The sequence below is a fragment of the Kerstersia similis genome, assembly GCF_965139615.1.
Taxonomy (GTDB): domain Bacteria; phylum Pseudomonadota; class Gammaproteobacteria; order Burkholderiales; family Burkholderiaceae_B; genus Kerstersia; species Kerstersia similis.
In genome coordinates this window covers 1-57,671 of sequence record NZ_CBCSIQ010000008.1, presented here as the reverse complement: position 1 = coordinate 57,671, position 57,671 = coordinate 1, and the positions used below count along the sequence as shown (strand labels likewise).

Sequence of the window (57,671 nt, the reverse complement as noted above, 5' to 3'; positions counted from 1 at the left end):
CCTGGGCCCGCAACTGAGCCTGCTGGGCCTGGATGCAGGCAAAGTCATCATGCTGCGCCTGATCGGGCTGCCCGGCATGTTCGCGGCCTTGTTGATCGGGCCCTTGGCAGCACGCCTGGGCATGCGCGGCCTTGCCGTTGCCGGCTTCCTGCTGGCCGCAGCCGGCCTGACGCTGGAAGCCGTGCTATCCCATTCCCTGAGCGGCATTGCCATCGGCAGCCTGATTTTCGTCACCGGCGTGGCGCTGGCCGTCCCCGCCATGATCACGCAATTCGGCCTACTGGCGGCGCCCAACCGCGCCGCAGGCATGGCAATCAATGGTTTCGTGCTGTTTGTCGGCGCCAGCATCGGGCCGCTGATCGCCGCCCATATTCCCGACTTTCCCTGGCTGCTGGGAGGGCTGGCCGCAGCGATGGCACTGGCTGCGTTCAGCGTCGCAGGCAGTGCTGCCGGCACCTCGAAACCCCGTGGCACCTAGCCCCTGGCTCTCGGCCAGACAAAAAAAGCCAGTGCTGGCCCAGAGCCTGCACTGGCTTTTTCCTGACCTGAGCCGCCATCCCGGGATGGCGCTCAAGCGCTCACGTACCGGGCATCAGCCCTTGGCCGTTTCCTGATAGCGGCGCACGCTGTCTTCGATTTCCTTGCGGGCGGCATCCGCACCTTCCCAGCCTTGCACCTTGACCCACTTGCCCTTCTCCAGGTCTTTGTAGTGCTCGAAGAAATGCTTGATGCGGGCCAGATCTTCTTCCGGCAGGTCTTCCGGCTTTTCGATATGGCGGTACGGCGGATACAGCTTGGTGACCGGCACGGCCAGCAGCTTGGCGTCACCACCACTTTCGTCATCCATCTTCAGCACGCCAATGGCGCGGCAACGCACCACCGAGCCAATCTGCACCGGGAAAGGCGTGATCACCAGGACATCCGCAGGGTCGCCATCCTCCGACAGCGTCTGGGGGATGTACCCGTAGTTGCAGGGATAGTGCATGGCCGCCAGCATGAAGCGGTCCACAAACACGGCACCCGATTCCTTATCGACTTCATACTTGACCGGATCGGCATTGGCCGGGATTTCGATGATGACATTGAAGTCTTCCGGCAGGTTCTTGCCGGCGGCGACACGATCTAAGCTCATTGACCAACCTTGTTTATCAGTAGGAATTGAAAAAATCAGGAATGCTTCTCTTGCTGCGGCGACGCGGCAGCCTTGTCCTGCGCATCGGCGACAGCGGCGCCGTCTGCATCCTGAACAGGATAGGGCAAGGGCGCACTGTCAAAATACTCGTCAAACTCGTCATGCCCGGCCACAGCATCGGCAGGCGGTGCATCAGCCGGTGCCGAATCACGCAGCGCCGCCCGCGCTTCGGCGCTGACATCCGCCACGACTGCGCTGGCGGCCTCGACGGGCGGCACGACCATCGCATCGGCTTCCAGCTCATCAGGCAGGTCAAGCCCCGGCACCGTCACGGCATCGGCTTCGATTTCATCGAGCACGACAGCGACCGGAGCAGCGGCGGCGACCGCAGGATAACGCCCGAGGGAGCCGAACGAATCATCCGCATCGCGAATCTTGGGGTCCGCCTGCGTTTCCGCTGGCGGCAGGAAAGATTTCCGCTGCAGTTCCGGCAGTCGGCCCAGATGCGCCTTGCTGGCCAGACGCCAATGACGCAAGGCCTCATCGTTCTTGCCCAGGCGATCATACAAGCTGCCCAGCAGAACATGAGTACGCGGATCGTTCTTCAGTTGCACACTGCGTACCAGGTAACGCTCGGCCGGCCCCCACAGCTGGCCCTCCAGGCACAGGGTACCCAGCGCACGCAGCAGCTCAGGCTGATCGGCATTGCGCTGCAGCCATTTTTCCGCTTTTTCCAGGCGGCGCGGCACCTGATCGGCGTCGCACTGGGCGTAGGCTTCAATCAAGCGCGCATCGAAACTGTCGTTGATGGCCGCTTCCAGAATCTTGCCGGCGTCATCAGGGTGTCCGGCCTCATCGAAACAGTAAGCACCCGCCAAGGCCACTTCAGGCAGCAAGCGCTCATCAGACTTGAGATCCTTCCAGACCTTGCGCCACTCTTCGCCCTGGGCCCCACGCAAGCGGGCTGCTGCCGTCGTACCCAGAATCGTGCGCGCTTCTGCTTCATCCAGCACACCGCGCCGAGACAACGCGCGCGCCAGGGCAAAAGACTCCTCGTTATGCCCCAGCGCATGATGCGCGCGCAGAAACAAGCGTTGCGCATGCAGATGGCGCGACGCAGTTTCCTGCAGCGGCGCCAGGCGCGCCAGCGCTTCCGCCGGCTTGCCTTGATTGAGCTGCATATCGGCGCCAACCAGCATCACGGCCTGCGCCAGGGAATCATCCCCGGCAGCTTGCTCGCTGGCCGAAGCAAGCAAGCTATCACGGCGCTCGAACTCTCCCAATGCATCGGCGGCACGTGCGGCGGACAAGGCCGCCAGCACCTTGCGGCGTTGGGGACGAGCTTGATCCAGCAGCGCCGTCAGCGACTTTTCAGCCTGCGCATAACGCCCTTCCAGCAAGGTAATCCAGCCCTGCTCCAGCAATTCCATATCGCGCTTTTGCACACGGCGCTGACGCCAGCCCCGCAAGCGTTCCGGAATGGCCAGTGCCCAGGAAATCAGGCGCAGCAGAATATAGAGCAGCACAAAAGCCAGCAATACCACGGCCACTGCACGCGCCAGGGTCAGCTGCACCCGCCACTCGGGCAGGAGGATCAGCACATCGCCCTCATAGCGCCGCAGCAACACCGCGACAGTCACGGCCAATACCAGCAACAGCAGAGTTTTAAACCAGGTGGCCATTGCGTCACTCCTCCTGCAGGCCAGCCGCGTTACGCGTCTCCGCCCGCAGGCTTTCCAGCGCAGCCAGGCTGGCATCCAGACTGGGCAGCGGCTGGGCCACATTGGTTGCCAGCAGCTCATCCAGGCTACGCAAGGCAGCCACGGCATCCGGGGAACGCCCGTCGTAGAAATCCGACACGATGCCGCGCACGGCCTCGATCTCACCCTTCCAGACATCGGCCTGGCGCATCATCAACGCCAGCTGTGCCGTCAACAGGCGGGTACGCACACCATTGCGCAGGTAAGCGCCCTGTTCCGGCGACAAACGGAGCGCGTCCGGATTGCCGACTCGCTGGACACTGACGAAACCGCGCAGTTCCTGACCGACCGCGTCAGTCACATCACCTGCCCAATCGCTGACCGCAGCCTGCCAGCGTGTCCACCAGGCCGCATCTGCAGGCAAGGCGGCGCGGTCGCTATGACGTGCGACCGGCGCTGCTTCCTCATTGGCCTGCAAGGGACGGGGTGCGGCTTCGTCCGGTACCATCAGCGGCGCGGTTGCCAGCAAGGCCTGCAAACGATGCAGACGCGCGGCAATGGCGGTGACATCGACCACCGGTACGGCGCGCAAACGCTCCAGATCCGTATCCAGCGCCGCCTTCAGCGCCTGGAAACGCGGCCGGTCGGTATCCGCCAGTCGGGCGCTGGCCGTTTCCAAGGCCACAACCGCATTGCTGACGCTACCTGCCAGGCGCAACTGCTGGTCCGCGATTTCAAGCGCACGGGCCACATCATCCAACAGGTAATGATCATCCGTGCCGTTGTTGAAGCGCTGCCAGGCCTGCTCCAACGCCAGGTACTGGCTGCGGGCTTCTTGCAGGGCAGCATCATTGGCGCGCACCTTGGCATCCTGCGTCCGCGCCAGGGCCAGGGCTTCCTGAGCGTCGCGGCGGGTGCCCGCCAGCTCACGCTCCAGGTTCTCCAGCCGGGTCGCCACTTCACGGCCGGCGCTATCAAAATCCTGACTTTGCTGCCATGCGCCATACCCCAGTGCCAGCACCACCAGCACCAGAATCAAGGCCAGCAGCCATCCCAGCGAAAAGCCGCTGCGCTTGCCACGGCCCGGCTCGTTCGCATGGCCCTTGCCACCCTCGGCAGGCGGCGGCCCGCCGGCAGCACGCCCTTTATTGGCGGCCTCCGCCGCAGCAGCAGCTTTGCCACTGCCCGTCTCTGCCTTGCCAGACGTCGGCCCGGCCTTGCCGGCCTCCGTGGCCGGCGCGACAGATGCCACAACCGCGTCTGCCTGCGCAGCAGATGAGTCCGCTGCGCGCTTTTCCGGTACAGAGGGCTGCGTCACCGACGCATCATGGTTGATTGTTTCTTTAGTCATGGTGCGATTGTAATCCCAGAGCCAGCTGCTACCGACGTCAGCGCATCGTCGGTTCTTTCGCAGGATCAGTCCAATTCTGTGCGTAGCGCCAAAAAAGCTCGCTGGATCATGGCGTCGAGCGGCAAACAGATTTTTACCATTGCCTGCGGGACGGCGCCAGTCGCTTCACGAGTAAGCATGGCTGCCAATCGCTCATGGGTCACGATATGCGCGCTGCTGCGCCACCATGGCAAGAGGCCTGCCAGCTGCACCTGCGCCCGGACAGCGGCCAGGCCCTCGCCGCTGGTGGACAGCCAGAACGCTTTTTGCCCACGAGCGGCTGCCAAGCGCATGAAATCACGCTGCGCCTCGCTCCAGGGTGCCGGCTCGCGCCGATAGGCCGCATAACTCTGCACCTGCGCCCCCCGCTCCCGCAAACGCTCAGCCAACCAGTCACGCCCCTGCCCGGCGCGCACCAGCAAGACACGCTGCGGCTGCAGGCCCTGGGCATCCATAGCTGCCAATAAATGTTCGGAATCGTGGCTGGGCGCATCAACCGCTGGCGCGATGCGCCAAGAGGCTGGCGCTGCCGGCCCGGCCATCGGCTCATCCCAGGCCGCCGCCGTTGCCGGCCCTACCGCTGCCGCCCAGACGCCCTCAGGCCAGCTATGTCGCCCTTGGGCGGCACACAAACGCCGGAACGCGCGTACGGCCGCGCCGCTCACGAACACCAGCAAATCAAAATCGGCGAGGTCAGGTACCGCCATGTCGCCAACGGCCGTATCCACTATCGCCAATGCAGGCAGGATCGCAAGCTCAAACCCCTGCCCGGCCAAACCGCAGGCCAAGGCTTCATTGCGGCCCTGTGGTCGGGTCAACACGGCCAGCGGCGCCTGCGCGTCCACAGTGCCGGCCACCGGAAACGACTTAGCCGGCATTATCCTGGCTGGCGGCTTGCGCCTCCGCCAGCAGTTCCCGCGCACCGTCGGCAATCAAGGCCTGAGCTGCGCGTTGCCCCAGCAATACCGGATCCTCCTGCGGCCCGGAGACATCTGTTCGGCACAGACGCTTGCCATCAATGCTGGCAACCAGCGCCCGTAACCGGATCTGGCCGCCATGCTGTTCCGCATAAGCGCCCAAAGGCACCTGGCACGACCCTCCCAGCACCGCGGAAACCGTGCGTTCCGCCTGCGCCAGACGCCAGCTTTCCAAACAATTGAGCGGCGCCAGCTGGGCCGCCAATTCCGTGCGCCCGGCCAGTATTTCAATACCCAGGGCGCCCTGTCCGACGGCCGGCAAGGACACATCAGGCGACAGCACATCACGAATCCGGTCGGCCAAGCCCAGCCGTCGCAGTCCGACGGCAGCCAGGATGATGGCGTCATATTCGCCGCGATCCAATTTCGCCAGCCGGGTATCCAGGTTGCCACGCAAGGGACGGACATCCAGCGACGGATATGCAGCCAATAACTGTGCGGCACGGCGCAGGCTGGATGTACCGACGACTGCGCCTGCCGGCATTTCCGCCAGGCTGCCGTAGCGGCTGGACACCAGGGCATCCTGCGCCGCCGCCCGCGGCAAAATGGCCGTCAGGCTGAATTCGGCCGGCATGAGTACCGGCACATCCTTGAGCGAATGCACGGCCAGATCGGCCCGGCCATCGAGCAAGGCGTTTTCCAGCTCCTTGACGAACAGGCCCTTGCCACCGATCTTGGACAGACTGCGATCCAGAATGCGGTCGCCCTGCGTCGTCATTTCCAGCAATTCAATGCGGCATGCGGGATACTGCGATTGCAGCAGATCCCGCACATGATGCGCCTGCCACAAAGCCAGCCGGCTGACCCGCGTTGCAATGACCAGCCGATCCGGAGATGAAACCAGCGCCATCTCAGAGCAGAGACTTGAGGATGATGGCTGCAACGACACCGATGATGGCCAGAATGCCCAGGCCGCCCAGCAGGCTCAGGCCCGAATCCGTCGATTTCTCTTTCTTGGTAATACCCATTTTCAACTCCCGTTGTTTCCAGGCTTCGCGCCTGTACGCTCCCGGTTGCCTATGCCTCCGGCTTGCCCATCGGCGCAGCAGGTCCGCGGGTCATTTGAGCATGATGCCCCGGCACACAGCTTGATCCATGACAAAACAGGCACTGGCGGCAAACTCAATCATACGCTGCCCGGCCCTTTCAGTACAAAGCCGCCGCCGAACCACTGTCCAGCCTTGACCATCATTGCGCCCGAAAAAAAAGAAGGCTGGATTGCTCCAGCCTTCTTGACGCCTGCCCTGGCAGCCGGCCCACAGCCAGCCCGCCCAGGCATGCCAACAGGCCGGCAGCAAGGCCGGCCCACTGTCGTTTTTACAGCACTGCCTTCAGCAGCTTGCCCATTTCCGACGGGTTGCGGGTCGTGCGGATGCCGCAGGCTTCCATCACTTCCAGCTTGGCGTCGGCGGTATCTGCACCACCGGAGATCAGCGCGCCGGCGTGGCCCATGCGCTTTCCGGGAGGCGCCGTGACGCCGGCGATGAAGCCGACGACCGGCTTCTTCATGTTGTCCTTGGCCCAACGCGCGGCTTCGACTTCGTCCGGACCGCCGATTTCACCGATCATGATGACGGCATCGGTATCGGGATCATCGTTGAACAGCTTCAGGACGTCGATGTGCTTCAGGCCATTGATGGGATCACCACCGATACCGACGGCGCTGGATTGGCCCAGGCCCAGTTCGGTGACTTGCGCCACGGCTTCATAGGTCAGGGTGCCGGAGCGGCTGACCACGCCGATGCGACCCTTGCGGTGGATGTGACCGGGCATGATGCCGATCTTGATTTCATCCGGGGTGATCAGGCCGGGGCAGTTGGGGCCCAGCAGCAGCGTCTTCTTGCCACCGGCGGCTTCCTTGGCCTTCATGCGGTTGCGCACTTCCAGCATGTCGCGGACGGGGATGCCTTCGGTGATGCAGACCACCAGGTCCAGGTCGGCTTCAACCGCTTCCCAGATGGCAGCAGCAGCGCCTGCGGGCGGCACGTAGATCACGGACACTTCTGCGCCGGTTTCGGCCTTGGCGTCCTTGACGGTGGCGAAAATGGGCACGCCTTCGAAATCTTCACCGGCGCGCTTGGGGTTCACGCCAGCAACGAAAGCTTCTTTGCCATTGGCGTATTCGCGGCAGGCACGGGTATGGAACTGACCGGTCTTGCCGGTGATGCCCTGGGTGATGACTTTGGTGTCTTTATTGATCAGGATGGACATTTTCTTGAAATCCTCGGCAATAGGGTTCAGGCAGCAGCAGCGACAACCTTGGTGGCCGCTTCGGCCATGGTGTCAGCGCTGATGATGGGCAGGCCGGATTCAGCCAGCAGCTTCTTGCCAAGTTCTTCGTTGGTGCCCTTCATGCGGACGACCAGCGGCACGCTCAGGTTCACGGCCTTGCAAGCGGTGATGACGCCTTCGGCGATCACGTCGCAGCGCATGATGCCGCCGAAGATGTTGACCAGAATGGCCTTCACATCCTTGTTCTTCAGCATGATCTTGAAGGCTTCGGTCACTTTCTCAGCCGTGGCGCCACCGCCGACGTCCAGGAAGTTGGCCGGTTCGCCGCCGAACAGCTTGATGGTGTCCATGGTTGCCATGGCCAGGCCGGCGCCATTCACCAGGCAGCCGATGTTGCCGTCGAGCTGAATGTAGGCCAGATCGAACTTGCTGGCTTCGATTTCAGCCGGATCTTCTTCGTCCAGGTCGCGGTATTCCACGATTTCCGGGTGACGGAACAGGGCGTTGGAATCGAAGTTGAACTTGGCGTCCAGGGCGATGATATTGCCCTTGCTGTCGCGGTTCAGCGGGTTGATTTCAACCAGCGACGCGTCGGTTTCCATGTAGCACTGGTACAGCTTCTTGAACACATCGACAGCTTGCTTGGCGGACTCGCCTTCCAGGCCGATGGCGGCGGCGATCTTCGCTGCCTGCTCGTCGGTCAGGCCGGCCAGCGGGTCGATGTATTCGGTAACGATCTTTTCGGGAGTGGAATGCGCCACTTCCTCGATGTCCATGCCGCCTTCGCTCGAAGCGATGAAGGCCACTTTCTGCGTACCACGGTCAGTCACGACGGAAACGTAGTATTCCTTCTGGATATCGGCGCCGTCCTCGATGTACAGGCGGTTGACCTTTTGGCCTTCCGGGCCGGTCTGGTGCGTGACCAGCTGCATGCCCAGAATCTGCGATGCCAGTTGACGAACTTCGCCCAGCGAACGGGCCAGCTTGACGCCGCCGCCCTTGCCGCGGCCACCGGCGTGGATCTGGGCCTTCACGACCCAGACCGGGCCGCCCAGCTTTTCGGCTGCAGCAACAGCCTCGTCAACCGAGAAAGCCGGAATGCCGCGGGGCACGGGCACGCCGAACTTTTTGAGCAGTTCCTTGCCTTGATACTCGTGGATTTTCATGTGATACCTGTCAGGTCTTATGAGAGTCAGTGGAATCCTACCCAGCCGCCTGCGTGCGAATACCAGGCGTCAGGGACCATTCTTGCATCATGCCGCGATCCGGCAGAAACAGAAAAGCCGATGGTCACGCTCCGGGTCGCTGCGTCGTCGCAGGCCTGGCGTCCATCGGCTTCTATGCGCGTCCGGGGCAGCCCGCTTCCTGCTGCCATTGAAAGACAATACCCCGCTCGTGCCGAAGGCGACGAACAAAGGACTACTGTTTCAAATCTGGCGTGAAGCATACCGCGCACGTTTCAGACGATCCGCATGGTGAAAAACCAACAAAGTATAGCCCAGCCCTGGAAACTATTCAGAGCTGCCCGACACCCATAAGGGGAAACCCCTATTTTCTCGCCCATACGGACTTGACCCATCTGCGTGGAACACCCGGCGACGCCGCCACTATGGATCAAAACAGCAAGGCACAAAAAAGAAAAAGCCCTCCTGTGCAGGAGGGCTTTTCTGCCGCAACGCCCGATGATGAAATCGGGCAATGCCGCCGGTGACGCTTAGGCCAGTTCAGGCTGAATGCGAACCTTGATGTCCACGACAACGTCGGTGTGCAGAGCGATCTGCACTTCGAATTCGCCGATGCTCTTGAGCGGGCCGTTGGGCAGACACACTTGAGCCTTTTCGATGCCAGCAAAACCAGCTGCAACCAGGGCGCCAGCGATGTCGGCGTTGGTCACGGAACCGAACAGGCGGCCATCGACGCCAGCCTTTTGCGAGATCAGTGCTTCCTGACCGTTCAGGCGCTCGCCCAGTGCTTGGGCAGCGGCCAGCTTTTCGGCCTGGATCTTTTCCAGTTCAGCGCGGCGGGCTTCGAATTCCTTCAAAGCAGCGTCGGTAGCGCGGCGGGCGATCTTCTGGGGGATCAGGTAGTTGCGCGCATAGCCGTTGCGGACACGCACGACGTCACCCAGGTTGCCCAGGTTCGCGACTTTTTCGAGCAGAATAACTTGCATGACAGTAAGCCCCCGGGATTAGTTGTGGTTGTCGGTGTACGGCAACAGGGCCAGGAAGCGCGCACGCTTGATGGCGGTGTCCAGCTGGCGCTGATAGTGCGCCTTGGTGCCGGTCAGGCGGGCCGGGATGATCTTGCCGTTTTCCTGGATGAAGTCACGCAGCGTGTCCAGATCCTTGTAGTCGATCTGATCGACGCCAGCCACGGTGAAGCGGCAGAACTTGCGGCGCTTGAACAGAGGATTCTGTTGCGTGAACTTGCGCTTTTCCTTGCGTTTACCAAAGTGAGCCATAGTAAGTCTCTTTCAATTTCGTTGCCGGCCTGAACCGGCGGATATCGTATATGCGTTTATCTGTCAGGCAGTCAGTACTGTTTCCGTCACCAGCAGCCGCTGCACCCGCTGCAAATGCAGCACGATGCGGGGAGAACCTTTGCGTGCCGGGAGCAGGAAGCCCTCGACCCGAACTGCACATCCCAACGGCGTATCGGCAAGTAGTGATGCCAGATCCCCCATGGCGACGGCAGCAATTTCCAGTTCCACCCTGCGCATCCTGCCGGCTTCCATCTGTTCGGACTGATGCGCAAGCGTCATGTCCAGAATCGGAAGCCCTGCGGGGCTGTAGCGCAACGGCCCGGAAGCAATGACACTTGCATCCAGCCGTACCTGGTTGGCCATATCAGCCATGCCGGTAGCAGTAATGACAGTATCCTGGCGGATTTACTCAGCCTCAGCTTCGCTGGCGGCGCTGGCAGCTTCAGCGCTGGCCTTGCGGGCCTCTTCGCGCTCGACGCTCTTCATCATGACGGACGCGCCAGCGGGGGCAGCGTTGGTCTTGACGACGAGGTGACGCAGAATGGCATCGTTGTAGCGGAACGCATGTTCGAGTTCGTCCAGGGCTTCCTGGCCGCATTCGATGTTCAGGCAAACGTAGTGAGCCTTGACGAGCTTCTGGATCGGGTAAGCCAGCTGACGGCGACCCCAATCTTCGTGACGATGCACCTTGCCGCCCTGGGCCGTGACGATCGCCTGATAGCGCTCGGCCATTGCAGGCACTTGCTCGCTTTGGTCCGGATGGACGATAAATACGATTTCGTAGTGACGCATTAGAGTGATACTCCCGTGGATGACCGCCAGCCGGAATGAACCCGACCAACGGAACAGCCCGCTACCTGACACCGCCCCCCAGGCGTACCGGAGATTCCGGACACACCAGAGGCACCGATGGCAAGGCAATCGGGCAAGAAAGCTTTCGATTATGGTCCCTGCCCTTGAAAAAAGCAAGAAAAACCACATTAAAACGACGTACGGCCCTGACAGTGTCAGGGCCGTACGTCACCGGGAAAGCGAACCGGTTTGAACAGCGCCCGGCTGGGCCGGCTGACAATCAGCCCTTGCCCTGGCCTTCCACCACGGCATAGGCCGAGTGGTTATGGATGGATTCGAAGTTTTCCACCGTGACGCGATAAGCGGCAATACCCGCGTGCGCGTTCAAGGTCGCCGCCACATCGCGGACGATATCCTCGACGAACTTCGGGTTCTCGTAGGCATGTTCCGTGACATACTTTTCGTCGGGACGCTTGAGCAGCCCCCAGACTTCGCAAGAGCCCTGCTTCTCGATCTGGCCGATGAAATCATCCAGATTGAAGGCAGATTCCGTCACGACCGTGCGCACGGTCACGTGCGAACGCTGGTTGTGCGCCCCGTACTTGGAGATGCTCTTGGAACACGGGCACAGGCTGGTCACCGGCACCGTCACGGTCAGCTCGAACTCGACGGCATCGCCGTTGGCACGTGCCGTCCAGACGACAGCGTAATCCAGCAGGCTGCGCACGCCGGATACAGGGGCCGTCTTGTTGATGAAATACGGGAAGGCAGCCGTAATGTCGCCGGATTGCGCATGCAGCAAAGGCAGCATTTCGGCAGCCATCGCGCTGAACAAGGCAGGCGTCAGCGGCGTCGTGCGATATTTTTCCAGCAGCGCCACGAACCGGGACATGTGAGTGCCCTTCTCCTCCGCCGGCAGCGCGACGGTCAGCGTCCAGTCTGCAACAGTGGGATGAGCTTCGCCGTTGCCGGCGGCCACGACCATGGGATGACGCACACCGCTGATTCCGACCCGCTGGATGGGAATCTGGCGCACGTCCGCAAAGCTCTGTACGTCAGGAATGACGACGGCGGAATCAGCAATGGATGTCATGAGCAATAACCTGTGCAGTGCCGCCGCCAGCGGCGGCACGGGAAAAGAATCAAAGTACCAATATTACCGATAGCGTAGCATGCAAGCCCCAAAGACCCTTTTATCCATGGATGAATATGGATATGCCGGGAACCGGGGCCGCCCATCAGGCAACGCCACCCACCCTACCCGCTAGGCGGCATGCCCGGTGGCCAGCAGATCGGCGTAGCGGGCCCGGATAGACGCTGCCACTCCGGCGCCATCCAGCCCCTGCTGAGCCAACAGCGCCAACTGGTCGCCATGATCAATGAATTGATCCGGCAGGCCCAGCTGCAACACAGGAATGTCCAGCCCGGCCGCATTCAGCGCCTCGCTGACCGCGCTGCCCGCTCCGCCCATCACGCAGCCCTCTTCCAGCGTCACCAGCGCCACATGATCCTGCGCCAGCTGCTGCACCAGTTCGATATCGAGTGGTTTCACAAAACGCATGTCAGCGACCGTCAGGCCAAGCTGCTCGGCCGCATGCAGGGCCGCCGGAAGCAAAGTCCCGAAATTCAGAATGGCGATACGGTTGCCATGGCGCAAGATGCGGCCCTTGCCCAAGGGCACGTCATCTAGGCCGGCCGTCATTTCAGCCCCCATGCCCGAACCGCGCGGATACCGCACCGAGGCCGGGCCTGCGTGGCGATAACAGGTGGTCAACAGCAGGCGGGTTTCATTTTCGTCCGAGGGCGTAGCCACAACCATATTCGGAATGCAGCGCAAAAAGGCGATGTCATAATTGCCCGCATGCGTCGCCCCGTCAGCCCCGACCAGGCCGGCGCGATCCAGGGCGAAAGTCACATCCAGGTTTTGCAACGCCACATCGTGGATCAACTGATCGTAGCCACGCTGCAGGAAGGTCGAGTAGATGGCGACCACCGGCTTGAGGCCTTCGCAGGCAATGCCCGCGGCAAATGTCACGGCATGCTGCTCGGCAATGCCCACATCGAAATAGCGGCGCGGGAAGCGCTGCTCGAATGCGACCATGCCGCTGCCTTCGCGCATGGCTGGCGTGATGCCCTGCAAGCGCTCGTCTGCTTCGGCCATATCGCACAGCCACTGCCCGAACACTTGCGTAAAAGTCTGGCGTGAGGGCGCGCTGCTCTTCTGGATACCCACAGCCGGATCGAATTTTCCAGGCCCGTGATACAGCACCGGATCCGCCTCGGCGAGCTTGTAGCCATGGCCTTTTTTCGTGACGACATGCAGAAACTGCAGCCCTTTCAGGGAGCGCAGATTCTGCAGTGTCGGCACCAGCGCGTCCATGTCGTGCCCGTCGATCGGGCCGACATAATTGAAACCCAGCTCTTCAAACAGGGTCGCTGGCGTTACCAGCCCCTTGGCATGCCCTTCGAAACGGCGCGCCATCTCCAGCACGGGCGGCACATGCTGCAAGACCGCCTTGCCGACATTGCGGGCCGCCGCATAGAAACGCCCTGACATCAGGCGCGCCAGATAGCGATTAAGCGCCCCCACTGGCGGCGAGATCGACATATCGTTGTCATTGAGTACCACCAGCAGATTGATATCTGGTGTCACCCCGGCATTATTCATGGCTTCGAACGCCATGCCGGCACTCATTGCGCCGTCGCCGATGACGGCAATATGCTGACGCGAGATACCGGCATTGCGCGACGCTACCGCCATTCCCAGCGCAGCAGAAATCGACGTCGAAGAGTGCGCTGTCCCGAATGCGTCGTATTCGGACTCGCTGCGGCGCGGGAAGCCGGAAATCCCGCCCTGCTGGCGCAGGCGCGGCATACCGGCACGACGGCCGGTCAGGATCTTGTGCGCATAGGACTGATGGCCTACATCCCAGATCAGGCGATCATGCGGCAGATCGAACACATGATGCAGGGCGATGGTCAGCTCCACCGTTCCCAGGTTGGAGGACAAATGCCCGCCTGTGCGCGACACGCTATCGAGCAAAAAGCCCCGCAGCTCTTCCGCCAGACGCTTCAGGTCGCGCCGCTCGAGGCGCTTGAGGTCGGCTGGGGATTCGATACGGTCGAGTAAATCGGTAGTATTCATTGCATTCATTCCGCGATGCACGGGCAGTGCGCCGGATCAGTATTCCCGCGCGACGATGAAATCCGCCATGGCGGCCAGGTATGCACCGGCCTCGCCCAGCGGGCGCAGCGCCTGGTGCGCATCGTCACGCAATTGAGCCGCCAGTTCGCGGGCGGCATCCACCCCCATCAGCGACACATAGGTTGGCTTGTTGTCCTGCGCATCCTTGCCGGCCGTCTTGCCCAGGCTCGCGCTATCTGCCGTGACGTCGAGGATATCATCCACGACCTGAAATGCCAGCCCGATTGCCGCCGCGTATTTCTCCAGCGCCTGGCGTTGCGGCGAACTGGCCCCCGCCACGACGCCGCCCAGCGTCACACTGGCGGCCAGCAGCGCGCCGGTCTTCATGGTGTGCATCCCGCGCAGCTGATCCAGGCTCAGGCCATGGCCGGTGCTATCCAGGTCGATGAACTGCCCCCCTGCCATACCCAGGCTGCCCGAGGCCCGCGCCAGCACCTGCACGGATTGCACGATCAGCGCTGGCGCAATCGGCATGCCGGCCAGCGTTTCAAACGCCAACGGCTGCAAGGCATCACCCGCCAGCAAGGCGGCGGCCTCTCCATACGCCACGTGAGTGGTCGGCTTGCCGCGCCGCAAGGTGTCGTTATCCATGCAGGGCAGGTCATCATGCACCAGCGAATAGGCATGAGTCATTTCCACTGCGGCTGCTGCGCTTTCCAGCGCGGTCACGGTGGCAACCGGCTTGCCCGCAGGCTGGCATGCATGGCCTGCCGCAAGCACCAGCAATGCGCGCACGCGCTTGCCGCCGCCGAGTACGGCGTATCGCATGGCGCCATGCAGGTGTGCGGGAATCTCGTCTTCCTGAGGCAGCAATGCGCCCAGACGCCGCTCGACCTGCTCGGCACAGGTCTTCATCCAGCCGGAGAAGTCCATGGCAGTCCGGTTCTTCATCGCGACTCCTCGTCCATGGCGGCGCCATCCAGGGGCCGCAACAACTCGCCCTCCAGCACCTGAATCTGTTGCTCTGCCGCGGCCAGCCGCTGCTGGCAAACACGCGACAGCGCGACACCGCGCTGATAGGAAGCCAGTGATTGCTCCAGCGGCAGCGACGCATTTTCCATGGCAGATACCAATGCTTCCAGCTCGGCCAGCGCGGATTCGAAATCCTGCGGCAAGTCCGCAACTTGCTGTGCCGCGCCAGCAGCGGCATCGGCCGCATCAGGGCCAAGTTTTCTAGTCATAGGGGGAACAACCATTGCACAATAGGTCCAGCGCGCATTGTACGGGAACTGGCTCCATCAGGCGCTGAAGTCTGCCATCGGCAGCATCACCTCCACCGGCCATGGCGACCCTGGCGGTTTACCACAAGGGCGCAGCGGGATCGGGCCGCCCGGCGCACCCGGCATTTCCCAGTCCTGCCCCGGCGGGCTACAATCAGTCCTTCGACTGGATGACAGACGCGCGCGCGGTACGCGTACGCGTCCCTTGCCTGCCGGCATATTGCAGTGATGGAATCGCAGCAAGGCCGGTTTTTTTCTTCGTCGCGCCGCCCTCAGGCCTGGCGCTCGAGTCCGCGCGGAGGGAAGCATGGCTGCCAGCCAACATGCCCCGCCAGACCATGCGCCCGGCCACATGAACCGACGGGCCATCCCGGACGCCGACGCAGTGCCATCGCCAGGGCGACAGGAATTTGCAATATGAGCCAAACCCTACTCCTGGCTGCAGAACGCAGCCAGCTGTCCGTCAGCGCCTACTTCGACGAGGCACGCTTCGCTCGTGAGCAGGCCGCCATTTTCAAGAACTCGGCCATTTATGTCGGCCACGAAAAACTCGTGCCCGAACCCGGCGACTGGCGCGCCCTGGCACAGGAGCGCGGTGGCCGCATCCTGCTGCGCGACCGTGGCGGTGCGATCTCCCTGCTCTCAAACGTCTGCCGGCATCGCCAGGCCCTCATTCTGGGCGGCTCGGCAGGCAATGTCACCACGGGTGAGCCGCGCCAGGGCAACCTCAAGCAGACCGGCGGCAATCTGGTGTGCCCGCTGCATCGCTGGACCTACAACGATCAGGGTACGCTCATCGGCGCCCCGCAGTTTGAATCCACGCCCTGCATGAACCTGCAACGCTTCCCGCTGCGATCATGCAACGGCCTGCTGTTTGAAGGCCCGCGCGACCCGGCAGCCGATCTCGACAAATTGTTCCAGCGCCCGGAGTTCGATTTTTCCGATTACGTCCTGGATCACGTGGAAGTTCACGAATGCAATTACAACTGGAAGACCTTCATCGAGGTCTATCTGGAGGATTACCATGTCGGCCCGTTCCATCCCGGCCTGGGCCATTTCGTGACTTGCGACGATCTCAGCTGGGAGTTTTCGGATTGGTTCAGCCTGCAGCGCGTCGGCGTGCACCAGGCACTGGCCCAGCCCGGTTCGGATGTCTATCGCCAGTGGCACGACAACCTGATGCAATTCCGGGAAGGCCAGTCGCCGGATTTCGGTGCGATCTGGGTCACTTACTTCCCGACGCACATGATTGAACTGTATCCGCATGTGCTGGTGCTATCCACGCTCTACCCGGTTTCGCCGCAACGCACGGTCAATATCGTGGAGTTCTACTATCCCGAGGAAATTGCCGCCTTTGAGCGTGAATTCGTCGAAGCCCAGCAGGCGGCCTATATGGAAACCGCCGTTGAGGACGATGAAATCGCCGAACGCATGGATGCCGGCCGCCGCGCCCTCATGGAGCGCGGTGTTGACGAAGCCGGCCCCTATCAGTCGCCGATGGAAGACGGCATGAAGCACTTCCATGAATGGTATCGCCGCATCATGGATGAACCCGCTCAGCCCTGACGCCGACGGCATGGCGCATGCCGCCACACACTCATAACCAAAGGCCTCGCCGGGCAACTCTCCCGGCGAGGCCTTTTTCACTGTTGGCGCACAAGGCGCCAACACGGTTTACTTCTTGGCTTCGGACTTGCCGTCGTAACGGCGGGCCCATTCAGCCAGGATACGCTCACGGTTCTCGGCGGCCCAGGCAAAATCGTTATTGATCAAACGTTCCTGGAAGTCAGCGGGCAAGCCCGGCAATTCCGCCTTGACATCAGGGATGGCCAGCACAGCAAAGCCCTTTTTGTACAGCTCATTGGCTTCGCGCGAAGCGGAGAAGTCGGCCAATTTCTTGGCTGCGTCCAGATTCTTCGTGCCCTTGACGATGGCCATGGCTTCGATTTCCCAGCCCAGGCCTTCTTCCGGCAGCACCACTTCCACCGGCGCGCCATCATCCTTCAGCTTGAGCGCACGGTATTCAAACGATACGCCGATCGGATATTCGCCGGCTGCAGCCAGGTTGCAGGGCTTGGAACCCGAGTGGGTATAGGTACCGATATTCTTGTGCAGGGCGTCCATGAACTCCCAGCCTTCCTTCTCGCCGAAGATCTGCAGCCAGGCGCTGACGTCCAGATAGCCGGTGCCCGAAGAGTTCGGGTTGGGCATCACCACAAAGCCTTCATACACCGGCTTGGTCAGATCCTTCCAGGTCTTGGGAACCGGCAGGTTGTGCTTGGCGGCCTCGACCGTGTTGAAGCACAAAGCTGCAGCGAAACCGTCCATGCCTACCCAGGAGGGAGGATTGGCACCGTCGCGCATCTTGGGGGAAATTTGCTCCAGCCCCTTGGGTGCGTAGGGTTCCAGCATGCCCTGGCCAGCCAGGACACCCAGCGACGAACCCGCCAGGCCCCAGATAGCATCCGCCTGGGGACGATCCTTCTCGGCCAGCAGCTTGGCCGTGATGATGCCGGTGGAATCACGCACCCACTGGATACGGATGTCGGGGTTGGCCTCTTCGAAAGCGGCCTGGTAGGCGCGCAGCTGATCAGCCTCCAGCGCCGTGTAAACCGTCAGGGTCACGGGTGCAGCCTGGGCACCGAAAGCGGCAGCGGCCAGCGCCAGCGCGGCGGAAATGCGGAACTTGGACATGAAGATCTCCGGATACGACTTGCTTGCAGTTGTGCCGTGGCGGCCTGATGCCGGCAGCGGCTGGAAAAAAGGAAACAGATAGGACATGATTTCACTCGCCCGCTGGCCGACGCCAGGCCTGAGTGCGGGCCAGCACGGCGCGGCTGGCGCCGTACAACAGCAATGACACGACAGCGCAGGTAGCCATGATCAAGGTGCACATGGCCGCCGCAGCGCCGGGAAAACCGGCGTCATCCATATTCAGGACGGCCACGGATGCCAGCACGGTATCGGGCCGGTACAGGAACACGACTGCGGACACCGTTGTCATCGCCGAGACGAACAGGTAACGGGCCACATCCAGCGCGGTCGGCAGGCTCATCGGGAACACCACCTTGAGCCCGGTACGCAGGCGCGCAACCCCCAGCGACGCCGATACCGACTCGAATTCGCGGTCCAGTTGTCCCAGTGCCGAAGTCGCGGCCAGGTGGGCGCTGGTATAGAAGTGCGCCACCGTGCACAGCACCAGCAGGCCCATCGTGCCGTACCAGCCATTGAGCGGATTGCCCGGATGGTTGAAAAAGAAGATGTAGCCCAGGCCCAGTACCAGGCCGGGTACTGCCATCGGGATCAGGGCAACGGCGTGCAGCAGCGCCACACCGGAGCGCGCCAGCCTACCCAGGGGCGCCAGGCGCTCCGTCAGCCATGCGCCCAGGAATACCGTGAGGGTTCCCGCCAAGGCCGTCCAGAATCCCAGCTGCACGCTGTTGCGCCAGGCCAGCCAGCCACCGCCATCCATATTCGCGAAATCATAGGAGCGCAGCGACAGCGACAGGTTGTACGGCCACATGCGGATAAAAGAAGCCCAGACGGCGGTGCCGGCAATCAGCAGCAGGCCCAGGCAGATCACGAGCGCCAGCACCAGGAAGGCACTATCGCGCCCCCGGGAAGGCTGCGGCTGGTAGGGCTGAATCCGGCCGTCCAGGAAGGAATGCTGACGCCGGCGCAACCAGGTATCCACCGTGAACGTCAGGATGGCGGGGATCAGCAACAGCATGGCGAATGCTGCGCCGCGCGGGAAGTTCTGCTGCCCGACCACCGCCTTATACACCTCGACGGCCAGCACACTGTAATCACCGCCAACCACCTTGGGCACGCCAAAGTCGGTGATCACCAGCGTAAACGACAGACAGCAGGCGGCAAAGATGGCATGGCGCGTTCCCGGCAACGTCACGGTCATGAAGGTGCGCCACGGGCCCGCGCCCATGGCGCGCGCAGCATCATGCAAACGACCGTCGGACAGCGCCAGGCTGCTGGTCAGCACCATCAGCAGATGAGGAAAGATGTAAAAGGCTTCCCCGATAACGATGCCCCAGAAACCATAGACGGTTCCCGCACCCAGCCAATCACGCAGCAAACCCTGGTTACCCGCCAGATAGATCAGTGCGATACCGGGCAGCAAGGACGGCGCCAGCAAAGGAATCAAGGCCAGCGAGCGCCACAGGCGCTTACCCGGCATGCGCGTCTGCGCCAGCCCATAAGCGAAGGCATAGGCCGCAGGCACGGCCAGCACGGTCGTTGTCAGCGCGACCGCCATGCTGCGCCAGAGCATGGCGCCAAAACCCGGAATATCCAGGGCCTGCTGCAGAGGGGCCAGCCCGGCCCATTGGCCGTTGCCGTCCTGCAGCGCCCGTTGCAGGACGGCGCCGACGGGCAAGACCAGCGCAATCAGCATGAAGCCCAGCAACGCCAACTGCAAAGCGCTCAGGCCCCACATTTCCAGACGGGCGGAAGCGGGCTTGCGGACAAATGGAGCGGGACTGGCCGGCATGACGGGCTGCGCATCATGGCGCAGCGCGGCGTCTTGCTGAACACCCGCCTGGATAATGGAAGATCCCACGGTATTTCCTATGACTCGTAAGCGCGCAAGGCGGCAGGCGCAATACTCAGCCAGCAACGGCGCGCTGCCGTCTTGGCCAGCAGCGCATCCCCCTGCTCGGCATTGACGAAGGCGTGCAGATCCACACCCGGCACGCCTTCCAGCGCCAGACGCAAGCGGTACTGGCGCCCCAGGAAAATGCCATCCTGGATTTCTGCGGCGAAGATGTTGTCGCCTGAAGGCAAGGTGCCACCCGGCAGAATGCGTATGGCTTCGGGGCGGGCAAACAGCCGGCCACGCGGCTGTGCCAGATCGTTGGCGGTTTGCGCTGTCCAGCGGCCGATAGTGACGCGGCCGTCGGTCAGCCGCTCATACGGCAGCCAATTGGCCTCGCCGATGAAACCTGCAATAAAGCCGGAGACCGGATGCCGATACAGTTCGCGCGGCGTGCCCACCTGCTCCAGATTGCCCCGATTCATCACAGCAATGCGATCCGCCATGGACATGGCCTCTTCCTGGTCGTGGGTCACCATGATGGTCGTGACCGAAAGACGGCGCTGCAGGCTGCGCAGTTCGCTGCGCAAATGTTCGCGCACCTTCGCATCCAGCGCCGACATCGGCTCATCCAGCAACAGCAGCATGGGCGCGGGCGCCAGCGCTCGCGCCAGGGCCACGCGCTGCTGCTGGCCACCCGACAGCTGCCCAGGGTATTTCCGCCCCGAACCCGGCAGGCCGACCAGATCCAGCATTTCTTCCACCCTGCGGGCCACGGCCGCGCGATCACCGTGGCGTGAGCTCAGGCCATAGGCCACGTTGGCCGCCACAGTCAGGTTGGGGAACAGCGCGTAGGACTGAAACACGATGCCATAGTTGCGCTGCTGCGGCGCCGCCCGGGAGATATCCCGGCCGGCCAACTGCAGGCTGCCCTGATCCTGGCGGGCCAGCCCGGCAATCACACGCAGCAGCGTCGTTTTGCCGCAACCGGACGGCCCAAGCAAACAAAGCATCTCACCTGCCCGGACATCCAGGGAAACGTCATTGAGTACCCGGGTCGAACCGTAGGACAGGCTGATGTCCCGCAGCGAGAGAAAACTTTGCTGCGGTTCGTTCTGGGAAGATTTCGGCGTATTCATGAGGGTGCAGTATGGGCAGCTCAGGTGTAAAGAATGTGACATCAGATAGAAATACGCTGATAAGCCCATCGCATTTTTTTCATGCCGCCGGCGCGTCCGGCTCTCACACAGGCGGAATCAACAGCGCCAGCGCTACACTGTCTGCCGGAACGGTTGCATTTCCGCAGCCTGGCAAGGCCTCCTGGCCTGTTGACACTGACATGCTCATTACGGAACTCAAGTCTTTCTATGCCGTCGCCCGCGCCGGCAATGTCACCCGGGCGGCCCAGCAGCTCGGCGTCAGTCAACCTACCGTGACCGGCCAGCTCAAATCACTGGAAGCGCGCTATGGTCTGGAACTGTTTTACCGGCGTGGCCGGGCACTGCAGCTGAGCGAAGATGGCAGGCGGCTGCTGCCCATGGCGGAGCAACTGGTGCAGAAAGAGCTGGAAATCGCTTTCCATCTGCGCGACGCCAGCGCGCTCAGCCATGGCTCCATGCGCCTGGGCCTGACCGGCCCCTACTATCTGATGCCCATCATCGCGCGCTACCGCGAACAGTTCCCCGGCATCTCACTCAGCCTGAGTGTTGCCAACTCAAGTTCCGTGCTGCAGGCGCTGCGTGACTATCAACTGGAACTGGCCAGTTCGTCCGTGTATGCCGAAGGGCCGGAATTGCATCGCATCACCCTGGCGCGCGACCGCCTGCGGCTGGCCGTACGGCGCGACCACCGCCTGGCCCGCCGCGACAGCGTGCGGCTTGCCGATATCGAACCGGAAACGCTGTTGCAGCGCGAGCCCGGCTCCATGACCCGCAAGGTCTCGGAACGCCTGCTGGAGCGCGCTGGCGTGCAGCCGGCCGAAATCCTGGAAATCGCCAATCGTGAGGCCATCATCCAGGCGGTCGTCCACGGTCTCGGTTGCTGCCTGATTCCCGCACGTGAAGCGCCCCCCCATCCGGAACTGGTTTGCCTGGACATCGTCGATGCCGATATCCAGACGGAAGAATATGTTTACTGCCTCAAGGAGCGCATGCAGGTACAAAGCATTGCCCGCTTTCTGGCGTTGATCACCCCGTTGTCGGAACCCTGAGGCGCCCGGCATGCCCGGCACAGCCGCTCTGACAACGGCTACCGCACCATCTGGCCAGCCGCCGCAACCCTGAAGATTGTTGCTTTTTTTCAACAAAATTGAGAGACAGGCGATCGCACCCTAAAACATCCACTTCTTCTTAACTTTTCCAGAAGCATTGCCTGGCCGTCATTCCCACAAAATCCCGATTACCTGATCGGGATTTTTGTTTGTCCGGTCATGGGGGCTTCATCCCCAACAGCGAGCATGGCTCCCGGTACAGGCCTGATCGGGCCTGTGATTGGAGATGAAGAAATGCCCCTCGCACATATGAAGAAGCTGGTTTCCTGCCTGGTTGCCGCATTCGCCCTGGCTGGCTGCGGTTCCAGCAACGATTCTGACTCGGGCCAGCCCTCGGAACCGGAAACGCCGCAAGCACCGCCCCAGGCCAAAACCCTGGTGATCGGCATGGATGGCGTCCGCTACGATGCGCTGCAATCCGGCATCGAACAGAATCGCCTGCCCAACCTGGCATCGCTCTCCCTGAGCCGCGCCTGGACCGGTGGCACCCTGGAAACCGGCACCCAGCAACCGACGCTGCTGACCCCCGGCTGGGCCACGCTGCTGACCGGCTCCTGGGCCCCTGTGCATGGCGTCCGTTCCGATGCTCTGAACCAGCAAAGCCGTACCGCCACCCTGTTCGAGCAAGTCAAGGCCACGTTGCCCGCCAGCAAGACCGGCAGCGCAGTCAATAGCGCCAGCCTGGCCAGCCTGCTGGCCGCTGAACGGGATGCCGGCTATCTCGACGCGCTGACGGATTGCGCGCAGGTCGATGCCTGTGTCACTGATGCCGCCGGTAAAATGATTGCCTCCGGCTATGACATCGTCATGGCCCAGTACGCCGCACCGCTCAACAATCTGCGCGGCCCGGCCAGCAGCGCCACCTACAAGGCCACCGTCGAACAAACCGACAAGGCGCTGGGCACCTTGCTGGAAGCCGTCCGCGAACGCCAGCGCCAGCACAGCAATGAAGATTGGCAAGTCATCGTCACCAGCGCTGCCGGCCTGGGAGATGGCGGCAATTATGACGGCCTGCCTCGCACCAGCAGCAAGACCACGTTCTACGCCAGCAATCTGCCCGCCATGCTGGGCGCATCGACCGAGACGGTCGATCTGAGTGCCGCCTGGGATAGCCAATGGGACGCCTTGCCCTCGGCCGCCGACCTGGCCCCCACGGTGCTCGCCCACCTGGACGCCGCCGCCAGCCTGCCCGCGCTGTCGGGTAGCAATCTGGCTGCGCCCAGCGCCCTGCGCCGCCCGCGCGCCACTGCCGCTGAAGACTACAAGAGCATCACCCTGTCCTGGACGACGGTAGGCGAGCAGTCGGGAGAGGTAAGCATCATCCGCGACGGCAGCCTGCTGGCCACCCTGCCCGCCGGCACCACGCAGTACCTCGACGACAGTTTCGCCTTCGAGGAAGACGGCTTGCACACCTTGAACTATGAAATCCGGTCGTCTGACAACGCGCTGTCCATCAGCACGCAGATTCCCTACACCAAGCCGGTCCTGCTGCAGCCCAGCCTGAAAACGGGCGTCATGATGTATTACTCGTTCAACCAGAACATCAATGACATCGGTGGCCAGACCCACGTTGTGCCTTTCGATGGCGTGCAACAGCCCGTGTTCCTGGATGACGGCCCCTTCGGCAAGGCATTCCGCGTCGAGCGCCTGGACCGCCGCAACGAAAACATCAATCTCGGCGGCTACAAGCTGGAATACCCGGCAGGTGCCTTGGATTCGGTGGACGCCATCACGATCGGCCTCTGGTACCGCTCCAAGGGCGATGCCAACGACAAGCCCATCGTTGCGAACAAGGATTACAACAGCGGCGGCAACCCTGGCATCACCATCGCCCAATGGAACGGCAATGAAATCCGCTTCAATATCGGCGGCAGCGGTCGCACCGACTTGAATGGCTTCTATTTCACGCCTAACAAGTGGGCCTACCTGCTTCTCAGCATCGACAAGCGCAACAAAAAGATGACGGCGGCAGTCTTTGACCCGACCAATGGCCTGAGCCTGCGCTCCGCCTCAACCGGCGCCGTCGATCTGAGCAAGCTGCCCGGCGTGCTGGGCGCCCACTTCGGCCTGAATGAAGATGGCAAGGGTACCTACAACGTCCTGGGCAGCTATGACAAGGGCGCCTACACCATGGACTTCGCCGATCTCACATTCTGGAACCGCGCGCTGAGCGAAGAAGAAATCCGTTCCCTGGCACTGTCCGGCAAATCCGTGCGCGAACTCCTGCAATAAAGCGAGCAACGATCATGACCCTTTCCCTCCATACCCCTGCCTGGCTGCGCCGGGTTCCCATGGCCCTGGCTTCCATGGCACTGGTCACCCTGCTGGCAGCCTGCGGCGGCGGCAGCGATAGCGATAACGACGGCGGAAACGGCAACGGCAACGGCGGCGAAGGTGAAACGCCAACGCAGCCCACCGATCCGGAAACCCCGCGCCCCGACCTGCGTTGCGCCCCCTGATTGCACTGCCACAGCAAGATACGATGACCATGGCACAAAAAAACGCCCCCCTTTCTGCCCCCAAGCGGCACTTCCTGCGCAGCGCGCTGTACGGCGCTGGCGGCAGCGTCGCCCTGGCCGCCTTCCCGCCGGCCATCCGCAAGGCACTGGCCATTCCGGCCAACAACCGCACCGGCACCATCAATGACGTCGAATATGTCGTCATCCTGATGCAGGAGAACCGCTCCTTCGACAACTACTTCGGCACGCTGCCCGGCGTCCGCGGCTTTGGCGACCGCATTACCATTCCGCTGCCCGATGGCCGCAGTGTCTGGGAGCAATCCAATGGCAGTCGCATTGTCCTGCCCTATCACCTGAACAGCGAACAGGGCAACGCCCAACGCGTCAGCGGCACGCCTCATAACTACCCGGATGCGCAAAAGGCCTGGGATAGCGGCCGCATGGATCAGTGGCCGCGCCACAAGACCAACACTTCCATGGGTTACTTCCAGGAACAGGAAGTCGCCTTCCAGGTGGCGCTGGCCGATGCCTTCACGATCTGCGATGCCTACCACTGCTCCACGCATGGCGGCACCAATACCAATCGCCTCTTCCTGTGGACGGGAACCAACGACCCGCAAGGAACGCATGGTGGCCCATCCACCCAGAACCAGGACGATTCGCTGGGCGCATCCACCAGTGGCTGGACCTGGACGACCTACCCGGAACGCCTGCAGGAAGCCGGAGTCAGCTGGAAGGTTTACCAAAACCTGCCGGATAACTTCACGGACAACTCCCTGGCCGGATTCCGCCAGTACCGCCGTGCCAACGAGCAACATGGCAATAGCAGCAACGGCAGCCCCTATCCCGCCTGGGAACCAGCATTCGATGCCGCCAACCCGCTCTACAAGGGCGTCGCCAACACCATGCCGGATGGCGGTTTCCTGCAAGCGCTGCGGGATGACGTCGCCAGCGGCACCTTGCCGCAGGTGTCCTGGATCGTCGCCCCAGCCACGTACTCCGAGCACCCTGGCCCATCAAGCCCGATCCAGGGCGCCTGGTATATCTCGGAAGTGCTCGATGCCCTGACGGCCAACCCCGATATCTGGAGCAAAACCGTCCTCTTGATCAACTTCGACGAGAACGACGGTTTCTTCGACCACCTGCCTCCTCCGGCTGCACCGTCGCTGGACGCGGACGGCCAGCTGATCGGCGACACCACCGTGGATTCGACGCTGGATCACCACCTGGTTGCCTCGCGACAGGACGGCGTGGATGGTAAGGTCTATGGACCCGGCCCGCGCGTTCCGATGTATATCGTCTCGCCCTGGAGCCGTGGCGGCTGGGTCAACTCCCAGGCGTTCGACCACACTTCGGTGCTGCGTTTCCTGGAAGCCCGCTTCGGTGTTCCGGAAACCAATATCAGCCCGTGGCGCCGTGCCGTACTGGGTGACCTGACCAGCTGTTTCGACTTTTCCACCCCGAACAACGGCCCCTTGCCCGAACTGGTCAAACTGGAAAAGCAAGCCGTCGATCAGTTGCGCGCGACTCAGGGCCGTCTGCCCCAGGTTCCCGTGCCCAGCGTGAACAACCAGTCGTTGCCCGTGCAACCCCTGGCCATCCGCCCCTCGCGCGCCCTGCCTTACGAAATGCACACCAGCGCCCGCGCTGATGTCTCGGCAGGCGGTATCTGGCTGATGTTCTCCAATACCGGCACCCAGGCTGGCGTGTTCCATGTCTATGACAAAAAACACCTGGACCGCATTCCACGCCGCTACACCGTCGAACCGGGCAAGCAGCTCAACGGCTTCTGGAATACCGTCGAACAGGACAATGGCGCCTACGACCTCTGGGTATTGGGGCCCAACGGTTTCCACCGCCACTTCCAGGGTGACGTCAATGCCCTGGCGCTGCCAGACGCCATCAATCCGGAAGTCCGCGTGTGCTACGACATTGCCAACGGCAATGTCTATCTGCAGGTGCTCAACCGCGGCAACACCGATTTCCGCGCTCACATCCAGGCAAATGCCTACTTCACCGATGCCGGCCTGGATCTGGATGTGACGGCCTTGAGCCTGGCGGAACATCACTGGGATCTGTCGGATTGCGGACACTGGTATGACTTCACCGTCACCATAGACGCATTGCCGGGCTGGTCGCGCCGCTTTGCCGGCCGCGTGGAAACCGGCCGCGATTCCATCAGCGACCCGGCCATGGGCCAGGCCTGATCGGGCCCGTCGCCACACACTGACTAACGTACTGTTTATTCGTCCCCTACCACCGTCGCCGTAAAGGCACCCGCCAATCACGGCGGCGGCGGCTTTGCAGGCAGCCACCCGTCCCCTCAGGCCGGCTCTGGCCGCCTGCTTTTTTTATGCCAATCAATCGCAAAAACCTTGATTAGCCGATCAGGATTTTTGCCATTGCCGTCATGCCTGCTTCACCCCTGGCACCGACCATAGTGCCAGGAACCCAGTCATGCCCCATTCCAGTCCATTCCAGCCATTTTTCCTACGACAATGAGCAACGAAATACACCCGGCTTTTTCCCGCGACAAGCGCAGTTTCCTACGCAGCACCCTCTACGGCGCTGGCGGCAGCGCTGCCCTCGCCGCCTTTCCACCCGCCATCCGCAAGGCATTGGCCATTCCGGCCAATCATCGCACCGGCAGCATCCGTGACGTCGAACATGTCGTCATTCTGATGCAGGAAAACCGCTCTTTTGACCATTACTTCGGCACGCTGCCGGGCGTACGCGGCTTTGGCGACCGTTTCACCATCCCCTTGCCGGACGGCCGCAGCGTCTGGGAACAGTCCAACGGCAAACGCATTGTCATGCCCTATCACCTGGATAGCGAAAAAGGCAACGCGCAACGTGTGCTCGGCACGCCGCACGACTATCCAGACGCCCAGCAAGCCTGGGATGGTGGCCGCATGAGCCGATGGCCGGCGGAAAAAACCGACCGCTCCATGGGCTACTACCAGGAACAGGAAGTCGCCTTCCAGGCCGCCCTGGCTGACGCTTTCACCATTTGCGACGCTTACCACTGCGCCTTTCACGGCGGCACCAATACCAACCGCCTGTTCCACTGGAGCGGCACCAATGACCCCTTCGGGCTGGGCAATGGCCCTTCTACCCGGAACCGTTTCGATTCGCTGGACTCTCCACGCAGCGGCTGGACTTGGCGTACCTATCCGGAACGCCTGCAGGAAGCCGGAGTCAGCTGGAAGCTCTACCAGAACCTGCCCGACAACTTCACCGACAATCCACTGGCAGGCTTTCAACAATACCGGCAAGCCAATAAAGATCATGGCAACCTCAGCAGCGGCTTGCCCTACCCCGCCTGGCAACCGGCTTTCGACGCCGGCAATCCGCTCTACAAAGGTGTCGCCAACACCATGCCGGACGGCGGCTTCCTGCAAGCCTTGCGCGACGATATCGCCAGCGGCATGCTGCCGCAGGTGTCATGGATCGTCGCCCCCGCCTTCTATTCCGAACATCCGCTGCCTTCCAGCCCGATTCAAGGCGCCTGGTATATCTCGGAAGTGCTCGATGCCCTGACGGCCAACCCTGACGTCTGGAGCAAAACCGTGCTCTTGATCAACTTCGACGAGAACGATGGTTTTTTCGACCATATCCCCTCGCCCGCAGCCCCCTCCCTGAATCCGGACGGCAGCCTGGCCGGTGACTCGACGGAAGACAGCGCGGCCGAATATCATCGCCTGGCCTCCGCGCATGACCAGGCGGATGGCAAGGTCTATGGCCCGGGCCCGCGCGTGCCCATGTATGTGGTCTCCCCCTGGAGCCGGGGTGGCTGGGTCAATTCCCAGGCATTCGACCATACGTCCGTCCTGCGCTTTCTGGAAGCCCGCTTCGGCGTGGCAGAGACCAATATCAGCCCCTGGCGCCAGGCGGTGATGGGCGATCTGACCAGCTGTTTCGACTTCAGCAGCCCCAATACCGGGCCCATGCCGGAACTGGTCAAGCTGGAAAAGGAAGCCGTGGATCGCATCCGCCTGTCACAAGGCTTGAAACTGCCTGTGCCGGTTCCGTCGGCCAGCAGCCAGATGCCGCCGGTTCAGCCCCTGGCCATTCGTCCGTCGCGTGCACTGCCTTATGAAATGCATACCAGCGCACGCGTGGAAGCCTCGACAGGAGGCATCTGGCTGCTGTTCTCCAATACCGGCACCCAGGCCGGCGTCTTCCATGTCTATGACAAGCTGCACCTGGATCGCCTGCCACGTCGCTATACCGTCGGCGCCGGCAAGCAACTCAATGGTTTCTGGAACACGGTAGAACAGGACAACGGGCGCTACGACCTCTGGGTACTGGGCCCCAACGGGTTTCACCGGCATTTCCGTGGCAATACCAATCAGCAAATGCTGCCCGGCATCCCCGCGCCGGAAGTCCGTGTCTGTTATGACATCGCCAGCGGTGATATCTATCTGGAACTGCTCAATCGCAGTGCCGTTCCTTACCACGCCACCATCCGTGCCAACGCCTACCTGGGAGATGAGGCAAGACGCGACATCGACGTTCCGCCGGACGGAACCCCGGTCTCGCTGCATTGGGATCTGTCCTCATGTGGACACTGGTATGACTTCAGCGTTACCGTCGCCGAGCTGGACGGCTGGGAGCGGCGCTTTGCCGGGCGTGTCGAAAACGGCAAGGACGCCATCAGCGACCCGGCCATGGGCAACGCCGGTTGAAATCAGGAGGAGGACACCCTGGCGGCAGGTGCGCCGGGTTCGGTCTCTATGGCCGGGACATCCTGCAGCAGGGCCTGATCTGCGCCTTGGGAAGCACTGGCAGCCGCTGCCATTGCAGCGGCTTCCGCTGCTGCCTTGGCTTGCGCCTGCCGGCTCTCCACCATGGTGCGCCAGGCCGATAGCAAGCCAGCGGCAATGATGCCGATCATGCCCGCCCAGGCCATCGCGTCAGGGGTGTCCTGCCACAAGGCCATCCCGGTCAGGGCCGAAAAGATGATAGTGGTGTACTGCAAGGCTGCCGTCAGCAAGGCAGCCCCTGAGCCAAAGGCACGCGTCATGGCCAGTTGCCCCACCAGGCCACTGCTGCCCACGCCCAGCAACATCAGCCAGCCCTGCCAATCGGTTTCCCCCCAGCCGGTAATGCCCAGGCCGATACCGCTGCTCAGACAGACCGCACAGGAAAAGAACAGCACGGTACGCCATTCTGCCTCGCCTTCCCGCCCCAGTTGCCGGATCTGCAGCATGGCGATGGCAGCCAGTGCGCCGGACGCCAGCCCGGCGCCCGCTGCCGCCAGCTGCTGCGGCCCGATGCTGGGGCGCAATACCGCCAAGACCCCGACGAACCCCAGCAATACCGCCAGCATCCGCAGCCAGTCACGGCTTTTGCCGTCCGACACCATCAAAAAGACAGCAATGAAAAGAGGCGCGGTATAGCTGAGGCTGGTCGCTGTCGCCAAGGGGAGCTGCGACAAGGCATAAAAACCCAGCCACATGGAACTCACACCCGCCAGATTGCGCAGTACATGCGGCTTCCAGCGCTTGGGCGCAATGCTGTAATGATGAATGTTGGCCCAGACCAACAGGAACACCACCGACGGCAGGCCACGCAACAGCACCACCTGTGCCAGCGAAGCGCCATGTTCCGAGGACAATTTGACGAACGCCCCCATCAGGGCAAACATGGCCGAGGCCAGCAGCATCCACAAGGCCTGCATATTGCGGCGGAATCCAAAAAAATGAAGGGCAGCCGCCCCAAAAATGCGCGACTATGCCATTGCAAAATGGCATAACGGCCCTACTATACTCTTGCTCCGTGTCACGCGTGAAGCGCCCCGGCCTGACGGCCGCGACTTCAGGCTTCCGCCGTATCCATAGCGGGAAACATGATCCAGCCCACTGGACACGCCAACGCAGCCACGGAACACTTCCAGCCGTAACGGGTCCAACGCGGGAGCCCGTCCGACTCAAGCACAACAGAAACCAAGCCATGAAACGAATTGCTCTATTTCTTCTGACCAACCTGGCAGTCATTGTCGTCCTCAGCATCACCTTGCGCCTGCTGGGGGTGGACCGTTATATGACACAGCAAGGCCTCGATTTCGGCGCACTCCTGGTGTTCTCGCTGGTCGTCGGTTTTACCGGCGCCATCATTTCGCTGCTGATCAGCAAGCCCATGGCCAAGTTCAGCACCGGTGCGCGCGTCATCGACCCCCAGGCGCCCGCCAATGGCCGGGAAGCCTGGCTGGTGGAAACCGTGCACCAGCTGGCAGATCGCGCCGGTATCGGCCGCCCCGAGGTCGCCATCTATGAAGGCGCCCCCAATGCGTTCGCCACGGGTGCCTTCCGCAATGATTCGCTGGTCGCCGTCTCGACCGGGCTGCTGCAAAGCATGACCGAAGAAGAAGTCGCCGCGGTGCTGGCGCATGAAGTCGCGCACATTGCCAATGGCGACATGGTGACGCTTACCCTGATCCAGGGTGTCGTCAACACATTCGTGGTTTTCTTCGCCCGCATCGTCGCCTACTTCGTGGATCGCGTACTGCTGAAGAATGACCGTGAAGGCGGTGGCATCGGCTATTTCGTCACCACCATCGTCTGTGAGATCCTGTTCGGCATTCTGGCGTCCATCATCGTCGCGTGGTTCTCACGCCAGCGCGAGTTCCGCGCCGATGCCGGCTCGGCCCGCCTGCTGGGCGGCCGCGAGCCCATGATCCGTGCCCTGCGCCGACTGGGCGGTGTGGACGCAGGCGAACTGCCCAAGAACTTTGAAGCTTCCGGCATTACCGGCGGCAAGGGCATCGCGGCGCTGTTCGCCACCNACCCGCCCATCCCGGAGCGCATCCAGGCCCTGCAGCAAACCAATCAGTTCTGACAGCCCTTTGCCTGACGCAAGGGCAAAAAAAGGCCGGTACCTCCTGAACTGCCCTCCAGAAGTTGAATGGATACCCAACTCCCTGAGGTCAGCCCATCCAGAGGCACCGGCTTTTTTTCATCTGCACGACACGCGCCGCCGGCATGCTTCTGCCTGGCGCAGCGCGCTTCCGTCCGGCTGCCCGAGGCTCAGTGGGCGTGTTCCCAGTCCTGTCCTGCCCCGACTTCGGCCACCAGCGGCACCGCCAGCTTGGCCACATCGCACATCAGCGCCGGCAACTGCTGGCGCACCAGATCCAACTCCTGTTCCGGCACCTCCAGCACCAGTTCATCATGCACCTGCATGATGAGCAGGCTACCCAGCTTTTCCTGATCCAGCCAATCCTGCACCGCCACCATGGCTTTCTTGATCAGGTCGGCTGCCGTCCCTTGCATGGGCGCATTGATGGCCGCTCGTTCGGCTGCCTGACGGCGCGGACCGGAACCGCCACGAATTTCCGGCAACCAGAGGCGTCGGCCAAACACGGTTTCCACATAGCCCAGTTCGCGCGCCTGCTGACGGATCTCGTCCATATAGCGCGCCACGCCCGGATAGCGATGGAAATAGCGGTCAATGTAGGATTGCGCCGCCTCGCGCGTAATGCCCAGATTGCCCGCCAGGCCAAACGCGCTCATGCCGTAGATCAGGCCGAAGTTGATCGCCTTGGCCGCCCGACGCTGCTCTGCCGACACCTCCTCCAGCGACACCCCGAACACTTCGGAGGCGGTCGCACGGTGAATATCCTTGCCATCGGCAAATGCCTGCTGCAAGTTGGCGTCTCCGGAAATGTGCGCCATGACCCGCAATTCGATCTGTGAATAATCCGCTGACACAATCACCCGCCCGGCAGGTGCAATAAAGGCCCGCCTGACCCGGCGGCCCGCTTCGGTGCGTACCGGAATATTCTGCAGATTGGGATCGGACGACGCCAATCTGCCGGTAATGACCGCCGCCTGGGCATAATTGGTATGCACACGTCCGGTCGCCGCATTGATCATGCGCGGCAACTTGTCCGTATAGGTGGATTTCAGCTTGGCCAGGCCACGGTACTCCAGCAATACCTGCGGCAAGGGATAATCCTGCGCCAGCTTGGTCAGTACTTCTTCGTCCGTGGACGGCGCGCCCCCAGCAGTTTTGCGGATGACCGGCAGCTGCATGCGGCCAAACAGGATTTCCCCCAGTTGCTTGGGCGAATTGAGATTGAATGGCTGGCCCGCAATGTCATAGGCACGCTGCTCCAGCGTGACCAGTTGCTGACCGATTTCGTGGCTCTGGCGCCCCAGCTCGCGGGCGTCGATCAAGACGCCATTGCGTTCCACCTGCCACAACACATGGAACACCTGCATTTCCAGCTCATAAATAGCCAGCAGCCCCGCCTGTTCACGCACCTTCGGATACAGCGCTTCATGCAACGCGAAGGTGAAATCGGCATCCTCGCTGGCGTAATGCGCCGCCTGTTCCAGCGGCACCTCATCAAACCCGATCTGTTTGGCGCCCTTGCCGCACAGATCTTCATACGCCACGCCCGAACGCCCCAGCCAACGCTGCGCCAGCTCGTTCATACCGACACTGCGATGCGACTCCAACGCATAAGCCTGCAGCATGGTGTCGTGCTTCACACCCAGCAGCTTGATGCCTTCATTGGCCAGCACATGCGTGTCGTACTTGGCATGATGCAGCAACTTGGCCTTGGCCGGATTCTCAAGCCAGGGACGCAGCGCATCCAGTACCTGCGCCAGCGGCAATTGCACCGGCTGGTCCGGCCCGCGATGCGCCACAGGAATGTAGCAAGCCTGCCCTGGCCGCACAGCTAGGGACAAGCCCACCAGGCGCGCCTGCATGGCATCCAGCGATGTGGTTTCTGTATCCAGCGCCACCAGTTCCGCCTGATCAATGCGATCCACCCAGGCTTGCAACTGCTCGGGCGTCGTCACCGTTTCATAGTCGGCCTCTGCCACCGCCTGAACCACGACTTCGGCCGCCATGCGGCTATCGCCCTCGGGAATGCGCTCCTGATCCCCCGTCAGGTCACGCAACCAGGTGCGAAAGCCATAGCGGTTGTACAGGTCGATCAGCTTTCCGGTATCGGGTTGGCGCATCTTCAAGGCGTCCAGGCCCGCAATGGCAGGATCCAGCGCGCAATCCGTCTTGACCGTCAGCAGCTCGCGGGTCAGTTCAAATTGCCCGATTGCCTGGCGCAGATTCTCGCCAGCCACGCCCTTGATCGTGGCCGCCGCCGCGATCAGGCCGGCAATATCCCCGTAGGCATCCAGCCATTTCACCGCTGTTTTAGGGCCGACCTTGGTCACGCCTGGCACATTGTCCACCGTGTCGCCGATCAACATGAGATAGTCCACGATGTGATCCGGATCGACCCCGAATTTCTGTTTGACCGCTTCCGGATCCAGCACTTCACCGCTCATGGTGTTGACCAGAGTCACTTGCGGTGTGACCAGTTGGGCGAGATCCTTGTCACCGGTTGAAACTACAACATGCATCCCGGCCTGCTCGCCCTGCAAGGCCAACGTGCCGATCACATCATCGGCTTCGACCCCGCCTATGCTCAGCACCGGCCAACCCAGCGCTCGCACCGATTCGTGGATGGCTTCGATCTGCGCCGCCAGATCTTCCGGCATCGACGGACGCTGTGCCTTGTACTCAGGATACAAATCGTCGCGGAAAGTTTTTCCTTTCGCATCGAAGATACAAGCCGCATAATCGGCCTGATAATCCTGAGTCAGCCTACGCAGCATATTGATCACCCCATACAATGCCCCTGTGGGCTCGCCCTGGGCATTGCGCAGATCCGGCATGGCGTGATAGGCGCGATAGAGATAGCTTGATCCATCGACCAGCAACAAGGTTTTATTCATGAGCACTCAAAAAAAACAGACGGCTACACCGGTCGGCCGGCAAACACCCGGCATTATGTCAGAGATAGAAACAGCAGCTGAAGCCTTGGCCAATGTCGGCCCGGCCGTCAGCATTTTCGGCAGCGCGCGCATTCACAGCGGCTCGCCCTATTACGCGATGGCCGAGGACATCAGCCGTCGTCTTGCTCAGGCAGGCTTTGCCATTATCGCTGGTGGCGGCCCCGGCATCATGGAAGCCGCCAACAAAGGCGCCATTGAAGCCAAGGGCACCAGCATCGGCCTGAACATCGTGCTGCCGCACGAACAGCACCACAACGGCTACCAGACCATTGCGCTGACCTTCGAGTACTTCAACTCGCGCAAGGCCACGTTCTTCATGCACAGCGCAGCGTACATCACGCTGCCTGGCGGCTTCGGCACTCTGGATGAACTGTTCGAAGCCCTGACCCTGATTCAGACCAACAAAATCCCCAAGGGGCCCATCGTGCTGATGGGCAGTGAGTACTGGGCCGGGATGATCGACTGGATCCGAACCAAGATGGTGGAAACCGGTACCATCCGGCAGGAAGAAGCCGACTTGCTGTATCTGGCGGACGACCCCGACCAGGTGGTCAAGTACGTGACCGAATGCTGCAACTGCCTGCCCTCCAGCGTCGATTACGCGCCGACCCTGCCAACCTGAACCTCCCGGCGCAAAGCCTGGCCCGGCAGCGGTTTCGCCGCCGGGCCGGCCTGGCAGTACTGTCTTACTCTTCCGTCAGGAATCCACCGCTCTGATGCTTCCACAGCCGGGCATAAATCCCGTCTGCCTGCAGCAATTCGGCGTGCGAACCCATTTCCACGATACGCCCCCGTTCCAGCACGATCAGCCTGTCCATCGCTGCAATCGTTGACAGACGGTGCGCGATGGCAATGACGGTCTTGCCTTCCATCAGCGTATCCAGACTGGACTGGATCGCCTGCTCCACTTCGGAATCCAGCGCGCTGGTCGCTTCGTCCAGCAGCAGGATAGGCGCATTCTTCAGCATGACCCGGGCAATCGCAATACGCTGACGCTGCCCGCCGGACAACTTCACGCCGCGTTCGCCCACCTGCACGTCATAGCCGGTGCGCCCCTGTGCATCACGCAAGGTCATGATGAAGTCATGCGCCTCGGCCTGCCGGGCCGCGGCAATCATTTCTTCATCGCTGGCATCCGGCCGGCCATACAGAATGTTGTCGCGGATGCTCCGGTGCAGCAGCGAAGTATCCTGCGTCACCATACCGATCTGCGCGCGCAGACTCTCTTGCGTCACGGTCGAAATATCCTGACCGTCGATCAGGATCCGGCCAGCGCTTACATCATGGAAACGCAGCAGCAGATTGACCAGCGTGGACTTGCCTGCCCCTGAACGTCCCACCAGGCCGATTTTTTCGCCGGGCCGGATATCCAGGCTCAGTTTATCGAGCACCAGTCGTCCGGAGTAGGCGGCGCCGTCCGCTTTGCCATCCGACGGATGATCATGCTTGGCATCATAAGCAAACGAAACCGCTTCCACCTTGACATTGCCTTGGGCGATGCGCAGCGGCCGGGCATCCTTGGCATCACGGATGCTTTGCTCGCGTGCAATCGTATTCAGCCCATCCTGCACCGTACCCAGATGCTCAAACAAAGCGGCCACTTCCCACAGAATCCAGTGTGACAGGCCGATCAGGCGCAGCGCCATGGCCGTTGCTGCCGCCACGGCGCCGGGGCCTACCTGCCCTTGCATCCAGAGCCAAAGCGCCATGCCTGCCGTGGACAGGATCAACAGAACCATCAGGCTGTGATTGACGACTTCAAAGCTGCTGATCAAGCGCATCTGGCGATAGACCGTGCCCAGAAACTCTCCCATGGCCGAGCGTGCATACCCCGCTTCGCGGCCGGCATGGGAAAACAGTTTGACGGTTGCGATATTGGTATAGGCGTCGGTAATCCGGCCTGTCATCAGCGAACGCGCACTGGCTTGCGCCGATGCCGTGCGCGCCAGACGCGGCACGTACCAGATGATGCAACCGATATACAGCACGGCCCAGATGCCGAATGGCAACAGCAGAATCGCATCGAAGCCACCGACGACATAAGCCATGGTGCTGGCAGTGATCAGCATGAAAACCAGCACATCGCCGACGATGATGCAGATATCACGAACCGCCAAGGCCGTCTGCATCACCTTGGCAGACACCCGGCCGGCAAACTCATCCTGGAAGAACGCCAGACTCTGATCCAGCAGCCAGCGGTGAAAACGCCAACGCAGCATCATGGGAAAATTACCCGCCAGCACCTGATGCTTGATGACAGTCTGCAAAGCGATCAACACAATACTGCCGAGTATCACCGCGGCCAGCAGCAGCAAGGTACCGCCTTCGTCCGCCCAGAGGCGATCCGGCTGCACCTTGGCGATCCAGTCCACCAGGTTGCCCAGCATGGCATACAGCGCGGCCTCGAAAGCACCGCAGAGCGCCGTCAACAACACCATCAACAACAACCAGCCGCGTGCACCTGCCGTGCAGGCCCAGATAAACGGCATCAGGCCGGTTGGCAGCGGCCTGCCGCTGACCTGTGACGCAGCCGATTCCGCCGCATCAAAAGGCGGCAGCTTTTTCTCGAACCATCGAAACATAGAACCCCGCTAAAAAAAACCGCCGTCGCCCGGACAGGCTGCCGACAGTGCCGACAGCTTGCCCCAGGACCATCCCGGCACCAGGAAAAACCCTGCCCGCCGCAGGGGCTGGCAAAGAAAACAAAACCGGGCGCCTTGAAGGCGCCCGGTTTCGGAAATACAGGCATGACGCGCGTCTGCGCCCCATGCCCGGTCTATTGAATGGCGTACCGGATCAGTTGCCGGATTCGCGCGCCATGCGGCGGCGCTCATGCTCTTGCAGGTAGCGCTTGCGCAGACGGATGGACTTGGGGGTGACTTCCACCAGTTCATCATCATCAATAAATTCGACCGCATATTCCAGCGTCAACTTGATCGTCGGCACCAGGTCAATGTGTTCGTCCTTACCGGAAGCACGCACGTTGGTCAGCTTCTTTTCGCGCACGGGATTGACCACCAGGTCATTCTCGCGGCTATGGATACCAATGATCATGCCTTCGTACAGAGGATCGCCAGGATTCACGAACATACGGCCGCGATCCTGCAATTTCCAGAGGGCGTAGGCCACGGCTTCGCCGTCGTCCTGGCTGATCAGCACACCGTTGCGACGTTCGCCCACGCTACCTTCGCGCACGACATCATAGCTGTCGAAAATGTGACTCATCAGGCCGGTACCGCGAGTCAGGGTCAGGAACTCGCTCTGGAAGCCGATCAGGCCACGGGCCGGAATACGGTATTCCAGGCGCGTACGGCCACGGCCGTCCGGCACCATGTTCTGCAGGTCGCCCTTGCGGCGGCCCAGTTCTTCCATGACGCTACCTTGATGGCCGTCTTCCAGGTCCACCGTCAACATTTCGAACGGCTCATGACGCACGCCGTCGATTTCCTTGAACACCACGCGCGGGCGCGACACGGCCAGCTCGTAGCCTTCGCGGCGCATGTTTTCCAGCAGGATGGTCAGGTGAAGTTCGCCACGGCCTGCGACCTCAAACACGGTGTCATCATCGGTGTCGCGCACACGCAGCGCCACGTTGGACTTCAGTTCGCGATCCAGGCGTTCACGGATCTGGCGGCTGGTCACGAACTTGCCTTCGCGGCCTGCCAGCGGCGAGGTATTGACCATGAAGTTCATGACCAGCGTCGGCTCGTCGATGCGCAGCAGCGGCAGCGGATCCTGGTTCAGCGGATCCACCACGGTGCAACCGATACCCAGGTCTTCGATACCGTTGATCAGCACGATATCGCCGGCTTCAGCTTCGTCCACTTGCACACGATCCAGGCCACGGAACTTCAGCACCTGGTTGATGCGGCCCTTGCCCGTCTCGCCATCCGGCCCGAAGCGGTACACCACATCCATGCCCGGACGCACGCGGCCACGGTTGATGCGGCCCACGCCGATCTTGCCGACGTAGCTGCTGTAGTCCAGCGACACGATCTGCAATTGCAGCGGGCCGTTGGGATCATCATTACGCTGCGGCACATACTTCAGGATGGCATCGTATAGCGGGCGCATATCGCCGCTGCGCACATCATCGGTCAGGCCGGCATAGCCCGACAGGCCCGACGCGAAGATCACCGGGAAATCCAGCTGCTCTTCCGTGGCACCGAGCTTGTCGAACAGGTCGAAAGTCGCGTTGATGGCGAAATCCGGGCGAGCACCGGGACGGTCGATCTTGTTGACCACCACGATAGGCTTCAAGCCCAGTTCCAGCGCCTTGCGCGTCACGAAACGCGTTTGCGGCATCGGGCCTTCGACGGCATCGACCAGCAGCAAAACGCCATCGACCATGGACAGAACGCGCTCGACCTCGCCACCGAAGTCCGCGTGCCCCGGGGTATCAACGATGTTGATATGCGTCCCTTCGTATTCGACCGCACAGTTCTTGGCCAGAATCGTGATGCCACGTTCCTTTTCGATATCGCCGGAATCCATCACACGCTCATCGAGGTGCTGGTTCTCCCGGAACGTGCCCGATTGGCGCAACAGTTGATCGACGAGCGTGGTCTTGCCGTGATCGACGTGAGCGATGATGGCAACATTACGCAATGCGCGGGTCATAGAAAGTCCTTTAGGTTCGAGACGCGGGGTACAGGCCCGCGGGTAATTCTTCCAGGCCGATCAGGGCCTGCTTGGGATCGCTCATGGACTGGAGGGCTTCCAGCGCCACGGCGCGATCCAGTGTGAAAGGCCCCGCCTGAGTACGGCGCAAGGCCGTCAGGTGAGCGCCGCAGCCCAGCTCCCGGCCAATGTCCTGGGCCAGGGTGCGGATATAGGTGCCCTTGCTGCAGGCCACCTCGATGACGGCGCTGCGCCCGTCGAATTCCAGCAGCTCAAGCCGGTGAATCGTAACGGTGCGGGGCGGACGTTCAATTTCCACGCCGGCACGCGCATACTCATACAAAGGCTTGCCGTCCTTTTTCAGGGCGGAATACATCGGCGGCACCTGTTCCAATGTGCCACGGAATCGTGACAACACTTCGTCCAGCGCGGCCGCTTCCACACCGCTGAACGTTGCCGGCGCCTGGCTAACGATATTGCCCGTCAGGTCGCCGCTATCGGTTTCCTCGCCAAAGGCAAGGGTTGCAACATAGGTCTTGTCGGCGTCCAGCATTGCCCCTGCAATCTTGGTCGCCTTGCCCATACAGCAGATCAACAGCCCTGTCGCGAACGGATCCAGCGTGCCGGTATGCCCGGCCTTGGCTGCATCCAGCGTGCGCTTGGCGCGCTGCAGGGCGTGGTTGCTGGACAAACCCACGGGTTTGTCCAGCAACAGCACTCCATCGAGCATCTGCCCGCGTCGTCTGGCCATCTTGTTTATCCGGAAAATTGGGAAGTGCAAACGACGGCCGCTCAGGCCTTGTCGTCAGGCTCGTCAGGCACGCCGCTGTCGGGACCGGAGCGCATGGCGCGGTCGATCAGCTGAGACATTTCCAGGCCGCGGACGATCTGGTCGTCGTGCAGGAAATGGAGCGTCGGCACGGTATGGATGTGCAGCATGCGATACAGCTGCGAGTGCAGCCAGCCAGCCTTCTCGTTGAGAAGCACCTGGGTGGCATCGGGTTCGGCGCCCAGCACGGTGAAATACACCTTGGCGTGCGCGTAGTCCGGCGTCAGTTCGACGCCGGATAGCGTAATCAGGCCGGCGCGAGAAACATCGAACTCGCGCTGGATCAGGCCGGCCAGATCCTTCTGGATCTGCTCGGCCAGCCTGAGGTTACGGCCTGGAATGGACTTGCTTTTATGTCGGCTCATTCGTTCTTACAGCGTCCGGGCAATTTCCTTGATCTCGAAGACTTCGAGCTGGTCGCCCACTTCAATATCGTTATAGCCGCGCAGCGTCAGACCGCAATCGAAGCCGGACTTGACTTCCTTGACGTCGTCCTTGAAGCGGCGCAGCGAATCCAACTGGCCGGTCCATTGCACCACGTTGCGACGCAGCAGGCGAACCTGCGAGTCGCGGCGCACAATCCCTTCCAGCACCATACAACCAGCGATGTTGCCCACACGGGACACGCTGAAGATCTCGCGAATTTCCACCAGACCGATGATTTCTTCGCGCTTCTCCGGTGCCAGCATGCCAGACATGGCTGCCTTCACCTCATCTACCGCATCGTAAATGATGTTGTAGTAGCGCACATCGACATCGTTGCTCTCGGCCAGTTTCTTGGCGCTCTGATCCGCACGAACGTTGAAGCCGATGACCACGGCGCCGGACGCAATGGCCAGGTTGATATCGCTTTCGCTGATACCACCCACGCCAGCGTGCACGACCTGGACTCGGACTTCGTCGGTTGCCAGCTTGAGCAGCGACTGCGCCAGTGCTTCCTGCGAACCCTGCACATCGGTCTTGATGATCAGGGACAGCGTCTGCGTGCCTTCGCGCATGTTGTCGAACATGGACTCCAGCTTGGCTGCCTGCTGACGCGCCAGCTTCACATCGCGGTACTTGCCTTGACGGAACAGCGCGATTTCGCGCGCCTTGCGCTCGTCATTCAGCACCATCAGCTCATCGCCCGCAGCCGGCACTTCGGTCAAGCCCTGGATTTCCACCGGAATAGCGGGGCCGGCCGAATTAGTCGGCTTGCCGGTATCGTCCAGCATGGCGCGCACACGGCCATAGCTGGCGCCTGCCAACACGGCGTCGCCGCGATGCAGCGTACCGCTCAGCACCAGAATGGTGGCCACAGCGCCACGGCCCTTGTCCAGGCGGGCTTCGATAACCAGGCCCTTGGCCGGTGCATCCACCGGCGCCTTGAGCTCCAGCATTTCTGCTTGCAGCAGCACGTTTTCCAGCAGGTCGTCGATACCCTGACCAGTCTTGGCGGACACGGGCACGAAGGGAATATCGCCACCGTATTCTTCCGGCACGACTTCCTCGGCCACCAGTTCCTGCTTGACGCGTTCCGGATTGGCTTCGGGCTTGTCAATCTTGTTGATCGCCACGACGATAGGCACGCCTGCCGCCTTGGCGTGGTGAATGGCTTCGCGGGTTTGCGGCATCACGCCGTCGTCCGCTGCCACCACCAGAATCACGATATCGGTTGCCTTGGCACCACGTGCACGCATGGCGGTAAACGCTTCGTGCCCCGGGGTATCCAGGAAGGTCACCATACCGCGCGCCGTATCCACGCTGTAGGCGCCGATATGCTGGGTAATGCCGCCGGCTTCGCCAGTGGCAACCTTCGAGCGGCGGATGTAATCCAGCAGCGAGGTCTTGCCGTGGTCAACGTGGCCCATGACGGTCACGACCGGCGCACGCGGCAATTCCACCACTTCCGTCTGATCCGATTCCTGGTCAATCAGGAAGGCTTCCGGATCGTCCAGCTTGGCAGCGATAGCCTTGTGACCCAGTTCTTCGACCACGATCATGGCCGTTTCCTGGTCCAGCACCTGGTTGATGGTCACCATCTGGCCGAGCTTCATCAATTGCTTGATGACCTCAGCTGCCTTGACGGCCATCTTGTGGGCGAGATCCGCCACCGTAATGGTTTCGGGCACATGGACTTCGCGGGAGATGAATTCCGCCTGTGCGGGTTGCTGTGCCGAGTTGCGATCACCCTGACCGCGACGACCGCCCTTGCCACCCTTGCCGCCCTTACCTGCCTTGCCACCGGCGCGCCAGCCTTCGCGGGCACCGCCAGGTGTCGCAGCGGCCTTGTCAGCCGGTTTCTTGCGCGAGCTTTCGTCCGACCAGGACGAGGACAGTTCAGCCGCCTTGACGACCTTCTTGCCGCCCACTTCTTCCTTGGCGCCCTTTTCCTTGTCCTTAGCCTTGCCAGCAGCTGGCTTGTGCAGCGTCGCAGCCGGCTTGGCTTCCGGTTCCGGCGCACGCAGCACCTTGCGCGGACGGTTCAGCATCTCACGCAAGGCAGCGGCTTCCGCCTCGGCGCGGCGACGAGCGGCTTCGCGATCCGAATTGGCGCCATCGTTTTCCGATGCAGCACCGGCGCGCGGTGCAGCAGCGGCAGGCGCTTCGCCCCGACGCAAGTTGCGCAGCGGGCTCAGTGCCGGCTTGCGCGCACCTGCCTGGGCGCCAGCCGCAGGCGCGGCGGGACGGCCGGCCGCTGCGGGTTGCGCAGCAGCCGGTTTCTTGTTTTCGGGCCGAGCCTGGTTCGCGGCAACGCGGCCGGCTTCTTGATCCTGCCTGGACGACGGGGAGTCGCCACGATCTGCGACGGACGGCGCAACAATCTTATTCAAAGGAGCTTCCGGTTCCTGTTTCTCTTCTGGCACTACCGCTGCGGGCTCGGCAGCGGCGCTTTCAACCACGGGCTCGGCGGGTTTTGCCGGTGCCTCGGGTTGTTTGACGACTTCAGCAGCCTCAGGTGCTGCCGGCGCGGTTTCCGCCACAACGGGAGCCTCCGGCGCCGGCGTCTGAATTTCAGGCTCGACCTTGTGCACGGCCACCGGCTCAACGACAGGCGCGGTCTGAACCGGCGCTGGCGTTGGCACGGGGGCAGGCGCAGGCGCCACCGTTTCAGGCTGGGCTGCCGCCTGAGGGGCAGCAGGCGTCGCCAGCTCGGCGGAGGGAGCCGCGGCATCCAGCGTGTCACGTTTCACGAACACACGCTTTTTGCGGACTTCGACGGAAATCGTACGCGAACGTCCGCTGGCATCTGCCTGGCGGATTTCGGAGGTCTGCCGGCGGGTGAGCGTTATTTTACGCCCGCCATCCGCAGAACCGTCCTTGCGGCGCAGCCAATCCGACCGCTTCGCCTTATCGCTATCAGTGACGGTATCGTCTACCGATTTGAGGTCAACACCTGCTCCCCTGAACTGCTCCAGCAGTACAGTTGCAGATATTTTCAGCTCACTAGCGAACTGGGCGACGGTATTACTCGACATTCGGCTCTCTCTCACCTGATAACTTCTGATTCTATCTATGGCTCATGACAGCAGACGCGTCACTTAGCGGACGCATCGCCCTCGTCATCGAACCAGTGGGCCCGGGCACGCATGATCAGCTCGCTGGCGGCTTCGGCGTCGATGCCGGCCAGTTCGGCCAATTCGTCAGTCGCCAGTTCCGCGAGGTCATCGCGGTCCTTAACGCCATGCGTTTCCAGCACAGCCAGCAACTCCGGCGTCACGCCTTCCAGCGTATCGAGCGACAGATCCGGCTGCTGGCTGGCATTGCGCTCGGCTTCTTCCTGCAACGCATTACGGGCACGGGCACGCAATTCGTTGACGGTGTCTTCGTCGAACGCTTCGATTTCCAGCAATTCGTGGATAGGCACATACGCCACTTCCTCGAGGCCGGTGAAACCTTCGTCGATCAGGATGTTGGCGATCTCTTCGTCCACATCCAGCTTGCCCATGAACACCGCACGCCATGCGGCCCGTTCGCTTTCAGCGCGGTCCTGGCTTTCCTGCGGGGTCATGATATTGATCTGCCAGCCCGTCAGTTCGGACGCCAGACGTACGTTCTGACCCTTGGCGCCAATGGCCTTGGGCAGGTTTTCTTCATCGACCACGACATCCATGGCATGACGATCCTCGTCAACCACAATGGATTCGACATTGGCCGGTGCCAATGCACCGATCACGAACTGTGCCGGATCTTCGGACCACAGGACGATATCCACTTGCTCGCCGCCCAGCTCGTTGCGCACGGCAGTCACACGCGAACCACGCATACCCACGCAGGTGCCGATGGGGTCGATACGCTTATCGTAGGCGACCACGGCAATCTTGGCACGCATGCCGGCGTCACGCGCGGCCGCCTTGATTTCCAGCAAGCCCTGTTCGATTTCGGGCACTTCATTCTCGAACAGTTCCTTGATGAACTCGGGCGAGGTACGCGACAGGATGACTTGTTGGCCACGCGCAGCGTGGTCAACCGTCTTCACATAGGCGCGCACACGGTCACCGATCCGCAGGTTTTCCTTGGGGATCATTTCGGAACGAGGCAGACGAGCTTCGATACGGCCCAGGTCGATAATGCAATCGCCCTTGTCCATGCGCTTGACCGCACCCGAAACGATGCTCTCGCCACGTTCCAGGAAATCGTTGAGCACCTGTTCGCGCTCAGCGTCGCGGATCTTCTGCAGAATGGCCTGTTTCGCCGCCTGCGCACCGATACGGCCGAATTCGACCGGTTCCAGTGGTTCCTCGATGTACTCGCCCACCTGGATGCCAGGCACTGCCTCTTCGGCATCCGAGAGCAACTCTTCGCGATCCGGTGCCTGCAGGCCTGCCTCATCGGGCACGACCAGCCAACGGCGGAAGCCTTCATGCTCGCCCGTCGTGCGATCAATGGAAACACGGATATCCGCGTCATCCTTGAAACGCTTCTTCATGGCTGAAGCCAAGGCGCCTTCGACAGCCTCGAAGACCACTTCACGGGCCACGTTCTTTTCACGCGCCAGCGCATCGACCAACAAAAGAATTTCGCGACTCATCGCTTTTTGCCCTTGAAATTCAGAAGCGGATCCAGCTTGGCGCGCTCGACGTCGTCGAACACGAACTTCAAGACCTGAACCTCGCCCTTCTTTGCCTCAAATTCCAGCTCAAACCCGGCGGCTTCTTCGCCCTCGGCTTCGGCCACTCGCAACACACCGGAAAACACCTTGCGGTTCTCCAGCGGCTCGCGCAGCTTGATTTCCACTCGTTCACCGGCGAAACGGACAAAATCCGCCTCACGGCGCAGCGGCCGATCCACGCCAGGCGAACCGACTTCCAGCCGCTGATAGTCGATATTCTCGACTTCGAAGACGCGCGAAAGCTGCCGGGAAACCTGCTCGCAGTTCTCCAGGGTCACACCGCCTTCGCGGTCAATAGTTACTCGCAGCAACCCCTGGGCGGCCCGTTCGACGTCGATCAGTTCGACACCCATGCCCGCCAGGGCAGCTTCCGTCAATGCGTATAAATCTGCCATATTCAAAAAAAATGGGCTGTGATCGCCCAGCCCATATGTTGCGTCTGTGCCAGACGCCATCATTGCCGTTGAGAGCGACCAGGAATTACCTGGAGCCGGCAGCGGCGCGCCAGCCGGAAGGCCGGATGCGCGCCGATCTTCCGGCGCTGCTCCTGCGCATGGATCCCGCCGATGGCTGCGCTGACAAGCATTGCTGTGCTCTGCGCAGACAAAATCCGACAAGACCATGAAAACAGTGGATTTTAGCAGAAATCGCCATCGAACGCCTAAAGTACGCGTTCGATGCACCAAAACCACAACTCCCCGTCATCCTGAAGCCGCCCACGCGGCGCAGGAATCACAGGCAAGGCTTAACGCCCCTCACGCCCGGACAAAAAACCCAGACGCGACTCATGCGCGGCCGCACCCTTGGGCTGCCAATCATCGCCTTTGTCACGCGCGCGCCCCTGAGGCTTGCGGTTTTGCGACTGAGGCTTGGCAGCCTTCTGCTGGCGCGGCGCTGCACCGGCTGCGGCGGGCTTGCCCGCCGGCTTCGCGCTTGCGCTGCTGCGACGGCGCGGCTGCTGGCCCTGGCCAGCGGCATCGCCCTCGCGCTCGGCACGCGGCGCGCGCCCTTGCCCTGCGCCTTGCGCCGCCTTGCTGCCCCCTCGGGCACCACCCGGCTTACCCGTCCGGCCAGCGCCCGCGCCCTTCGGCTTGGCGCCCTGGCCCTGCGACTGCCCGGCCAGGGGGTGACCATTGGCATAGCCACCGGAAATCATCAAACCGGAAGTGAACGGATCCAACCCCGCTCCTTCCTTGCGCCCACCTTGCAATTTGCCACGCTTGCCGATGCGCGCACCACTCATGCCATTGCGGTCCATGGTACCGAAGCCCGGCGGCAATGCGCTGTCATGCGACAGCGGCTGAGCGGGACGCCGCCCCTTGCCCTTGCTTTCCTCGTCGCGCAGCAAGCCCATGCTCACCAGCAGCGCAGTCACAACCTGCGCATCGAGCTCCTCCCAGCGACCACGCTTCAGGTTACGCGGCAGCACCACATCCCCGAAACGCGTGCGGATCAGACGACTGACGGTCACGCCAGCCTGCTCGAACATGCGCCGCACCTCGCGATTACGCCCTTCATTCAAGGTCACGCGATACCAGCGGTTGCTGCCTTCACCACCAATGAATTCCAGGCTGTTGAACGCCGCGCGTCCATCTTCCAGCTCGACCCCATCCAGCAAGGCCTGACGCTGCTCGTCGCCCAACTCGCCCAGCACACGAACCGCATATTCGCGCTCGGCACCATAACGGGGATGCATCAGGCGGTTGGCCATATCACCCGATGTGGTCAAGATCAGCAGACCTTCTGTATTCAGATCCAGGCGCCCCACCGACAGCCACTTGCCCACTTTCATTTTCGGCAGGCGGGCAAACACGTTGGCCCGACCTGCCGGATCGTCATGACTGACGATTTCGCCAGCGGGCTTGTGATAAAGAATCACGCGCGGCGGCTTCTTGGCATTGGGCCGTGTAATCGGCTTGCCATTGACTCGAACCAGATCGTCCGGCTTCACGCGCTGACCAATGTGGGCGGGTTCACCATTGACCGACACGCGGCCAGCCACGATCAACTCTTCCATATCGCGCCGCGAACCGATGCCCGCATCCGCCAGCACTTTATGCAGCTTGGGCATGACCGCATCGCTGGACATGAACTTGCCCAAGCGCTGCACCGTCTGCGCCGAACTCTCGAGATAGGCCAATGCTTCCTGGGCCTCTTTTTCCGTCCCAGGCGCAGCGCTCTTGCCCTCGGTCGCGGCCGCCTGGCCAGCAGCCTTGGCCGCCGCACCCTTACCTGCACTGCGGGCACGAGGCTGGCGCCGCGGCGCCGGCGCTGCCGCTTCCTGCCCCTCGACCGACACCCCCTCCTGAGACGCAGCGCCGCCTTCACTGCCCGGCACTTCCTGCGCCTGTGCAGCCGCCCCCTTGTCCGTGCGACGACGACGGAACGGCGTACGCAATTTGCGCCCCCGAGTGCGGGCTGCGCCATCCTGCGCGTCGCCTGCCCCAGCCTCTGCGACTACGCCATCCTGCTGCAAGTCATTGTCCATATCGACCCAAACTCCATCTTTCAATTATCTTGTTTATTGTCTGCCGCGAGGGCTTGCGCATCAGCTGCAGCATCACCTTCCACGGCGGCACCCGTTGTCACGGATGCCTCATGCATTTCCATTTCGCGCTGCACCGGCACATTCCCCCTTCGGGGCGCCAGCTCCGCACCATCCTGCAGCGCACTTTCTGCCGGCTCCAGCGCAACCGCCATACCCGTGCCGCCCTCTTCCAGCACAGCCGAGGCTAGCGGTGATGCCCCTGCCTGCGCACTTTCCAGCAAGCCCTGGCCTACTGCGGCCAGCTCGGCATCATCCAGCGCACGCAAATCAGGCAATTCATCGAGCGCACGCAAGCCCAAGTCATCAAGAAACTGGCGCGTCGTCGCGAGCAGCGCAGGACGGCCGGGTGCCTCCCGATGCCCCACCACCTCGATCCAGCCCCGCTCTTCCAGCACCCGGACGATCTGCGTGGACACCGTAACGCCACGAATATCTTCGATATCACCGCGCGTCACGGGCTGACGCCACGCAATGATGGCCAAGGTTTCCATCACCGCCCTCGAATAACGAGGCGAACGCTCGGGATTCAAACGCTCAAGATATGGCTGCATGGCTGGCGTGGACTGAAACCGCCACCCGGAAGCCAACTCCGTCAGCACCAGCCCGCGCCCTGCCCAGCGGGCCTGCAGGCCTTCCAGCCATGCCCGTACCTGAGCATTCTCAACCAACGGCGCACCAAACAACTTGCGCAAATCAGCAAGCGGCATCGGCGCCTCCGCACATAACAGCGCGGCTTCGAGCACTACTACTGCCTCGTCGTCGTTCATGAAATCCCAATGCGTAAGGCAACGCATGCACCGCTATGACTCCCTCGCCAGACGAGGAAGAACGGCACAAACCTGGACGCAACACTTTATATCGGCAGGAGCAGACCACATCCGCGCCGCCATCATGGGCGCCGGGGGTAGTTGCTGTCTTTTCATTACCGGAACCAGGGCCAACAGGAACCCTGCTGAACCTGAGCAGGGGTGGCACCCGGAAAACAGCAGGACGATGCATGGATACGTTGCCAGTTGCCCTTTTGAAGCGCAACCGCCAGCAAACGGCGCATACAGAAACCCTGCTTTCTATAGGCGAATTATAACGGCAATGCCTCAAGCTGTGTGCAATCCCGTTTGCGCACCTGTATCAGCTGTTGCAGATGCCTTCAGGCGCCCGCCACCCCCTCATTCCGGTAATAAGCTAAAGCCCTCTGGAGGCCGTTCCACACGAATACAATAGGGCGGCATTCCACACCATTGACCGAGACAGGATTCGTCCATGAGCACCCCACTTTCGCAAGACGTTCTGGCGCAATTGTTTACCGACGCGCACAGCATCCATCAGTTCACCGATCAGCCCGTCACCGACGACACGCTGCACCAACTGTATGACTTGCTGAAGTGGGGACCGACCGCATTCAATGCACAGCCCGGCCGCTACGTCTTCGTACGCAGCAAGGAAGCCAAGCAACGCCTGGCCCCCGCCCTGGCCGCCGGCAATCTGGACAAGACCCTGGCCGCGCCCGTTACCGTGATCATCGCCCAGGACTCCGAATTTCACGAACAACTGCCCACCCAGTTCCCTGGGTATGATGCCCGCAGCCTGTTTGTCAACAATCCCGGCCTGATCAGCCCGACGGCATTCCGCAACAGCTCGCTGCAAGGCGCCTACCTGATCATTGCCGCACGCGCACTGGGGCTGGACGCCGGCGCCATGAGCGGCTTCGACGCCGCCAAGCTGGATGCCGAATTCTTCCCGGACGGAAAGTGGAAGAGCAATTTCCTCATCAACCTGGGCTACGCAGCACCGGGAGCCGGCTTCCCGCGCGGCCCGCGGCTGCCGTTTGATGACGCCGCCCGCATCCTCTGATCCCCCCACCTCGCGCGCCCCGCACCGCATGGTGCAGGGCGCGCCTTGCAGCCCTCCGCTCACTTCATCCGCCGCCCCTCTCCCGGCCGCCTCGAAGACATCTCCGCGCCCCGGGCCCCACCGGCGCCAACGACCAGGGTCCTCAAGCCCTCCCCGCACACACATTGCCAACCCTTGCCAGGCTCCAGGCTACGACCTGCCAGGCAAAACGGTCCGCGCTTTTCTACCAGCCCCTGTCGTCAGCCAAGGGCATACTCTCCCCTGTCCCGACCGTTCTGGTCGATACGCAGCCCAGCATCAAAGCAACACTCCCCATCCGGCAGCGGCATTCCCTCGCGGGCCCGCAGCAATGTCTGTAATATTGGTTATAAGAAATAACGTCTAATTGTATTTTCCTTAGATACAACATGCCCGCCACACCCCCAACTCCCAGCCAGCGCAATGTCGCCATCCTGACTGGCGCCCAGGCACTGGGCGCTGCCAGTCCGGCCATCATCATTTCACTGGGAGGGCTGGTGGGGCAAAACCTGTCCAGCGACCCGGCCTTGGCGACACTCCCCGTCAGCACCTTCCAGGCGGGCCTCGCGCTGGGAACCCTGCCGGCAGCCTACCTCATGCATCGCCTGGGACGCCGCAATGCCTATCTCATGGGCGCCGGACTGGGCATCATCGGCGGCCTGGTGGCTGCCTATGCCATTCTTTCCGGCTGGTTTCTGCTGTTCTGCGTGGGCACCGTCATTGCCGGGCTCTATAGCTCCTATGTACAGAGCTACCGTTTCGCGGCAACCGATGGCCTGAAGAATTCGCTGCGCGCACGCGCTATCTCATGGATCATGGTGGGCGGCCTGGCTGCCGCCGTGATCGGCCCCCAAATCGTCATCCTCACCCGCGATATCTGGCCAGAGACGCCATTTGCTGCCAGCTTTATCGGCCAATCCATACTCGCCCTGCTGGCCTTGCCGCTGCTTGCCCTGCTCCGTCCGCCGGCACAGCAGGCATTGCCCGCGCACGAACAAACCGCCTCCGCCCGCCCGCTTGGGGAAATCGCACGCTCCTTGCCCTTCATTACCGCCATCGCCACGGGTGTCGCATCCTATGGCCTGATGAGCTTCCTGATGACTGCCGCCCCCATGGCCATGGTCGGCCACGACCACTCGCTGCGTGATGCCTCGCTAGGCATCCAGTGGCATATCCTGGCCATGTTCGGGCCCAGCTTTTTTACAGGCAAGCTGATACAGCGTTTCGGCAGCACCTGCATTTCCGCCCTGGGCCTGATCCTGATCGCCGCCTCCGCTGCGGCCGCCCTCCATGGCATGAGCGTCGCTCACTTCTGGCTGGCACTCATCCTGCTGGGCGTCGGCTGGAACTTCAGTTTCATCGGTGCGACCGACATGATTACTGCCACCCACAATCATGCCGAGCGTGCCAAAGTACAAGCCGCCAATGATTTCATCATGTTCGGCGTGGTTGCCATTGCCTCGTTCTCTGCTGGGCAGCTGCTCAGCACCTCTGGGTGGGACAGCCTGAACCTGCTGGTATTCCCCCTGGTGGGCGTCGTCTTGCTGCTGATGCTCGCCAATCACATCAAGGCCCGGCGCTAAACCAGCACCGCCCCAGCCTGGAGCCACCCAAAGCCTGCCCTTGCCGGATGGATACTCATGCCTCCGGCAGGGCTGCCCAGGGTACCGCGCTCAGATCAAAGAACCGGCGTGCTGCAGCACCTGATCGCATGCCTTGCGTGTCAGCTCTTCCTTGAAGCCGCCGCCACTCAGATCCACACTGCCATCACTGCCAAGCACCTTGCCCTGCAAACCGCTCATGAAATCAGGCTTGGTTTCCGCTTTTTTCTGGCCACCCAGCGATCCCAGCAATTTGTCCTTGACGTTATCGACCGCGTTGCCGGAAAGATAATTATTCTTGATGCAGAATTGCAACAGACCCGCCACATTTTCCGTTCCAGCCGAAGCCAGCGAAGGCAGCGCCAGATCCGATAGGCCCGCTGCACTTCCCAGATTTCCCAGACCGGACAATCCCCCACTCGAAGACGCCGCCGGCGCTTGCGCCGCCGCCCCGGAGGATGAACTGCCACTCACGGCGCCCTTCACGCTATCGAGCAATTGGGCCTGCGCAGTTCCTGCGGCGCAAGCCAGCACAAGAGACAACGTTGCCGCCAGGCGGAATGACTTGATCATGCTGGTTTCTCCTTGAATGCAATAAGGCTGCGGCTGACACATTCAGCTGCTTCCCTGACGATACACCCAAAGAGGCCACCCATGCCTTCAGCCTCCTGCCCCCTTGCATGCCTAGCTGCAGTGCCGACCGAATCCGGCCCCGCCCCGCCCTTATCAGCCCGAAGCCAGCATGCTCTGTGTCGCCCGCTGATCCGACAGCCACTCGCCTGCCTGGCGGGCCCGTTCCTCGTGGGCAGACTCGCGCAGGGTTTCCGATAAGGCCTCCACATACCAGATACGCATGGAAGCCAATGCCCGCAACCGAGCCGCATAGTCATCAGCCTGCGCAGAGCGCAAGCTCAAACCATACGTTTGCAAGCTGAAGGCCAAGGGGGCATAGCAGGCATCCACCGCCCCGAAGCGCGGCCCGGCCAGGAACGGACCACCGAACTTGTCCAGGCCCTCGCACCAAAGCTCCGCAACCCGGTTCAGATCCTGCTCCAGTTCCTCGCTCACCTGCGCCAAACGAACCTTGATACCGCAATTGAACGGACAAGCTGCCTTCATGGCAACGAATTCGGCATGCATCTCCGCCGCCGCGCAGCGTGCCCAGGCGCGCGCCTCCAATGCATGCGGCCAGACATCCGCATGTCGCTCCGCCAGGAACTCGATGATACCCATCGAATCCCAGACCACCAGATCCTCGTCCACCAGACAAGGCACCTTGCCTGTCGGCGAAAACACCCGGAACGCATCATAGCTATGCGCCCCGGAAAAGGGCGCCTGCCGTTCTTCAAACGGTATGCGCAGCTCGCGCATCAGCAGCCAGGGCCGCAGCGACCAGGAGGAGTAATTCTTGTTGGCAATATATAGCTGGTACATAGTCGCCCACGCTTCGCTGCAATGCAGCATAAAGGACTTCCATTATGGCACTTGCTAGATTTTTCTACTGTTGGGGCGAACGTGACTTGCCTTTTATAAAAAAAGCATGCTAATATCATTTTCTCAATTCCCCGATAGCTCAGTCGGTAGAGCGACGGACTGTTAATCCGCAGGTCCCTGGTTCGAGCCCAGGTCGGGGAGCCAAATTCGAAAAGCCCTTTGCAGCCTCTGCAAAGGGCTTTTTCTTTGCCCGGCCGTTCCGGCCGCCAACCCGCCGCTCAGAACTGCCCCCAATACGTCGCACGGCAGCCCGTGCCATCCCCTCACTCCAGCCGGCTATCGCAGCTCTCTCAACCGCACCCCGCTTCGGCTCTTGAGCAGCCTCAGGCGAGCCATCTTCCCGCCTAGGCGCACATGCCGCGACCACGCATTGCGTTGCAATGCATGAACGATACGCCGAAGTCAAAAGGCACCGTCGCCCGCGACGCCCCCTCTGCCCCACGCCTTCCAGCCCCCTATCCGCCCTCTTCTCCGTACGCAGACGGACAGCTCGCGCATGCCTCGCGCAATCTCCGACATAAAAAAAGCACGCAAACCTGGCAAATTTCTTACAAGCATGCTAATATCACTTTCTCAATTCCCCGATAGCTCAGTCGGTAGAGCGACGGACTGTTAATCCGCAGGTCCCTGGTTCGAGCCCAGGTCGGGGAGCCAAATTCAAAAAGCCCTTTGCAGCCTCTGCAAAGGGCTTTTTCTTTGCCCGGCCATTCCCTCTTTACCCACCCCGTCCTCTTCGGCGGCGGAATCGCTTCTGCAACCCAAAAAACCCCGCGTAGCGACTTGTGCTGGCTTGCCGCTGTTAGCAGCCGCACACCTGCTCGCAGCTGCCACACCACTGCCAGCCGAAAGAGCGCTGCGCAAGCTCCCCTCGTTGAGCAGACCATAGCCAATGGAATGCCAAAGCCTCCATGATGCGGCGGCGCACCTTGCGCCGAACCATCGACGTAGCGCAGGAGGCTCATGCCCATGCGCCACGCAACAGTTCGCATAGCATTATTCTTCGCCCAAGGCCGGATCGGCATGATCCATGGCACAGAGCATACACGCGCCAGCCTGGTTCCCCCCGGAGGGAAAACCGGATCCAGCACCGGCATATATTGAAATCGCCCAAAGGCCGGATACGCCTGTGGTATCCAGCCTCTGGGCGCAGTCCCGCGCATGGCGGTACTGGCGTCATCGTGAAACAAAAAGCTTCCGCCCGACATGCCGGGCGGAAGCTTCCTGCGGCCTTAGAAGGAAACCGTGGTGGTCAGGTAATAAGCCCGACCAGGTTCGTTGTATGTATAGGCACCGCCACTGACACCATTGGAACGACGCTTGATGACCTTATCGAACAAATTGCTGATCCCCACGCCAATGCGGAAATTCTTGTTGACGTCATACATCGTGTTGAGTCCCACCACCGCATACGGACTGACGCTGTCGAGCGCCGCACCTGAGGCCTCCGCACCACGAGCCGTCAAGGTACGCGGTTTCTGGGCACCGTACCAGCTCATTGTCAGTTGAGCCGACAGGGGTTCCATAGGACGCCACAGCAAGGTGCTGTTCAGCGTGTACTTGGGAATAATGCTCAGCGGCTGATCGGTGTCCCGATCCTTGTTATCCAGCATCCACGTGAAGTTGTTAAGCAGGCTGAGTGTGTGCCCGCTTTCACCGAGCAGAGGAATGTTCAGGTTGCCTTCCAGGCCCTGCACCAGCGCCTTGCCGGAGTTATGCCATTGGTAGTACTTGTAGGTACCGACATCGACAGTACCCTGGGTGTACATATCCGCAGTAATCTTATTCTTGTAATCATTGCGGAAGTAGCTGACGCTGGCATCCCAGCCTTGCTGGTTATCCCACTGAATACCGATTTCCTTGTTGACGCTGATTTCCGGCTTCAAATCGGGATTGCCCTGGATGTAGCAAGGACCCGTCACATTAATCGGGCAGCCATTTCCACGCGTGGTGTACCAGTAATTTTCATTGCTTTGATACAGGTTGGGCGTTTTGTAGGCGCGTGCAATCCCCCCTTTCAGGCTGAACTGGGAACTCAGCTGATAGGTTGCGTTCAGGCTGGGACTCCAGTTGCTGCCAAATTGGTCGTGATGATCAAAGCGCACGCCAGGCGTCACGATGAGATCATCGGTAATCTCGATATTGTCTTCCAGATAGAAAGCGAAGCTGCTGGCCGTCGATTTCGAATCAGTGCCTTGTGTGACGCCGCTGGGCGGCGCTTGCAGCAAGGTATTCGGGTCTTTCAGGCTTTCATGCCGATACTCGATCCCGCTTGTCAGAACCTGCGACAAGCCACCCAACGTGAACGGCGAATAGAACTCGCCATTGGCATAAAGGTTCTTGAGATTGGACTCGAGATACGACAGCGGCGATGCGCAGCTACCTTCCGGACCGCCGGCCGTGTTCTTGCGGCAATCCAAGTTCCGGGTGTCTTCGTACTGGAGAATGACGCGGGAGTTGCCCAGTTCGCCCCAGTCGCCCCGGTGGGTCAACGCTGCGGTCTGGCGATAGACGCGACGGACTTCCGCACCATCATTTGCCAACTGCTCGATCAGTGCGCCATCGCTGACGCTAACAGGATACTCGCCCGTATAAACATTGCCCTGGCGGCTGAAGCCCAGATCCAGCTCAAGCACATGGTCGGGGTTGATATCCAGGCGCAGCAGGCCATTGATATCCCGATTGCGAACCCCTTCCCGACCTGCCGCATTCCCGCTGACGACTTCATCCGCATTGATGTCCGGCGAGTCGGCATTGGTCTTGGCCGCATTGCCATACAGTCGGAATGACAGTTTTTCAGCCAGAGGACCGGACAAATTAAAGCCTATGCGACGGGCATTCCCTTCATCGCCACGTTCCGGCTGGTTGTAATAACCGTTCAGCGAGCCGGAGATTTTCTCCGTGGGTGGTTTGGTGATGATATTGACCACACCGCCTGCAGCCCCGGATCCGTAACGAGCGGCTGCCGGGCCACGAATGACCTCAATACGCTCGACTTGATCGGCGGGCACCCAGCTCGTGTCGCCACGCGTGTCGCGCTCGCCGGAACGACGCATCTGCGCGGCATCCCGTGACCGGACGGGTTTGCCATCAATCAGTATCAGCGTGTTTTCCGGGCCCATGCCGCGGATATCTATCTGACGCTGGTTGCCATATGCGCCGCTGGAACTGGCACCAGTCAGGTTAACGCCGGGAACCGTACGGATAATCTCAGCCAGATCCGTGGCTGGCGGGCGAATTTGTATGTCTTCCGCTGTGATGATAGACACGCTCAACTGCTGCTTCAGTTCCTCTTCTGCGGTCCCCAGAATGCGCACGGCTTCCAATTCACGAGCCGCAGCCGGGCCTTGGGTAATGCGCAGGCCGCCGGCCGTAGATAAGGCAAACAGGCCATGCGGTTGCAGTGCCTGACTGAATGCCTGCGATGGCGTGTAGCTGCCTGCCAATCCCGGGCTGGACGCATTCAAGCTGACACCGGGCTCCAGTTCAATCGAAATGCCAGTCTGCTGACTGATCCGATTCAATACCTCACCCAAAGAGCCTGCCGGCACATCGAAACGTTGTACCTGTTCAGCGGGTGCCTGCGCGTGGGCCATCGTTGTACCAAAGCACAAGACCACGCCACCCGTAGCATGCACTGCCAGTGTGAATGGTGCGACGGCGACACGGCGCCCCATTGAAACGGCCATGCGCCGAAGAGGAGACTTCCTGCCACGTTTAGGGAGTGATACTGGACTCGTCATGCCGGATATCCTGTTTGATTCCATATTGATTGATAAAAACATATCGGATGGGTTTGGCAGCAGCGCCATGCCAGCCGTCGCTGACAGACTGACTACCACTCCAGCCCACCCGATTTTCAAAGCCACCCTGCGTCGCACTCGCGGCGAAGCATGCATCGCCATGCCTCAGATGAAACAAATGAAAATCGTTTTCGATTGTATTTTTTAAATCAAGAAATCTCAATCACTTAAGAAATCGAACTGTTTTCTTAATATCCGAACCGTTTCCTGGATTTTTCAGGGTACATCTCCGAAAACCAGGCGATCAAGCCTGCTAATTCGTCTCAAATCGTGTATCAGCGATAACGATTTTTCCAATGATTCTTCACAATGCCATAGTTGTTTCGCCGCCACACCTGCCACATGCATACCAGTTTTGTCCTACCGGGCGGGATGTGGGGCCCTGCTGATATCGGCCCGACCTCTTCCGGCCAGTTGGCCCTGGATCTGGTGCATGGAAAACTACCGGGCCTGGTTCCCGGCAGCTTCTCAGTGGTCGATGCACGCGACGTCGCGCAGGCCCATATTGCTGCGGCCCGCCAGGGCCGCTCGGGCGAACGCTATCTGGCTGCCAGCCGACATATGACGATGCGTGAACTGGTGCAGCGGCTGGGCGAGCTGGCAGGGGTGAAAACCCCGTCGCGCATGCTGCCGCTGCCCTTGCTGTATGCGCTGGCGGGCCTGCAGGAAATCTATGCGCGCTTGAGCGGCAAACCCATCTTGCTCAGCCTGGCCACCGTCAAACTGATGCGTCGGGAAGCCGAGCGTACGCATTTCAACCCGGAGAAAAGTGCGCGGGAACTGGGACTGCGTTTCCGGCCGGTGGAGGACACGTTGAAAGACACACTGGACTGGTATCGCCGCCACGGCTGGCTGCCGCCGGCCTGACGTTTGCCGCTGACGCAGGTCGTGGAGACTTTGCGGCAATTCGGTTGGCGCACCCTGTTCCTGTCCTGCTCCAGTGATCCTGGGGTACGTTCCTACGGCTTTTACCGCCACCTGGGCTGGAGGCATGAAGGCGCCACGGATGACGCCGGGGATCACATCCTGGTCTTGACGCTCGCGGACTAAAGAAGGCCGACCGGGCCGTGATTGCGGTGGCCCAGGCACCCTGAGCCGCCTAGCACGGGCGGGGCGCTACGCTAGCAAGATTCCGCCGCCCCAAAGACAAAACCCCTCTCTGCGCATGCAGAGAGGGGTTCTGAGGATAAGAGCTTGACGATGACCTACTTTCACAGACGTCCGTCCACTATCATCGGCGCGAAGGCGTTTCACTGTCCTGTTCGGGATGGGAAGGAGTGGTACCACCTTGCTATGGTCGTCAAGCGTAACTGTTTGGCTGGGATGGGGTTTAGCCATCCTGGCCCAATTCGGAAGAAACACATGGTGCGAGAGTATAACTCATCGCACGCTTGAGGTTGTAATTTATTTCGTTGGCCTGGCTGCTGACGGAGCAGCCAGGTTTTGAGTTTTGAACGGCACTTGTCATACAGACGTTAGCNGGTTTGTTAACCGCCATCGTTATAGGATCAAGCCGCACGGGCAATTAGTACTGGTTAGCTTAATGCATTACTGCACTTCCACACCCAGCCTATCAACGTCCTGGTCTCGAACGACCCTTCA

Annotated in this window: 44 protein-coding genes, 2 tRNA genes, 2 rRNA genes and 3 pseudogenes (1 of these 51 running past the window's edge); 17 read left to right on the top strand and 34 right to left on the bottom strand. The window is 61.5% G+C overall.

The genetic code is table 11. The features are described from left to right. A protein-coding gene (locus ACNA1V_RS07065) for an MFS transporter (RefSeq protein WP_415832883.1) crosses the window boundary here: on the top strand, nucleotides 1-478 show its end. The gene continues 761 nt to the left of window position 1, outside the view; the window shows 478 of its 1,239 coding nt (coding positions 762-1,239); the start codon falls outside the window, past its left edge; the stop codon is at nucleotides 476-478. A 114-nt stretch (nucleotides 479-592) separates the two neighbouring features. Here the strand turns inward: ACNA1V_RS07065 and ppa are convergent, their stop codons facing one another. The 15 genes from ppa to ACNA1V_RS06990 all read right to left on the bottom strand — a co-directional run bounded on the left by ppa (nucleotide 593) and on the right by ACNA1V_RS06990 (nucleotide 15,091). Then, nucleotides 593-1,132 (bottom strand): inorganic diphosphatase, encoded by a 540-nt coding sequence (gene ppa / locus ACNA1V_RS07060; RefSeq protein WP_415832882.1) that lies wholly within the window; start codon nucleotides 1,130-1,132, stop codon nucleotides 593-595. 35 nt (nucleotides 1,133-1,167) lie between these two features. Continuing rightward, nucleotides 1,168-2,814, bottom strand: coding sequence for a heme biosynthesis HemY N-terminal domain-containing protein (locus tag ACNA1V_RS07055; RefSeq protein WP_415832880.1), 1,647 nt, complete (start codon nucleotides 2,812-2,814; stop codon nucleotides 1,168-1,170). A gap of 4 nt (nucleotides 2,815-2,818) precedes the next feature. After that, the gene (locus tag ACNA1V_RS07050) at nucleotides 2,819-4,183 is read right to left on the bottom strand and encodes a uroporphyrinogen-III C-methyltransferase (RefSeq protein ID WP_415832879.1); all 1,365 of its coding nucleotides are present in this window, start codon (nucleotides 4,181-4,183) and stop codon (nucleotides 2,819-2,821) included. Between the two features lie 65 nt (nucleotides 4,184-4,248). After that, the gene (locus ACNA1V_RS07045) at nucleotides 4,249-5,043 is read right to left on the bottom strand and encodes a uroporphyrinogen-III synthase (protein ID WP_415832878.1); all 795 of its coding nucleotides are present in this window, start codon (nucleotides 5,041-5,043) and stop codon (nucleotides 4,249-4,251) included. Between the two features lie 46 nt (nucleotides 5,044-5,089). Further along, on the bottom strand, nucleotides 5,090-6,049 hold the full coding sequence (hemC, locus tag ACNA1V_RS07040; protein ID WP_415832877.1) for a hydroxymethylbilane synthase: 960 nt from the start codon (nucleotides 6,047-6,049) through the stop codon (nucleotides 5,090-5,092). 467 nt (nucleotides 6,050-6,516) lie between these two features. After that, entirely contained in the window at nucleotides 6,517-7,410 is an 894-nt protein-coding gene (sucD, locus tag ACNA1V_RS07035) for a succinate--CoA ligase subunit alpha (protein ID WP_415832876.1), read from the bottom strand. A 26-nt stretch (nucleotides 7,411-7,436) separates the two neighbouring features. Then, entirely contained in the window at nucleotides 7,437-8,597 is a 1,161-nt protein-coding gene (sucC, locus tag ACNA1V_RS07030; RefSeq protein WP_415832875.1) for an ADP-forming succinate--CoA ligase subunit beta, read from the bottom strand. 548 nt (nucleotides 8,598-9,145) lie between these two features. Next, nucleotides 9,146-9,601: a 50S ribosomal protein L9 gene (rplI, locus tag ACNA1V_RS07025; RefSeq protein ID WP_415832874.1), complete on the bottom strand. Its 456-nt coding sequence runs from the start codon at nucleotides 9,599-9,601 to the stop codon at nucleotides 9,146-9,148. 18 nt (nucleotides 9,602-9,619) lie between these two features. Continuing rightward, nucleotides 9,620-9,892 (bottom strand): 30S ribosomal protein S18, encoded by a 273-nt coding sequence (rpsR, locus tag ACNA1V_RS07020; RefSeq protein WP_068369089.1) that lies wholly within the window; start codon nucleotides 9,890-9,892, stop codon nucleotides 9,620-9,622. Nucleotides 9,893-9,955: 63 nt separating this feature from the next. Next, nucleotides 9,956-10,285: a primosomal replication protein N gene (priB, locus tag ACNA1V_RS07015; RefSeq protein ID WP_415832873.1), complete on the bottom strand. Its 330-nt coding sequence runs from the start codon at nucleotides 10,283-10,285 to the stop codon at nucleotides 9,956-9,958. Nucleotides 10,286-10,318: 33 nt separating this feature from the next. Continuing rightward, complete coding sequence (rpsF, locus tag ACNA1V_RS07010; RefSeq protein WP_415832872.1) at nucleotides 10,319-10,705, bottom strand: 30S ribosomal protein S6; 387 nt, start codon at nucleotides 10,703-10,705, stop codon at nucleotides 10,319-10,321. Nucleotides 10,706-10,985: 280 nt separating this feature from the next. Further along, on the bottom strand, nucleotides 10,986-11,798 hold the full coding sequence (gene folE2 / locus ACNA1V_RS07005; protein ID WP_415832871.1) for a GTP cyclohydrolase FolE2: 813 nt from the start codon (nucleotides 11,796-11,798) through the stop codon (nucleotides 10,986-10,988). A 171-nt stretch (nucleotides 11,799-11,969) separates the two neighbouring features. Next, nucleotides 11,970-13,850 carry a 1-deoxy-D-xylulose-5-phosphate synthase gene (dxs, locus tag ACNA1V_RS07000; RefSeq protein WP_415832870.1) on the bottom strand — a complete coding sequence of 627 codons (1,881 nt, stop codon included), beginning with the start codon at nucleotides 13,848-13,850 and terminating at the stop codon, nucleotides 11,970-11,972. A gap of 36 nt (nucleotides 13,851-13,886) precedes the next feature. After that, nucleotides 13,887-14,801, bottom strand: coding sequence for a polyprenyl synthetase family protein (locus ACNA1V_RS06995; RefSeq protein ID WP_415832869.1), 915 nt, complete (start codon nucleotides 14,799-14,801; stop codon nucleotides 13,887-13,889). Next, nucleotides 14,798-15,091, bottom strand: a complete 294-nt coding sequence (locus tag ACNA1V_RS06990) for an exodeoxyribonuclease VII small subunit (protein WP_415832868.1) — start codon at nucleotides 15,089-15,091, stop codon at nucleotides 14,798-14,800. Before ACNA1V_RS06990 ends, ACNA1V_RS06995 begins: the two co-directional genes overlap by 4 nt. A 456-nt stretch (nucleotides 15,092-15,547) precedes the next feature. On the opposite strand from ACNA1V_RS06990, the gene ACNA1V_RS06985 reads away from it, so the two are divergent. Beyond that, nucleotides 15,548-16,696, top strand: a complete 1,149-nt coding sequence (locus ACNA1V_RS06985; RefSeq protein ID WP_415832867.1) for an aromatic ring-hydroxylating oxygenase subunit alpha — start codon at nucleotides 15,548-15,550, stop codon at nucleotides 16,694-16,696. A 108-nt stretch (nucleotides 16,697-16,804) separates the two neighbouring features. On the opposite strand, the gene ACNA1V_RS06980 is transcribed toward ACNA1V_RS06985, so the two are convergent. From ACNA1V_RS06980 to ACNA1V_RS06970, 3 genes are all read right to left on the bottom strand, one after another. Then, nucleotides 16,805-17,824 carry a putative 2-aminoethylphosphonate ABC transporter substrate-binding protein gene (locus ACNA1V_RS06980; RefSeq protein ID WP_415832866.1) on the bottom strand — a complete coding sequence of 340 codons (1,020 nt, stop codon included), beginning with the start codon at nucleotides 17,822-17,824 and terminating at the stop codon, nucleotides 16,805-16,807. Nucleotides 17,825-17,915: 91 nt separating this feature from the next. Then, nucleotides 17,916-19,634, bottom strand: coding sequence for a putative 2-aminoethylphosphonate ABC transporter permease subunit (locus tag ACNA1V_RS06975; RefSeq protein WP_415832954.1), 1,719 nt, complete (start codon nucleotides 19,632-19,634; stop codon nucleotides 17,916-17,918). Nucleotides 19,635-19,711: 77 nt separating this feature from the next. Continuing rightward, entirely contained in the window at nucleotides 19,712-20,815 is a 1,104-nt protein-coding gene (locus ACNA1V_RS06970; protein ID WP_415832865.1) for a putative 2-aminoethylphosphonate ABC transporter ATP-binding protein, read from the bottom strand. Between the two features lie 200 nt (nucleotides 20,816-21,015). On the opposite strand from ACNA1V_RS06970, the gene ACNA1V_RS06965 reads away from it, so the two are divergent. The 5 genes from ACNA1V_RS06965 (at nucleotide 21,016) to ACNA1V_RS06945 (ending at nucleotide 29,092) form a co-directional block, all read left to right on the top strand. Then, nucleotides 21,016-21,885, top strand: coding sequence for a LysR substrate-binding domain-containing protein (locus ACNA1V_RS06965; protein WP_415832864.1), 870 nt, complete (start codon nucleotides 21,016-21,018; stop codon nucleotides 21,883-21,885). A gap of 294 nt (nucleotides 21,886-22,179) precedes the next feature. Continuing rightward, on the top strand, nucleotides 22,180-24,177 hold the full coding sequence (locus ACNA1V_RS06960; RefSeq protein ID WP_415832863.1) for an alkaline phosphatase family protein: 1,998 nt from the start codon (nucleotides 22,180-22,182) through the stop codon (nucleotides 24,175-24,177). A gap of 14 nt (nucleotides 24,178-24,191) precedes the next feature. Beyond that, nucleotides 24,192-24,404: a hypothetical protein gene (locus tag ACNA1V_RS06955; protein ID WP_415832862.1), complete on the top strand. Its 213-nt coding sequence runs from the start codon at nucleotides 24,192-24,194 to the stop codon at nucleotides 24,402-24,404. Nucleotides 24,405-24,433: 29 nt separating this feature from the next. Beyond that, nucleotides 24,434-26,611: a phosphocholine-specific phospholipase C gene (locus ACNA1V_RS06950; protein ID WP_415832861.1), complete on the top strand. Its 2,178-nt coding sequence runs from the start codon at nucleotides 24,434-24,436 to the stop codon at nucleotides 26,609-26,611. 291 nt (nucleotides 26,612-26,902) lie between these two features. Further along, entirely contained in the window at nucleotides 26,903-29,092 is a 2,190-nt protein-coding gene (locus ACNA1V_RS06945; RefSeq protein ID WP_415832860.1) for a phosphocholine-specific phospholipase C, read from the top strand. Between the two features lie 161 nt (nucleotides 29,093-29,253). On the opposite strand, the pseudogene ACNA1V_RS06940 reads toward ACNA1V_RS06945, so the two are convergent. Beyond that, a pseudogene (locus ACNA1V_RS06940) lies at nucleotides 29,254-30,087 on the bottom strand (DMT family transporter); the annotation flags it as partial. Nucleotides 30,088-30,359: 272 nt separating this feature from the next. On the opposite strand from ACNA1V_RS06940, the pseudogene htpX reads away from it, so the two are divergent. Continuing rightward, nucleotides 30,360-31,190, top strand: a pseudogene (htpX, locus tag ACNA1V_RS06935) (protease HtpX); the annotation flags it as partial. 1 nt (nucleotide 31,191) lies between these two features. Further along, on the top strand, nucleotides 31,192-31,244 hold a 53-nt coding region (locus ACNA1V_RS06930; protein WP_415832953.1), incomplete at its 5' end, for a hypothetical protein. Nucleotides 31,245-31,432: 188 nt separating this feature from the next. Here ACNA1V_RS06930 and polA read toward each other — a convergent pair. Next, the gene (gene polA / locus ACNA1V_RS06925) at nucleotides 31,433-34,156 is read right to left on the bottom strand and encodes a DNA polymerase I (protein ID WP_415832858.1); all 2,724 of its coding nucleotides are present in this window, start codon (nucleotides 34,154-34,156) and stop codon (nucleotides 31,433-31,435) included. Between polA and ACNA1V_RS06920 the strand changes: the two genes are divergently transcribed. Beyond that, on the top strand, nucleotides 34,155-34,838 hold the full coding sequence (locus ACNA1V_RS06920; RefSeq protein ID WP_462937401.1) for an LOG family protein: 684 nt from the start codon (nucleotides 34,155-34,157) through the stop codon (nucleotides 34,836-34,838). The genes polA and ACNA1V_RS06920 overlap by 2 nt on opposite strands. A 64-nt stretch (nucleotides 34,839-34,902) precedes the next feature. Here the strand turns inward: ACNA1V_RS06920 and ACNA1V_RS06915 are convergent, their stop codons facing one another. The 9 genes and pseudogenes from ACNA1V_RS06915 to scpB all read right to left on the bottom strand — a co-directional run. Then, nucleotides 34,903-36,798 carry an ABC transporter ATP-binding protein gene (locus ACNA1V_RS06915; protein ID WP_415832857.1) on the bottom strand — a complete coding sequence of 632 codons (1,896 nt, stop codon included), beginning with the start codon at nucleotides 36,796-36,798 and terminating at the stop codon, nucleotides 34,903-34,905. 214 nt (nucleotides 36,799-37,012) lie between these two features. Continuing rightward, on the bottom strand, nucleotides 37,013-38,836 hold the full coding sequence (typA, locus tag ACNA1V_RS06910; protein WP_415832856.1) for a translational GTPase TypA: 1,824 nt from the start codon (nucleotides 38,834-38,836) through the stop codon (nucleotides 37,013-37,015). A 10-nt stretch (nucleotides 38,837-38,846) separates the two neighbouring features. Beyond that, nucleotides 38,847-39,587 (bottom strand): tRNA pseudouridine(55) synthase TruB, encoded by a 741-nt coding sequence (gene truB, locus ACNA1V_RS06905; protein ID WP_415832855.1) that lies wholly within the window; start codon nucleotides 39,585-39,587, stop codon nucleotides 38,847-38,849. A 41-nt stretch (nucleotides 39,588-39,628) separates the two neighbouring features. After that, the gene (gene rbfA, locus ACNA1V_RS06900; protein ID WP_127773489.1) at nucleotides 39,629-40,030 is read right to left on the bottom strand and encodes a 30S ribosome-binding factor RbfA; all 402 of its coding nucleotides are present in this window, start codon (nucleotides 40,028-40,030) and stop codon (nucleotides 39,629-39,631) included. A gap of 6 nt (nucleotides 40,031-40,036) precedes the next feature. Then, complete coding sequence (infB, locus tag ACNA1V_RS06895; protein ID WP_415832854.1) at nucleotides 40,037-43,123, bottom strand: translation initiation factor IF-2; 3,087 nt, start codon at nucleotides 43,121-43,123, stop codon at nucleotides 40,037-40,039. Between the two features lie 59 nt (nucleotides 43,124-43,182). Further along, nucleotides 43,183-44,676 carry a transcription termination factor NusA gene (nusA, locus tag ACNA1V_RS06890; RefSeq protein WP_415832853.1) on the bottom strand — a complete coding sequence of 498 codons (1,494 nt, stop codon included), beginning with the start codon at nucleotides 44,674-44,676 and terminating at the stop codon, nucleotides 43,183-43,185. After that, nucleotides 44,673-45,152 (bottom strand): ribosome maturation factor RimP, encoded by a 480-nt coding sequence (rimP, locus tag ACNA1V_RS06885; RefSeq protein ID WP_415832852.1) that lies wholly within the window; start codon nucleotides 45,150-45,152, stop codon nucleotides 44,673-44,675. The genes nusA and rimP overlap by 4 nt, the downstream gene beginning before the upstream one ends. 350 nt (nucleotides 45,153-45,502) lie before the next feature. Next, nucleotides 45,503-47,245, bottom strand: a complete 1,743-nt coding sequence (locus tag ACNA1V_RS06880) for a pseudouridine synthase (protein WP_415832851.1) — start codon at nucleotides 47,243-47,245, stop codon at nucleotides 45,503-45,505. A gap of 59 nt (nucleotides 47,246-47,304) precedes the next feature. Next, a pseudogene (scpB, locus tag ACNA1V_RS06875) lies at nucleotides 47,305-48,072 on the bottom strand (SMC-Scp complex subunit ScpB); the annotation flags it as partial. A gap of 493 nt (nucleotides 48,073-48,565) precedes the next feature. Between scpB and ACNA1V_RS06870 the strand changes: the two are divergent. Both ACNA1V_RS06870 and ACNA1V_RS06865 read left to right on the top strand, forming a co-directional pair. Beyond that, nucleotides 48,566-49,156, top strand: coding sequence for a malonic semialdehyde reductase (locus ACNA1V_RS06870; RefSeq protein WP_415832850.1), 591 nt, complete (start codon nucleotides 48,566-48,568; stop codon nucleotides 49,154-49,156). Nucleotides 49,157-49,563: 407 nt separating this feature from the next. Further along, nucleotides 49,564-50,757 (top strand): MFS transporter, encoded by a 1,194-nt coding sequence (locus ACNA1V_RS06865; protein ID WP_415832849.1) that lies wholly within the window; start codon nucleotides 49,564-49,566, stop codon nucleotides 50,755-50,757. Nucleotides 50,758-50,847: 90 nt separating this feature from the next. Here ACNA1V_RS06865 and ACNA1V_RS06860 read toward each other — a convergent pair whose 3' ends face one another. Both ACNA1V_RS06860 and ACNA1V_RS06855 read right to left on the bottom strand, forming a co-directional pair. Further along, on the bottom strand, nucleotides 50,848-51,348 hold the full coding sequence (locus tag ACNA1V_RS06860) for a DUF2501 domain-containing protein (protein ID WP_415832848.1): 501 nt from the start codon (nucleotides 51,346-51,348) through the stop codon (nucleotides 50,848-50,850). A 153-nt stretch (nucleotides 51,349-51,501) separates the two neighbouring features. Further along, nucleotides 51,502-52,209, bottom strand: coding sequence for a glutathione S-transferase N-terminal domain-containing protein (locus ACNA1V_RS06855; RefSeq protein WP_415832847.1), 708 nt, complete (start codon nucleotides 52,207-52,209; stop codon nucleotides 51,502-51,504). A gap of 128 nt (nucleotides 52,210-52,337) precedes the next feature. Between ACNA1V_RS06855 and ACNA1V_RS06850 the strand changes: the two genes are divergently transcribed. Both ACNA1V_RS06850 and ACNA1V_RS06845 read left to right on the top strand, forming a co-directional pair. Beyond that, nucleotides 52,338-52,413, top strand: a tRNA-Asn gene (locus tag ACNA1V_RS06850). A gap of 434 nt (nucleotides 52,414-52,847) precedes the next feature. After that, nucleotides 52,848-52,923 (top strand) — tRNA-Asn (locus ACNA1V_RS06845). Between the two features lie 575 nt (nucleotides 52,924-53,498). Here ACNA1V_RS06845 and ACNA1V_RS06840 read toward each other — a convergent pair. After that, a complete protein-coding gene (locus ACNA1V_RS06840; protein WP_415832846.1) occupies nucleotides 53,499-55,862 on the bottom strand; it encodes a FepA family TonB-dependent siderophore receptor in 2,364 nt (787 codons plus the stop codon). Between the two features lie 145 nt (nucleotides 55,863-56,007). Between ACNA1V_RS06840 and ACNA1V_RS06835 the strand changes: the two genes are divergently transcribed. From ACNA1V_RS06835 to ACNA1V_RS06825, 3 genes are all read left to right on the top strand, one after another. After that, a complete protein-coding gene (locus ACNA1V_RS06835) occupies nucleotides 56,008-56,217 on the top strand; it encodes a hypothetical protein (RefSeq protein WP_415832845.1) in 210 nt (69 codons plus the stop codon). 224 nt (nucleotides 56,218-56,441) lie between these two features. Next, nucleotides 56,442-56,936: a Rossmann-fold NAD(P)-binding domain-containing protein gene (locus ACNA1V_RS06830; RefSeq protein WP_415832844.1), complete on the top strand. Its 495-nt coding sequence runs from the start codon at nucleotides 56,442-56,444 to the stop codon at nucleotides 56,934-56,936. A 3-nt stretch (nucleotides 56,937-56,939) separates the two neighbouring features. Continuing rightward, nucleotides 56,940-57,119: a GNAT family N-acetyltransferase gene (locus ACNA1V_RS06825; protein WP_415832843.1), complete on the top strand. Its 180-nt coding sequence runs from the start codon at nucleotides 56,940-56,942 to the stop codon at nucleotides 57,117-57,119. 142 nt (nucleotides 57,120-57,261) lie between these two features. On the opposite strand, the gene rrf is transcribed toward ACNA1V_RS06825, so the two are convergent. Together rrf and ACNA1V_RS06815 are read right to left on the bottom strand one after the other, a co-directional pair. Further along, nucleotides 57,262-57,374 (bottom strand): 5S ribosomal RNA (gene rrf / locus ACNA1V_RS06820). Between the two features lie 199 nt (nucleotides 57,375-57,573). Continuing rightward, nucleotides 57,574-57,671, bottom strand: a 23S ribosomal RNA gene (locus ACNA1V_RS06815); the annotation flags it as partial.

Bases quoted from the DNA above. Each gene is read 5' to 3' on its own strand.
- ppa (WP_415832882.1), bottom strand. From the start codon at position 1,132: ATGAGCTTAGATCGTGTCGCCGCCGGCAAGAACCTGCCGGAAGACTTC.
- ACNA1V_RS07055 (WP_415832880.1), bottom strand. From the start codon at position 2,814: ATGGCCACCTGGTTTAAAACTCTGCTGTTGCTGGTATTGGCCGTGACT.
- ACNA1V_RS07050 (WP_415832879.1), bottom strand. From the start codon at position 4,183: ATGACTAAAGAAACAATCAACCATGATGCGTCGGTGACGCAGCCCTCT.
- hemC (WP_415832877.1), bottom strand. From the start codon at position 6,049: ATGGCGCTGGTTTCATCTCCGGATCGGCTGGTCATTGCAACGCGGGTC.
- sucD (WP_415832876.1), bottom strand. From the start codon at position 7,410: ATGTCCATCCTGATCAATAAAGACACCAAAGTCATCACCCAGGGCATC.
- sucC (WP_415832875.1), bottom strand. From the start codon at position 8,597: ATGAAAATCCACGAGTATCAAGGCAAGGAACTGCTCAAAAAGTTCGGC.
- rplI (WP_415832874.1), bottom strand. From the start codon at position 9,601: ATGCAAGTTATTCTGCTCGAAAAAGTCGCGAACCTGGGCAACCTGGGT.
- rpsR (WP_068369089.1), bottom strand. From the start codon at position 9,892: ATGGCTCACTTTGGTAAACGCAAGGAAAAGCGCAAGTTCACGCAACAG.
- priB (WP_415832873.1), bottom strand. From the start codon at position 10,285: ATGGCTGATATGGCCAACCAGGTACGGCTGGATGCAAGTGTCATTGCT.
- rpsF (WP_415832872.1), bottom strand. From the start codon at position 10,705: ATGCGTCACTACGAAATCGTATTTATCGTCCATCCGGACCAAAGCGAG.
- folE2 (WP_415832871.1), bottom strand. From the start codon at position 11,798: ATGACATCCATTGCTGATTCCGCCGTCGTCATTCCTGACGTACAGAGC.
- dxs (WP_415832870.1), bottom strand. From the start codon at position 13,850: ATGAATACTACCGATTTACTCGACCGTATCGAATCCCCAGCCGACCTC.
- ACNA1V_RS06995 (WP_415832869.1), bottom strand. From the start codon at position 14,801: ATGAAGAACCGGACTGCCATGGACTTCTCCGGCTGGATGAAGACCTGT.
- ACNA1V_RS06990 (WP_415832868.1), bottom strand. From the start codon at position 15,091: ATGACTAGAAAACTTGGCCCTGATGCGGCCGATGCCGCTGCTGGCGCG.
- ACNA1V_RS06985 (WP_415832867.1), top strand. From the start codon at position 15,548: ATGAGCCAAACCCTACTCCTGGCTGCAGAACGCAGCCAGCTGTCCGTC.
- ACNA1V_RS06980 (WP_415832866.1), bottom strand. From the start codon at position 17,824: ATGTCCAAGTTCCGCATTTCCGCCGCGCTGGCGCTGGCCGCTGCCGCT.
- ACNA1V_RS06975 (WP_415832954.1), bottom strand. From the start codon at position 19,634: ATGCCGGCCAGTCCCGCTCCATTTGTCCGCAAGCCCGCTTCCGCCCGT.
- ACNA1V_RS06970 (WP_415832865.1), bottom strand. From the start codon at position 20,815: ATGAATACGCCGAAATCTTCCCAGAACGAACCGCAGCAAAGTTTTCTC.
- ACNA1V_RS06965 (WP_415832864.1), top strand. From the start codon at position 21,016: ATGCTCATTACGGAACTCAAGTCTTTCTATGCCGTCGCCCGCGCCGGC.
- ACNA1V_RS06960 (WP_415832863.1), top strand. From the start codon at position 22,180: ATGCCCCTCGCACATATGAAGAAGCTGGTTTCCTGCCTGGTTGCCGCA.
- ACNA1V_RS06955 (WP_415832862.1), top strand. From the start codon at position 24,192: ATGACCCTTTCCCTCCATACCCCTGCCTGGCTGCGCCGGGTTCCCATG.
- ACNA1V_RS06950 (WP_415832861.1), top strand. From the start codon at position 24,434: ATGGCACAAAAAAACGCCCCCCTTTCTGCCCCCAAGCGGCACTTCCTG.
- ACNA1V_RS06945 (WP_415832860.1), top strand. From the start codon at position 26,903: ATGAGCAACGAAATACACCCGGCTTTTTCCCGCGACAAGCGCAGTTTC.
- ACNA1V_RS06920 (WP_462937401.1), top strand. From the start codon at position 34,155: ATGAGCACTCAAAAAAAACAGACGGCTACACCGGTCGGCCGGCAAACA.
- polA (WP_415832858.1), bottom strand. From the start codon at position 34,156: ATGAATAAAACCTTGTTGCTGGTCGATGGATCAAGCTATCTCTATCGC.
- ACNA1V_RS06915 (WP_415832857.1), bottom strand. From the start codon at position 36,798: ATGTTTCGATGGTTCGAGAAAAAGCTGCCGCCTTTTGATGCGGCGGAA.
- typA (WP_415832856.1), bottom strand. From the start codon at position 38,836: ATGACCCGCGCATTGCGTAATGTTGCCATCATCGCTCACGTCGATCAC.
- truB (WP_415832855.1), bottom strand. From the start codon at position 39,587: ATGGCCAGACGACGCGGGCAGATGCTCGATGGAGTGCTGTTGCTGGAC.
- rbfA (WP_127773489.1), bottom strand. From the start codon at position 40,030: ATGAGCCGACATAAAAGCAAGTCCATTCCAGGCCGTAACCTCAGGCTG.
- infB (WP_415832854.1), bottom strand. From the start codon at position 43,123: ATGTCGAGTAATACCGTCGCCCAGTTCGCTAGTGAGCTGAAAATATCT.
- nusA (WP_415832853.1), bottom strand. From the start codon at position 44,676: ATGAGTCGCGAAATTCTTTTGTTGGTCGATGCGCTGGCGCGTGAAAAG.
- rimP (WP_415832852.1), bottom strand. From the start codon at position 45,152: ATGGCAGATTTATACGCATTGACGGAAGCTGCCCTGGCGGGCATGGGT.
- ACNA1V_RS06880 (WP_415832851.1), bottom strand. From the start codon at position 47,245: ATGGACAATGACTTGCAGCAGGATGGCGTAGTCGCAGAGGCTGGGGCA.
- ACNA1V_RS06870 (WP_415832850.1), top strand. From the start codon at position 48,566: ATGAGCACCCCACTTTCGCAAGACGTTCTGGCGCAATTGTTTACCGAC.
- ACNA1V_RS06865 (WP_415832849.1), top strand. From the start codon at position 49,564: ATGCCCGCCACACCCCCAACTCCCAGCCAGCGCAATGTCGCCATCCTG.
- ACNA1V_RS06860 (WP_415832848.1), bottom strand. From the start codon at position 51,348: ATGATCAAGTCATTCCGCCTGGCGGCAACGTTGTCTCTTGTGCTGGCT.
- ACNA1V_RS06855 (WP_415832847.1), bottom strand. From the start codon at position 52,209: ATGTACCAGCTATATATTGCCAACAAGAATTACTCCTCCTGGTCGCTG.
- ACNA1V_RS06840 (WP_415832846.1), bottom strand. From the start codon at position 55,862: ATGGCCCACGCGCAGGCACCCGCTGAACAGGTACAACGTTTCGATGTG.
- ACNA1V_RS06835 (WP_415832845.1), top strand. From the start codon at position 56,008: ATGCCGGATATCCTGTTTGATTCCATATTGATTGATAAAAACATATCG.
- ACNA1V_RS06830 (WP_415832844.1), top strand. From the start codon at position 56,442: ATGTGGGGCCCTGCTGATATCGGCCCGACCTCTTCCGGCCAGTTGGCC.